Consider the following 56,643-nt stretch of genomic DNA (forward strand, 5'->3'; position numbering starts at 1 on the left):
GCTGGCAATTCGCGCGCAACCTCCATGACATGCAACAGGCGGCGTCTGCGCTCGTCGTCTGTCAGTTCACGATATGTCGTCACCACTAAAGGCTCGTCTTTCTGTGCCTCGGCTCGTGCTGCCATCCCTGCCTTGAGGGCTTCCAGGTCGGCGAGATATTCGGGTGACGTGAACAAGGCGCATTCCGTTGCGGCGACCTCCGGCGGTTCGTCAATCAGTGCAGCTACAGCCTCGACTGCGCCAACTGGTGCAGTGTCAACCGGATCCGTAAATGGCCCCGTACGGTTCACATAGGCGTCAGCCAGCGCCATAGGACCGGGTTCGGCCGGCTCGACAGCCTGCGCTCGTTCCTGTTGCAAGGTCACGGGTGCTGTACTCGCGCCACCTTTCGCCCTTGCGATTGTGCTCGGCGCCGGCTCGTCGATCACAGGCGCGGCCGATTCGACAGCTTGCGCCGATGTCTCGATCACAGGTGCAGCCGGCGCTTGCAATGCTGCCCGAACATCGGCGGCGCGTTGATGCCCAGCCCGCAACACATCGAACGCCTGTTGGTGCGTCGCAATGACAGTTCGGTTGGCGGCCAGCTTGCGATGCATAGACTCGATGACATCAGACATGCTCATTCCCTCGCGGCCGCGACTCACGCGGCGGTGTGTTGCTCACTTCGCACCGAGTTCTCCCAGAATCTCGTCGGCAAGCTTGTTCGCGGCATTGCCGAGAAGCATCCGCATTGTCAGCGCTCTGGGTTAGCGTGTCGACTGTCCGCCACTGGCCGTTCACTGCCTGATAGCCCACAGACAGCAGTCGACTCGGAAGCGACCGTCGCGGAACGCCACAGCGGACACCTGTGTTCAGCCGACGTCTGATCCACTTATGCCACAATTGCCGCTGACTCTAGAGCTAAAGGCGACGGGCTGGGCCGCCGCCAAGGCATAGCATCCGGTGGAACCATGGTCAAACACGACGTTCAAGCGGTCTTGGATTCCTACTATGCAGAGGCGCTTGCCGCGGCCAAGCCCGGCTTTATTCAACATTTTCGCGAGCTGTCGGCACCGTTTCTCCTTAGTGTATCTCAGGCGTACCTCGATGCGCCCGTCCGCGTAATGTTCATCGGGAAGGAAACTAACGGTTGGTGTGGCAAGCTGGGAGCCTTCTACGAGCATCCGGACAAGATCGATATCGCGAAAGCTCGCTACGAGGATCAACACGCGCGAGGCACCGGCAATAGTGGGTTATTGCGGCAGTGGAAGCGGTTCGCTGATGCGTTCGCTGGAGGCGATCGAGCGGCAGTTTGTTGGAACAATCTAATGAAGATGGACTGGCACCGCCCGAAGCGCGGCTACTCTCGGACCTCGATCGGGCATTCCGCTCATTTGTTTAATTTCTCGGTGGCGGCCCTCCAGTTCGAAATCGAACTGCTTAAGCCAGACCTAATAATTTTCGGTAGCGGCCACAGATACGATCGCGCCTTGAAAGCCGTGCTTCCGAAGCGTGAGACTGTGAAGGTTGAGCCAAAGGCTCTTTGGCGTTTCCGGTCGAATGGTATCGAGTGTTTTAGGACATTTCACCCAGATGCGTGGGATAAACACGCCCCAAGACCGATCAAAGAGTATTACCAGAAGATTATCGACACCGCTTCGGAGGTGTTTGCCGAGCGCCTACCGATGCGGAAAGCTTCGACGTAGGCTGGCCTTTCTTAACATTCTTCCGCGCCGATCGTACGGCGACCGGCGCAGTCTAACGAGCCGGAGCGCGGCCTATATGTGGACTTTTTCATGCTCACGCGTCTTCTAGTCGCTTGAACAACTCTTTGTGCTGAGAGTAGATAGCGGCAAGTCGTGACCTATAGTCATCTTCGAAATATCCCTTCGTTCCGGCTGAAGGGTTGCGGGCCGCACGACACTGTGCTTGTCGTCTCTGAACAAGTTTTATCCGTACACACTGCTTCATGACTTTTGCGAGATAGTGGGGCTCGGCTGGTCGATTGTCCGCGATTCGCGACCCCGTGTCGATTGACCGTTCTTGGCCGTTCTCGGAAGATCCGGCCGTCACCTAGCTCGGCGGCGCGGAGGGCTCACAGCTACGCTCAGTTCGCAGTCTTCGGCGTTAGCGGTTCGAGCCCGGTCCCCTCAATGGCGGGGGCCGCGTCCGGCGATGACAGAAAACGGATCAGGGCCGCTGCGCCCGCTGGATTTTTGGCATTGGTGGAGATGCCCCCGGAAAACACCGTGTACCTTTGTACCTCCGCGGGCAAATTGCCGACCACCGTCACCCCGTCCACCGGCAACAGCTCGACGATCTGCTGAAATCCGATCTCCGCTTCGCCGTTCGCGACGACACTGGCGACCCGCTCGGATGGGATCATGCGGCTCTTGCTCGCCACCCGCTCCTCGATACCGAGACGCCGGAATAGTTCGCTGCCGATATAGACTCCATTGGCGTCGTCCGGATAGACGATCGACTTCGCGGCGAGCAGCGTGCGCCGCAATGCGTCGACCGAGCTGATATCCGGCTTCGGCGCCCCCTCGCGAGCCGCGATGCCAATTGCCGAGCGTGCGAAGTCCACCTTGCTGCCAGACACGACCTTGCCAGCGTTGACCTGATCGTCGAGTGCATAGCCGACCACGATCAGCACGTCTGCCCATTCGCCGCGCGCGAGTCGCACAGGGATGGCATTCGCGGCCATGCCCACCACAGGCCCCCAGACAGTGACCAGCGTATCGCCGGCCGCCTGCTCGAATTGCGGACCCAGTGCGCGATAGGCTGACGCAAACGCGCCCGAAATCATCACCTTAACTTCATCTGCCGAGGCCGCGACGCTGCCCAACAATGCGCCCGTGACGCAGAATACGAGTACTTGAACCCTCAGCTTGCGGCAAATCACGGCCCGCTCCATGTCGATCGGATGACCAAGCCCAGACATGCATCAAGTCTGGACGCCACTGATGATATTAGCCGGCAGCGCGGCATCGCGCGCAGCACCGATGCCGCGCCAATTCGGAGTCCCTCGAGGCCGCCGTTTGCGCAATGGCCGCCGCGCACAACCATCCCTATGTGCGGCGGGCTTCGTCGACGTCGCCTTCAGCGCCTCAAGCGGGTACGACGATCACTTCGAATGGACAGCGTCAAGCAGGACGCACGGGTGGAATTCATAGTTGACGTTATCTGCGCCATATTAGCCCGTTAGCGCTATGGGCAACTTTGGTTCGGCCGAGTGACAGCGCTCAGATATTGCTTGGCACGACGGTCAGCAGGCGATCCGGAGCCGCCCGCCGTAGGTTTGTCGCCAGCGCCCGCTGTAGGGCTCGGAAGCGCCTTTCAAGGCGCTTTTCTCTGAGGCGCCTAAAAAACAGCAGTGCGGTAGACTCGCCGTATGCCTGACCGGCGACCAAGGGGAACGTAGATGGCGAACGGCTTCAGTGATGTGGGCTTTCTTGGCGATGACCTTGATAGCTGGCGCGACTCCGTTCATGCCCAATTCCCCGAATCGTTTGCCATCGCAGACTGGATGAATCGCATCGGCATGCGCATGATGCGTGAGTTCCATTTCGATGATCCTACAGAGGCGCACCCGCTGTTTCGCGAACTGAGACTGGGCCAATGACAACGAATGAGACAAACAGTGCGGGCTACACCTACAGATTCCGCAACGTCAAGAATCTTCTCTGCAAGAAAGAACTAGAGAACTCGGAAATTTACTTTGCTGCGCCCGAGCAATTAAACGATCCGCTCGAAGGTCACATTAACGTGTACTGGCAAGGCGACGAAGTGATATGGCGGAACCTGTTTCGGCACTACCTAAACTGCGTGCTGCGTGCGCTCGGCCTGTTCGCTGACGCCGATCAGAAGCAGGAAACGGCCGAATGGAAATTTCTGCACGTACGCGATCCGCTTATCAATGGGATACGCCCGGAACACATCCAACTTCGCGAGCGAATATTTGAGCACGAAGTTATCGGTAGCTACATCGAGCGAATCGCCCGGACGCCGCGACGCATTGGACCGTACGAACTCAATGCTCATCTCGAAGCCATCCACCCTTTCGTGATCTACGCCTGCTATATGTGGTACGGGGAGCAGGCGAACGCCGAGGCCCGGGCAAAGGTGCCGGACTTCTCGATGGTAGTTCAGCGCGCCATCGACCGCGCGCGGAGCTCGATGCAAATTACGGATCAACTCGACGCGGCTTGCGGCAATGACTTTGAAAAGCGTGAGGAACAGTACAGGCTGCTTATGCTCGCCGCCGAGGAAGACAGCGTGCTGAGCTATTACAAGAACACACTCGACGTAAAGGACAAAAACCGCGCCTTCGTCCACAACGATTTTTGTAGGGCCTACGTGTTGAACCTTCGTACCCTCATGTATCCGCGCTGGTTCACCGCATGCTTCATGGAAAGTTGCAGCGGAGAAGCAATGTGGGCCTACTACGGCGACTCACATACAGGTGTCTGCCTCAAGTACAAAACCTCGCTCGACTCGGCGGGTAAGTCGTCGCTGCGAATCAACATGCCGGTCGGATTCGATGGCAATATCATTTTCAGCTACCTCAATCTTCAGTTCCTGCCTGTCACCTACGAGGCGGCACACCTCGAACAGAACTTCTTCGACACGCTGCACGCCGTCACGATACCGGTTCTGAATCACCAATGGATGTATGACGATCAAGGCCGGCGAAGCAAGTGTGGGAGACAGTCAGCAGTTGAGGAAAGCGACTGGCGCACGGCGTACTGGCAGGATGCTCGATACAGCACGTCGACCAAAACTCGCGCGTGGCAGGCCGAAGGCGAATCCCGACTTGTCTACCAGTCGGACGGCTTCAATCTCGACCTTGACACAAAACTCAGAGCGATGAAATACGACTTTTCGGCTTTGGACGGGATCATATTTGGCATCCGCACGCCCGCGACAGACAAAATTAAGATCATTGAAATCATAGAGCGGAAATGCAAGGAAGCGGGCCGTACCGACTTCAATTTCTACCAGGCCGTACAGACCCGTACGGGCGAAATCGAATGCGTCAGGCTTCGGGGTATTTCCGAGATGGTCGCCCGCAGCGGGGCGCCGCAAAGCGCCGCCTAGTTGGTATGGAAAGTTTCGCGATGGTCGGTTCGCCGAGCCAAAACGGCCGTTCAGAGTTTCGGCGCAGGGGGCGGCTTGTGGCCGTACCCGGAAGCCTGCTACCGCATGCTGTCGACTGAGGGCCGTAGCCCGCACCGTAAAAAGTCCTGACTTCCGAGGGAAAAATATTGTCAGGACCTGAGAGAGCGGCTACGCGTCACGGACCAGATTGAACGTTTCCGTACCGGTCGTTCACACCTTTTTTCGTATCCGGTCCAACGCTCTGGCACTGGTTCGTGAAATCGCTACGGGCATTCGACGTGCCTGTCTCATCGAAGTGACCGTGGTGAAATTTCACGATTGAAAAGTAACCTGTCATATAGCTTTTGCAGTCCCCGCCGGCACTGCCACCGGCGATCAGACCGGCGAGACACAAGACGGCACCGCAGGCGGACGGGTTGTCGTCGTCGGCCAGCGCCACAGTCTGGGTGGCGACCGCGCCGCAGATTAATATTGCGATCAGTCGTTTCATGAGATCTCCTGTCAGGTGGTCAGAAGGCGCAGTGCCGCAAGGGCTCCGACTGTGAGCGCCGCGGAGCCAAGCGTGGCGCATACGGTCCATGCGGCCAGTTCGATTCGGCCGATACCACGACCGAAGCCGCGCTCTTCGCGCAAGACCTCGCGCAGCAGATCGCGGCTTCGTCCGTTGGCTTCGTCGTACTGCCTGAGCGAGATCTCGCCAAGCAGTTGATCGCGGGCCTCTGAAAACCGCCCCGCTTCGGCAAGCACATCGGTGCTCGATGCTGCGAACTGCTTGAGGAACTGCTCGTAGCGCGACGTGAAGCGCAGCAGCGTAAGTTCACCGTCGTCCTTGAACTGCTTGCCGCTCGCCTCCAGGAGTTGCGACAAGCCCTTGACGTCGCGGCGCAAAAGCGAAAGCTCGCCGAGCACCGCGCCGATCAGTTCCTCGCGGATCGATTCTTCCGGCGCGCCCATCAGTGCACCAGAAGCTTGAAGACAGCGTCCAGTTCGGTCGTTAGCCGTGTGGCCAAACGTTTGATTGCAACCAGTTGGCGGATCTGTGCAAGATGCTCCTCGGGCTCGCCGTTCTCCATTGCTTCGGCGTTCATCGCGACATAGTCGGTCGGATCGTTGCGAATATCGATGATGGAGCGATCGAAAGCCTTGATCTTTTCGTAGATAGGGTTCTCATACATCACGGCATCGCGATTCAAGACGAAATTGCGGTTTTCCGTGTAGTAGTCGAAAATCTTAGAGAAAATCTTTGACACGTCGTCTTTCGGGGTGACCGTGTTAAACACGACGCGTATGCGGTTTGCCGGCACACCGATTTCTCCGGTGAGTGCGCGCAATGTCGAAATCGTGTCGACCTGTTGTTTAAGCGCAGGAACGGTTGGTACGACGAAAGCATCGAAGTCTTCGTGAGAACCGTGATAGTCACGCATCAGCGAGACAAAGTCTTCGACATTCGATGCCCCGATATCGACTACGGCATGCCGCAAGGTCATCAGTTTGTCCTGCAGTTCGCCAAACTCCTTTCCGCGCATCGCCGATCCTTTTTCGCTGTCGTCCGAGTTGATCGACTCGACAGGAATCACCTGAGCACCGTCCAGCCGTGGCGCGAGAAGGTGATGTGCAACGGTACTCTTGCCAACATTGCCGGAGAAGTTGATTACGGCGATCTTCATGATGGTTTGCTCCTGTTATTCGATTTGACGATGACGGTCGCGAGGCGATCGCGGCCGCCCGGCGTTGTCCGCCGCCTTATGGTTCCATTTCGAGCGTCGGCCCATCGTGTTCGGCGGTCTGCGACTGCGGGTCCTGTCCGCGCTCCGGCGTCGCCTGATGGGTGGTCCGCCGTGCAGCGTGGGTTTGGCCCCGTTGCTCCCGCTCGACCTGCTTGCGTACGGCCTCGATCGTTGCTTCGCTTACCTGGGGCATGGGCACGTCCAGTGGCCGGTTAGCTGCGCGCGCCTCGGCCACGGCGCTTTCGAACTCCCCCATCAACTTCTCCTGCTGCTGCTCCGGCAGGCCTTTGATCTCGTCGCGCAGCACCTCGCGCGCGGCCTGCGCCTTGATGCGCTCGCGTGCTTCATCGAGCGTCTTCTGCTGTTCCTTCGAGTATTTCCAGTCTCCGCTCAGGAACCGCTCGCGTGCCTCATTGATCTGTCGGCGCTCATCGGCGTCGCGTCGCGCGCTGACCAGCGCTTCGCGCTGCTCGCGCGTGGGCAGGCCCGGCACATCGGGCGAGAACACCAGCCATTCGTTACGCCGGCTCTCGACTAACTTTGGAGCGAGTTCGGTACCCTTCTCGTCGAACTGGCGCTGCTGCGCTGTTACCGTCTTGCTGCCGCCCTTTTCCAACTCGATCCGCTGACCGGGCTGCACACCGCTTTCGCCGATCGCGCGCTCGAGGTCCAGTCCCCAGACGGTGCGCTCGCCATCCTCTGTCCGCACCGTCGCGTAGTAGCTGTCGTTCTGCTTTTCATCGTGGTTGAACGGGGCGGGACCGTGCGCCACCAGCACCCCCGCCGTGACACCGGCCGGCGTTGGCGTGCCCTGAACGGGGCTCGCCGGCGCAACTGCAGACGGTTGTGTGGCGGTCGTCGGGTTGCCTCCGGGCGCGGTGTTTTCACGTCCCGGAGTGGCCGGTTTCGCAACCTCCGGCGCGGCGGGCTTTTGCCCCACTGCGTCTGTTGCCTCCATCTCATTCGTGCGCGCCTTGTCCACCTCACCGGATTTGTCGCCGGCGCCAAGGCGCATTGCCTCGCGCGCAGCGGTCAGTACTGCCCGATCCTGCGCACCAGGCTTGAAGCCACGCGTCGGTACACCGGCGAGTTCGGCCGCGATCCACGCCTGCCGCCGAAACTCTTCGCTACCCTTAAGCTGCAGCTCACCCCAGTTCTTTGCCTTCGCGACTTCGACCATGTGCGCGATCACATCGCGGTCCTCGCTGGCCGTCGACAGCGAGCGGCCCTTGTCCTCGAAGTGCACCGTCTCGCTTTTTCGATCGAGAAACTTGCCCTCATGCGCCACATACCGGTTAGTGACAGACTTCGGCACGTCATAGCCGGTCTTCTCAAAAACCGGCTTCGGGCGGATGATGTTCTCCGCGTCGCCACCCTTCTTCCCGAGCGGCTTGCCGGTGCCGGCAGCCGGCTTCACCGACTCGTCGGTGGCTGTGCTGGTCGCTGCGTCGGTCGATGAGTCGCGCTTGAGAAGCTTCCCGACTTTCTCCCGATCTGCCGCGCGGATCTTCTTCAGGCGCTCTCCGGTTGCGTAATCGACCGGCGTTTCCGGACTGCCGGGCACGGCACTCGCGTCCGGCTCGTTCGCCGGCGCCGTGACGCGCGCGCGGATGGTCGACGCATCGTCGGCATTGGCCGCGTCGCGTTCCCGGTAGTCGATCCGGTCGGCAGGAAATTCGATCTCGTTCATACGGTCACTCCTTGTTCAGGCTGTGATTGAGGTGCTGCGGTTTGCGCCGACACGGCGGCCGCCGCGTCCGGCAGGACTTCTCGCAGATAAGGCATCAGCTGGAACAGCGATGCACGGATGCTGTTTCGGTTGGCGAGGTGAACAGGCGCGAGTACTCCAATTTCGTGCTCCCGGACGTCACGCGGCTGACCGGCCGACTGTCTGGCGGCGTCTGCGGCCGCCGCGGCCTGCTGCGCACGGCGGGCCGCGTTCTGTGCCTGCCACCACTGCTCGACGTCGATCTTTGGCACGGGTGCGCATAGCTCGCGCGCGACGAACGCAGCGTGTTTCATCTGCGTTTCGTCCGGAAACTTCGGACCGAAACCGAACCATGCGCGACGGCGGTTGGTCTTCTCCAGCTTCGCCATCAGTCCCTGCAGGTAGGGGCTCTGCCGCACAAGCCGGTGGACGAACTCGGCGTCTTCATAGAAAAACGCCTTCTCGCACAGGATCGGCTCGCAACCTTCGATCGTGATGATCTGTTTGTTGTGCTTCAGCGCGCGCAGCTCCTGCGGCATCATCAGCGCCCTGCCGTGCTCCGACTCGTTCGTGCTGGTCGACGAACTGCGGCCGCGACTGCGGCTGCGCGAGCGCGCCATCAGCGTGAAGGTCCCCAGCATCTTTGAGTACTCTTCCGACTCCTTGACCGTGCGCGGTGCGTAGAGGCTGCGCATCTTGCAGTTGATCGCCAGCGTTTCGGTGCCGTGCTTGCCGTACAGCTTCGGATCCTCGAGCTGGGACATGCCCTGGAAGATCAGCATCAGCCTGAGGTTGTAGCCCGCGATGAACGGGTTGGCCGTATCGATGATGTCGATCTTGCCGGGTGCTGCAAACTCGTCCATGATCAGCGCACACTGGTATTTCAGTGCCGGATTTTCGGCAGGCAACTCGCGCGTGTTCAGGTCGATCAGTTGCGAGAAAAAGAGATTGACCAGCAGCGCGCCGGCTTTTAGGTCGCCCGGCTTGATGCCCACATAGATCGACATGCGCTTTTTGCGCACATCGGCCAGATCGAAGTCCGAGCGACTGGTTGCCGCGTCGACCACCGGATTGCTAAAGACGTTCAGCGGCGCGGTCATCGTCGATACGATGTTGGCGAAGGCTTCCTTCGATTGCGACAGGAAGCGGTTCAGCGCATCGAGACACTCGAAGGTGAGCGCGGGCAGCCCGTCAGTCGCATGCGCTGCATCGGCGCGCGTGCTGACGATCGACGAGATGTGTTCACGGATCGCCCTGCCCTTGCCCGAAGCCTGCCTCAGCACCTCGCCGAACGTGCACGACAGCGAGGGCGTTTCCAGCAGATACAGCACGATCCCGATGAACAGGTTGCGGGCGTTGTCATTCCAGTACTTCAGACGCGCGTCGACGTTGGACGGATACAGGTGTTCGCCGATCGTCATTACGTCGCCCACGCGCGTGTAGGGCGCGCGGCGCTGGATGTATTCGAGCGGGTTGTACGCGTGCGAGCGGCCGTCTTCGGAGAACGGCGCCCACAGGTAGGTTTCGTGTCCGCACGCCCGCCGGTAGCCGGACGTATACAGGTAGTTCTCTTCCTTGATGTCCTCGACCACGGCCGAATCGGGATAGGTGAGAAGATTCGGGATCACGAGCGATGTGCCCTTGCCGGACCGGGTGCCGGCGGCCGCCATCAGAAAATCCTGGCCGTAATACTTCAGGTATTCACCCTTGTACTTGCCGACAATGAACGGTGGATACAGATGTTGTAAAGTGGTCATGGTTATTTCCTCTCCAGCAGGCCAGCCTTGACGATGTCGTTACGGGTTGCGAAGCGGGCCTCGCCAAACTGCGCGAGGCGCTTGCGGCCCGACACGAGCGCCATCGTGATCACGACCACTGGCAGGCCGGTGATGACCACCGACAGCAGCGTGCACACCTTGAGCGCGCGCACCACCGCAGGCACGTCACCGTAGGCATGCCAGTAGTCGTACAGCGTGAACACGCCCGCGCTGCCCTCCGGCAGCTTCTGCATCTTCGCGAAAAGCTGACCGCCGGCGAACTGCCCGAGGAACGCGAAGCCGCACAGGATCAGCAGGAAGACCACGACGGGGATCAGAATTCGAAGCGGTTTCGGCATGGTCGGTCCTCAGTGGGTGGCTGCATCGCTATTGACCTCAAATTCGGCCGCGTCAAATCCCACGATCGGCTTCGCGGGGAACCCGCCGGCCTGATCGGCGGCCGCGATCAGCACATGCAGGCCTGCGGCCGTCTCGTCGTCGCAGTGTTCGAGTACGCGCTGCGCGGCGCGAAGGACCGGCATGCGGGCACGCAGGCGCTCGGCGCTCGCATAGGCATGGCGTGCGAAATTGAGCGGTCTGTCAGCAAGGAGCCGGTCCAGCACCGCGCGATCGTCCTCTCCGAAGGTGAACGTCAGCGGCGGCTGGCCGGTCTCGCCCACCGTCTGGCTGTTCTGCCAGGTTGTTTCCGGCGTCATGCGCTCGGCGAGCTCGAGCAGCCGCAGCCCGATTTCCAGCACCGTGCGTCGACGGACCGAAAAGTGAACGGCGACACGGCCGCCCGGTTTGCCGTTCGCCTTGACGTCGCGCACCGCAAACGTCACGTGATCCGGGTGATCCGGCGTATAGCCGGTGCCGTCCTCGATGCAGATCCACTTCTCGCCAATGCGGAATTTCAGATGCGTTGTCATGCGGCCATCTCCTGTTGTTGCAGATGCGCGGTCAGGTCGCGATGCAGGCGCATCGCGTCGCGCACGTTATCGAAGGGTCCGTGGAACTGGTTGCTGTTGCCCGCCGTACAGCGATCGATCGGCTCCCACAGCAGGTAGAGCCACTCGTCATAGACTGAGTACCGCGCGATCGTCCAGCCCGACGGGTGGACCAGCGCAAAGTCGCCGGACGGTCGCCATTTGCACTGGCTGTCATCGTTCGCGTCCGCGGCATCGACAATCGCGGGAACCGGAAGATCTGCCTTCATTGCGGGAACTCTCCGAGTGGATCGGCGGACAGGATTCGCAGGGCGTCGCGCTGCGCGTCGTCCAGCCCGGCATCGGTGATACCCTCGCGGCCGTGCACGATCACGGCGCCGTAGAGCCGCGCCAGCGCGCGGGCCTCTGTGCTGGCAGCAAATGCTTCGTCCGACGGCGAACGCATGCGCCATCCCTCGATCGCCGCCTCGATATCGCTGATCGCGAAGTTCATACACTGTCCTCCCTGCGGACGAGCCAGTGCGCCGTGAAACCGCGCGCCCACGACGCCGCATAGACAAAGCACAGCGCGAGCACGCCGTACTGATGCGCTCGCCACGCCATGTCGAACCAGAACGGCTGTGCGGCCAGCCCGAAGATGCAGGCCCAGCGCCGCCAGTGCGCACGCCGGTCCTGCGACAGAAACACGGCGAGCGCACCGCACAGGCTGATCGCGATCTGTTCGATCATCTGCGCCGCGGCATCGGCGCTCATGAGACACAACCCAGCAGCTGCGCCTTGCCGATCGGGTCGTACCAGAGTTCGGTGAGCCGCTTGTTGCGCATGAAGAGAACCAGATCAATCGTTACGCGCACCTGTTCCATGATGAATTGCCAGTCGAGCGTCTGGCCGACGGCGCTCTGCTTGATCAGCGTCGCGATGCGCGACGGCGCCGAGCGCGCATCGTTGCAATGCACCGTCGTGATGCCGCCGGGCGTGCCCGTATTGAGCAGCGTCATGTAGTCCCACGTCTCGTCGCCGCGCAGCTCGGCAAGGAACACGCGGTCAAACTTCATGCGCAGCGTGGAGCGCACCAGTTCCTTGGCCGGCAGCGTGTCGCTGAAAAACATATGCACGCGGTTCGGGTGATTCGGCAGCGACAGCTCCGGCGTGTCCTCGATCGTGCCGATCCGCTCGTCGGACGGCACGAGGTCTGAGAGCGCCTTATTCAGCGTGGTCTTGCCGGAGCCGGTGCCGCCGGCGAGCACAATGTTCAACCGGTTGGCAACCGCAAGCTCGAGCATGCGCGTGACGTTGCGCTGACCTTTCGCCTCGAGCATCTCAAGCTCGAACGGCTGCAGGTCCAGCGACTGGGACATGTCGCGGCGCGGCGACACGTCCCGATAGCCCTCGAACCAGCCGTTGCGCTCGTACTCGGCGACCGAGAAGCGCACGTCTGACGGGATCCGGATCGTTATGGATATCGTGTCCTGCTCGCAGGCCGGCTGCATCAGCACGTGTCCACGTTGGCCCTCGGGCAGGACCACCGGATGAATCGGCTCCTTTGTCGAGAACTTGCCGCCATTCATCACCGTCAGCGCGTTGGCGAGCTTGAAGCACGCATCGAGCGAGCAGGCCGGTGCATCGTGCCGTCGCCATCCGGCACTGCCCTGTGTCCAGATCTCACCGGGACGGTTGATCGCAACTTCGGTGAGGCTCCCGTCGAAGAAGTTCGAGATGCCCATCTGTTTGAGAAAGCTGCGGGCGATCGTGCCCTTCTCGATCACATCGATTACGACTGCACTCATTCGCATTCCTTTCTTGTTCAGGGTCACATCCGTTAATCAAAGTGCCACGCAGGTTCAGCGAGGCGTGGTGCCCGAATCCTGCGGCTCGATCTGCACTGACACGCGATACGGGCGTCGATCGTCCGGCACGCTGCTGGCGAGTTCCCGAAGGGTTTGCGCGGGCGACGTGGAAATCACGGTTGCGCTCAAAGGCGCGGCCGGCCGGGTCAATTTCCAGGCTGCACCGCCGATTACCACGGCTGCGCATAGCCCCGTTACAAGCCAGATGCGCAATATGCGTGGCGTCTGGTGACCGTGAATCGCTGGGGTTTCGATGGGTCGACGGTTAGTTGCGTGCACGTCCGTTGCGTGAGCGGCCGCGTGATTGACCAGTTCATCGAGCGATGGCAAGGCGCTGTCGCCCCATTCCGAGATCGTCAGCCCGATACGCGCCCCGACATTACGGAGCAGGTTGCGTCGCAGCGGCGCTGACATGTCGTCGATCCGGCACCCATCGAGCGCCATGCAATCCTCGAACGCGTGCTCGTCGGCGATCTGACGCAGTGGCAAGGCATCGGGAACCTCGCGCGCACGCCGTGCATCGACCCGCTCGGCCAGCTGGCGGACCGTGTTGCCGTAGAAACAGAAACGCAGCGCGTTGCGTAGTTTGGTCTCGAACATGTCGCGATCGAGACCATGCAACGGGAAGTCGTTCGGGTAGGTGATCTTCAGGTTCATGGGTCCGCTCCTCATTGCTGCCCGTTCTGGCCAACAGGGTTGCCCTGCGCGTCGACGTTCTCGTACACGCCGGTCAGGTCAATGTCGCGCGCCACAAAGATATTGATTACAGAGCCCTGGTTTGAATAAGCCGTCGGCGGGACGTTGATGGTGTTACGCAGCGTCTCCGCGGCCACTTCCTGCGTGGCGTTCGAACTGTTGGAGAACGTGATCTGCTGGCCAGACCCGGTTGCCTTGTTCGCCAGCGCCTGGCCGAAGTCGCCAATCAGGCTGACCATCAGCGCGCCCTTGAAACGCAGCCAGAAGTGCTCGTCGACATAGGCTGGAATACCGGCGGCACCCAGCGGATCGGTCGCCGGCGAGCTCAGCGGAATGTGTACGTCGCCGTCGTCGATCTCGTCCCAGATCGCGCCGATCACGCCCTGCCCCTGGATCACCGCATCGCGCTGCTCGCCCTTCGCCATCGCACCCTTGCGAACGAGCAGCGTCGTGCCATCGTCGGACCAAACGTCCTGCGCGATCGGGCACCCGATCAGGCCCGGCCGGTCGGTACGGATCGCCGTCGACTGACCACAGCGGATCATCGTGTTGCGACTGAGCAGGTAATGTCGGTTCGGCCGGAACGAGGCCTGCATCGGGTGCAGCTTTGACGGCTGCAAGGACTGGTCGATCGCGGAGCCCTTGCCGTCGCCCGCGTCCGACTTGCTGGTTGAGCTGGGCGCACCGCCTGCACTGCCGCCGCGCAGCGCTGACAGACCCATCGACTTCGCCAGACCTGCCAGACCAGACCCATCATGGCCGCTGGCCCCGGCGTTGCCGCCGCCGGTGTTGCCACCGCTGTCACCTGCAGTTTCATTTGATGCTACGGGACCATCGTTGCTCTGGCCGGAATCGTTGTTGCCGCTCGCGACGAGCACGCTGCCCTGCAGGCGGCGCTCGGCCGGCGTGAGCGGCCGCGGCTGGTTGCTCACGGCCACCGCCTGTCCGTTCGTCTGCGATGCCGCGCCGGCCGGCGTCGCGAGGTGGGAATTCGCGGCAGCGGCGGCCGCAGCCTCCGACGCTGCACGGGCCTGATCTTCCGCGCGCTTGATACGTTCCTTCTGCGTCTCCAGATCCGCACCGGCGTCACTCGCGCCACTGTCTTTCGGTTTTGTCAGCGCCGCCTGTTTCGCGTCCTGATGCTGCTGGAACAGGCGCTGCAGATAGATCGTGACGCCCGATGCACCCAGCGCAATAACGGCGAGCGCGACCAGCACCAGACGCAGCTTGCCCACACGCGTTTTCCGACGGCCGGGCAGGTCGAGCGAAGGCTGCGGGCCGACGTCGGTCGACGCCGCATGTTCCATTTCGTTTCGTTCAGTCATACCCTGTTCGCTCCCTGATCAGTTCGTCGATGCATCGGTATGGTCACGCGCGACGCGCGCGCTGCCCGGTACCGACGAGCCCGCACGGCTGTAATGACCATCAGGCGAATAGCCGTCGTTGCGGATACCCAGCACCGACTGACCGTAGCGGATGACAAACGACTTCGACACTTCGTGCACGACGACCGTATCGCCCTCCATATGAAAGTTCGCCGTCGCCTCGCCACCGTCGGGAAGCTTCGTGAAGATCGTCGGCAGGTCACGCGCGGTTGAGTACTTGAAGTACGTGAATCGGCCGTCGTCCCAAAGTGCAGTCGGGGCGAGTGCGTGGTCGCCGCGCATCATGTATTGGATATTGGCTGCAGGAACCGACGCCAAAGACGTGGATTTCGCAACGCCAACGCTGTTCGCGATCGATGCTGGAACCGCTGGCCCATTGCCCTGCTGACCGCCCAGCGCTGCGCTAACCGCTTCCTGCCGGCGCAGCTGCGCGCTCGCCGCCTTGGCACGCGTGTCCGGATAGTCGAAACGCAGTATCCATGTCGCTGGCTGTGCGGCCGACACGTCAACAAGCGAGAGCGGATAGGTGCGCCGGTTGGTGACCAGCAGAAGATTGGTTTCCGGCTGCGGCGCACCCGGTTTGAGCATCGCTCCACTGTCGTTGATGGCCACGTGCCAGGCCTTGCCGTCTCCGATGCCCTCACCGCTGTTGATGATGTGTTCGCCTGGCTCGAACTGGATCATCACCGCACGCCCCGGCATGGTCGCCACACGATAGGCCTGGTCCGGATCGTAAGTCGCGCACTGGATGTGCGGGTCTGAACCGCAGCTGCGCGGCGTTTCGAGCGCTCGCGCGTGGATCGGCGCCAACGCGAAGCTTAGTGCGACCGCCGCTGCGCCTGCTGACATCCGGATCGTTCGTCCTTTCATGCTCCACCTCCGGCTGCCGCAGAGCCCGACGCCGGCGCAGCATCGGCAGGCGCCCGGGTCCAGTCGCGCGTGACCTCGTAGCTGGTGCAGCGAAAACCGTCCGCGTTGAGATCCTGCTGGTCCTGCTTTTCCGGAACGTTCACACGCTCGAATGCGACCGTCGCAATCCAGTACGTCGGATCCGGACGCTTTACGGCCGCGTTGAGCCAAACCAGTTGCCGCGAGCAGAACACCTGTGCCGTCGTTCCCACGAAGGTGATCGAGCCGACGTGTGCAATGACCCGCGCCTGATCCTTCAGCAGCTTGAGTGGGCCCGCCGGGCCGCGCACGAAACCGTCATAGGCTTCCTTCTCGTGGTCGTCGCTCATGAACATCACCGCAGCGTGCGTGTCCGAAATCGTCTCCCAGTCGTAGCTCTCGCGCAGTTCGACGTAATGGTGCAGATCCGCGCGATCGGTCTTCTCGGAAAACGTAACGTGTCCGTTCGCGGTCGTCGGCAACACATCCACCTTCCCTGTCGTGTCGTTCACGCGCAGCACAGCCGGCGGGTTCGGCCGCTTTAGGAGTCCTAAAGCCCCCATGCCAGAAACAGCGGCGAGAGCGACAACGCCCGATAACACCGAGCGCCGATCCGCAATACGGGCCTTCTCTTCCGCTGCTTCGACCTTCGACTTTTCGAAAGCCTGTGCCTGTTTCAGGTACCAGCTGACCGGATCGCGCTCACCTGACTCAACACCGCTCACCGGCGCGTCTGCGCGCGTGGTCGACCCGGCCGGGCTCCCCTTACGTTTGCGCGCGTTCGCTCCCGACGCAAACCATTGCCTGATAGTCGATGCCATCCTGCTCCTCACTTCGGTTCCGTATGGCCCGACTGCTGGGCCAACGGTTGATTGACGGGTACCCACTGACCAGTCGGCTCGGGTGGCTTTGGCGCCGAGCTGCACGCCTGCAGCGCGAAGGCCATCAGTAAAATAGCGACAGGAGATTTCATGGTCTCCGTTTCTCCTTTGGATTGAGCAAAACAGGCGTATTGCGTGGCATCTAGTAAAACAGCTTGATCGATACCATCGCGCCGATCGTTGCCACCACCGCCGCGATAAGCCACCAACGTGCGATTGTCCTGAATAACCTGATCATTTTTTACGCCTCACTCAAGCTACCGCCGGTCTTCGGCGATCCGCCGCCGCCCATTTTTCCAAGCGAGCCAGCAAATCTCGCGACGCTACCCAGCTTGCCCACCATCGTCGAGATACCGACACCGCCCGCGAGAGACGAAGCCAAACCCGGCAGGTTAAGCGAGATAACCCAGAAGGCCAGCCCCATGATGTCCAGGTCAATGACCTGCGCGATAGAGGGGGATCCGTTCAGCGGTACCACGCCCATCGCGAAATTGACTTCGAGTGCACATGCAGCCGCGAAGAGCGCGACCAGCAGGGTGTAGTTCATGCATTGACCGACCCAGTTCCAGAAGAACTGTCGGGATGGCGGGAAGAGCGCCGCTGAGATGAACAACGGGCCGAGCGCGAGCAGAAGCCCAAGCGCAAATTTCGCCAGAATGATGTACGCAATGGCTATCGCCATGAACGGGCCACCGAAAATGATCATCAGCGCGATCGTCCAGATGGCCGCAATAACCTTCAGGCCGGACGCCTGTGCATAGATCGCCTGCGCTGCGTTGATGTATGCATTGAGCAGGTTGTCGAGGCCGGACACCGGGTTGCTACCGTTGGTCAACGCGCCGGCCATCTGTTCGCCAAAACCATTGAAGAATGGAACGACGTACTCACTGTAGAACTGGATGTTCATCCCGCAGGTCAGGATGAGCGCCCACGTTGCCATGCGCATCAGGAAATCGTTGATCGGCTCGTCGTTGCGCCCCTGCCAGTACGTCCAGAGAATCAACAGGACATAGATGCTGAAGCAGGTGGCCATCAATGGCGAGATCAGCGCAATGATGTTGCTCGAACCGGTCGAGATCGTGTTCAAAACGTTCTTGTCGAACGAATTGGTCATTGAGGTGAAAAGCTGGACGTCTGCCACGGATATCTCCTGCTTCGGTCAGGGATTGATGGACGAGCCGGATTACTTCAGCCCGGCCGCGCGGGCTTCGGCATCGTCGCTTGCAGCGTTGATACCCTTCGCCTTACGCTCAGCGGCAAGCTTGTCGGGCGTCGTGCCGAGAAACGCCGCATCGAACTTCAGATCCTGCTGCTGCTGTTGCTCTTCCTGCAGGTTGTGCTGGTGACGATCCCACGCGAGGTATCCGAGATAGCCGGCGATCGCGACCAGCAAAGCGATGATTGAGCCTAGAAGTGTCTTATTGACCATTGGTTTTCCCCAGGAATGCGTTGTCGAATTCACGGTCGCGCTGCTGGTCGGCAAGCTGCAGCTCTGTTTTCTGCAACTCCGCGGTGAGCTGCAGGCGCGTCTGGTCATTTGTGACCATCGCCTCTTCCGCGGCCATCCGGTTCTGCAGATCAGCCTTTTGCGCCGGATCCTGCGTCATGTTGGACTGCTGCATCAGCGCCTGGATGTTGTTCAGGCGCGCCATCGTCGCGCTGTACGCCTGCTCGTTCATCGCCTTGTTGGCCGCGAGCGTGTCGTAATAGCGCTGCTGACCGGGCGTGCTGGCGCCGGTCATGCTTTCCTGCTGCTCGATCGACCGTATCGACGAACTGATACCCGAGAGACCGCCGTTCTTGGCCTGGTCGTAAATGTTTTGCCACTGTTCCGGAAGGTAGTTACGCAGGGACGCATCGTTCATGATGTTGCCGAAACTGCTGTTGCCAGTCAGCGCACGGTACTGGTCTTCCTGATTCTGGATCTGCTGCCCCAGCTGCTCGACCTGCATCATCTGTTGCGCGAGCTCCGCCGGCGAGATGGTCGGCACACCCTGCGCGTGAGCCTGTGAAAACGCACACGCGCACAACAACGCGACCAGACTGCGGCGAGGCCAAAGCGTAATTCCCGGCAGATAGGCAAAGGCGCTCATGCCGGCGCGCGTTGATCGTGCCCGCAGCGCCTCGCGAAGGTTCCAGATCGTTGGGCCAACCGGCCGGCGCACGGCCGGATAGACATCGGTGCTTTTCATCGTTCCCTCCTTGGGTTGCTGCACATCAGGCAAAAACTTCGTCGTCAACCGGCTGATTAACCGGTGGATAAATCTGCGCAAGCTCGGCACGCTTGCGCTCGAGGCCCCGCTGCAGTTCCGCGGACCACAGACGCTCATCGGCGCCGTGCTTCGCCGCGAGCCGCGTGCGCAGCTTGCGTTCGAATACGCGGTGCAGATGGACGGGCAGCCAGACGTCCGGATCGTCGCCAAACTCGGCGCGCACCCCGTCGCAGATCAGTGCGTTCTCGCGATCGCCAGAGAACACCGCAATCGCATCGTCCAAGCCGCTCAGGTCAAAGCTGGCGAAGGCCGACTGGTTGCCCTGCTTGATCAGGAATCGGCGCGACTGTGGCGTGAGTTTTTTGAATTCCTTGAACTCCTTGCGGCTCATGCCGTCACGCAGATAGGCCTCTTCTTCGGCCGCCGGATCGGCCAGCCAGATCTTCGTGGCGACCAGACTGCGCAGCGCGGGAAACAGGTCTGCCGCACGCTGTGCCTGTTCCGGCTGTTGTGTGATCAGTCCCATGAATTCCCCTTCTTTACGCCCGCTCGCCAGCGTTTCCTCGATTTGCTCGCGGATCGTGCGAAAGCGCAGCGGCAGCCAGTACTCTTCGATCACCGTCAGCATCAGGGTGCCTTCCCGACGCATCAGTTTCTTGAGATGGAACAGGTATGCAAATGCAGGCTCCGACGGCTCATAGTTCTCGACAAGAAACGCCTCAACATCGAACCCGATCCAGCGTTGCTCGCTCATGTTCAATGAGAGATTGGGCGGGTTATCGAACACCCACCAGAACCGGCCGCCCTCCGACTTGCACCAGATCGACAGACGTGCGCGCAGGCCGTCGTCGCCCTCGTCCGGAATGCTGTCCAGTAGCAGGCTGAAGCGGCGCAGCCGAACGTCATCGACCCCCATTACCGCATCGACGGCGTTGCGGCAGTGAATCTTCTCGCCGGCCGTCAGGTCAATCTTGATTGGCTTACCCTGATGGTCGACACCGTTCTTGCGGCCGCACAGTTCGACGAGCCCGTACAGGAATTCGCGATTGTCTGGCGTGTCGGCGAGTTCGAACGGCGCCCACCCGGTCGGCTTGCCTTTCTCCAGATAGACATAGGCGCCACCCATCGCACGAATGAACACTTCCCAGCCCCGCCCCTTGTCCAGCACGTACAGCATCGGATCGAAGCGGGACAGCATGCCGGTCGCCGCCACGATGACCGTAGACTTGCCGCTGCCCGTCGTGCCTTTCGCTTCAAAATGCCCGGCGACCTTCTCCGAAACGTTGATGTCCCCCAGCCGGCTCGCGTGCGAGCTGTAGTTGTACACGCCCGAATCAGAGCGAAACGGGATGACGGCTGACCCGTCACCGATCGGGTTACCTTCCGCCTTGCCTGACGAGTAGTCATGGCAGGTGTACATCGCCGCAAAATTGCGCGAGGACTGCACTTTCGGTCGCGGTTTGACTCGCGCGCCCGGGACTTGTGAGAAGTACGTGAACGGAGCAGACCCCGTCGCGGGCGACCATTCAACTCCACACTCGTTGCGCGAACGGGACGCAAACCTGTCGGCGTTCTCCAACGCCTCTTTCGCTGTTTCGCCGTAGATAACCGCCGCGCCGTGATACTCGCCGAACGACAGTTCACCCGTGTTCACGTAACCCTGTGCGTCGCGCAGTTCCTTGACCTGATGCTTCGCCTTGTCACCGGCCGACTCCAGCTTGTTGATTACCGAATCGATGGTCCGGTTTGACTCGAAGCCCGTCATGCAGTTGAACGTATGCGTAATCGTGAATTCCATGTTCAACGTGATCAACGGGTCGAGCTGGCCCCAGCCCGGCTTCTCCGGGCAACTGCGAAGGTCGAGGCAGGTTGCAACGCGTCGGTACGCCGGCACGTCGCTCGCCCCGATCTCAAGCGTGTTGTAACCAAAATGCAAATGGCTCGACGGGATGACATCGGTGCCGGGTTCCGCTGCGACCGGCAGATCGCCGGTCTTCCCATTGATGAGATAGCTGACGAGCCCATACAACGGCGAGAACAGCATCTTCGTGCCGTTCATGTGCTTGCGCTCGTACACTTCAAGCAACTCGGCTTCATACTCGGCGAACTGCAGCAGCGCCTGTTGTGCGAGAGACCCGATTTCTTTCAGCCCGTCGTCGAACTCCTCGTATTTCAGGATTAGCGACAGGTAGTAGCGGTTCTCGAAGAACTTTTCGTCTCCGAAACGTCGCCCGATGTACTCGCGTACGAACCACTGCAGGAAGCGTTGTTTGAACCGGTACACACGATCAAAACTCACGCGCTGTCGCACGAACGTTGCGTGATAGCCAAGGCGGCCACCCAGGTCGCGACCAAGCTTGCAGTACGCTTCCGTATCGCGATCGAACATGCGCTCCATCGCGACGTTCTCGTGCACCTCGAACGGCACGCCGCGCATGGCCAGCGTCACCATGAACCGGTTGCCCTCAAGGTGCTGTACGTGTTTCGTGACCGGATGCCCGTACTTCGGAATCCAGTCTTCCACGGCGCCGATCGCGCCGAGGATTTCGCTGGTGACGGCTGGTCTGCTTTGCATCAGGCCTCCGGATCGAGCTCACGCAGCCGGCGCTCACCCTTGGACAACGGTTTGAAAAAATCGCGATAGACGCGGCGCTGCCGTCCGTATCGCAGCGGCGCGAGCGTAGCGGTATTGCCGAAGCGCGGGGCGGCTCGCCGGGCATTTAACCGCGCGCGGACCCGCAGCTGCCAGAAGTAGAAGCGGCAACGCAATTCCAGCCACATGATCCGCAGGCCCTGGTCGTCGGTTTCGCAGATGTGCTTGAAATACAGCAGCACCGGAAAGCCCAGGAAGATAAACAGCAGACCGCCTGGTCCGACGAAGAAGGAAATCAGCACGCCGACAAACATCGACGCGACGACGACAACCAGCATCGCCATATAGGGAACGCCCCAGATGGCCGCCGTGCGGCCAAGGCCGTTGAATCCGGGATAGCGGGTTTTTTCGTCCGACATGGCGTGCTCAGCTGAACATGTTCCACAGGTACGGTGCGAGCACGCCGACCACCGAGCCCACCGCCGCCACCTTGCCGCACATCGTCACAAACTCGCTCCAGTGCGCGCGATCGGCCCAGCACTCCGCCCCTTTCCACATCAGCACGCAGGCCGCGACGACGCCAAGGAACGAATAAAGCCAGATCTTGAAGGTGGTCGCGCCCTGCGTCGCCGAATCGAGCCCACCACCCGCGAATGCAAGTTCCGGACCGATTGCGATGCCGAGGGCCATCGTCTGGCGCATATGGGTTGCGATTTGCCGCATTGATATGCGATATGAATAACCTCTCAGTGGTACTAATTTCATGGTCGCGAGCTGCGTATTGCGATTCATGTCTTCTCCTTTCACGTGGTTGAGATCAGGCCGCGTCGTCGCGGCTCAAGTCAGTTGCAGTCGTTGTCACAAGCGGAATCGCCAAATGCATCCCATGACGGGTGCGGTGCGTCCTGTCGTTGTTTTTGGCCACTGCGGCGCGCGGAAGATGTTTTGGCATCGGGCGCTGCTGCGCGTGCTGGTCTGTCGGACTGACTGTTCATCACAACAGGAACCGCAGGAACGACATTGGTTGAACCTGCCGCCGTCTGAGCGTTGGCAACAACGCGCTGTACGTAGCTTGTACCGCCGGCGTCGGCTGTCTCGCCGCGCGTGAAATTGCCGCTGTAGTAGCAGCTGATAGCTGCACGCAATGCCGGTGCGCCCTGCCCCATTGCTGCGACCGCCCGCTGATAGCAGTCGTGCAGGATGGCGCTGCCCGCGCGCAAGTTTTCGCACGGGTCGAAGGCTGTTTCGTAGGTCAGTCCGTAGCGTGCGAGATTTGTCTTGTTGACCTGTCCAAGCCCCATGCTGAAGTTGATGCCTTGCGCTTCGAGCGCCTTCGCGGTCGCTACGGCCTCTTCACGATCACGCGGCTGACGAACAAGGCGTCCACCGACGACGCCGATCGCGTACGGATTGAAGCCGGACTCGGTCCTCACGACCGCCTGAAGCGTCGTGGGGTGGACGTTCGGCGCGCATTGCTGGGCTAACGAGATGAAATCAAGCATGACTTCCCCCCTCGCCCACGTTACGTCGCCGGCTGTGCCCGAACGATATAATGGCTTTAGCCATTGTCGACCTCTCAGGTTCCAACATTGGTCAGGTCCGCGCCGATGCTCGCTACATCGACGCTGACCGCTCCTACACCCTCACCTACCCTTCCCTGGCTGGCAGTACCTCGCAAAGATCTGGCTCGCGCGCCTCCTCACGATTTACAACGCCGTCTTTCAGTCCGAGCAAGACTGCCGCGTTGTGCGCGTGACCGCGCTTGCCCTTTAGCCTTCCCTGCAACACGCCGTTTACGATGTTGCGGGGGATTCCGTGTCTTACGGCCCAGCTCGAAACGGAGACACCACACCGGTCGAACTCTGCGCGTACCTCTTCCAATGTTTTCAGGGGCATAAGTAGGGACCGTATACTGATCGAGAAAGGACACTTCATCATCAGTATGGGGCATTTTATCCCCATCTGCAACATACTTACCCAATTTATGCCTTATTCTTTTGGAGCACGTTTGATAGAGGAGCGAGACCGTCTCGGCCTTACACAGGGAGACATCTGCGAATCGACAGGCATCAACAGGAAAACGCAATTTGCATACGAAAGGGATCATCGCTATCCCGATGCCGGCTACCTGATGACGCTGCTCAAACATGGTTTTGATGTCTCGTACATGCTAAGTGGCGAACGCCCTCCTCGTTATGGCACCGTCCATGAAGCGCTGCTCTGCAATGTGTTAGTTGCTGTCGATACGGAACTGTCTCGCGCCGGCCGCTCGCTTGATGCTGCGAGGAAGGCCAAACTTGTCGCGCTCCTCTATCAAACCTCCTCCGAGACTGGTCAGGTCGATCCGATCGTCGCGCAAAAAGCAATCGACCTTCTTTCCTGACTATTTCATTACGGAGTGGTCCGCGCCATCGCACTGGAACGGTAGTGACACTATGGCGCAAGGGCAATGGCGAATTCAAGCCACCGAATTAGTATGCACAAACACTATGATTAGTAATCCTGATTATTATGCTGCAATAAGGATGTCGTGGATCACGGCAACGGATTCAGTCAAGCAGACCGTGGGCGGCCGCCTTTTCGACGGCATCTGTAATTCTCGTTGCGCCCGTTTTTCTGGTGATCTGCTGGTAGATCGTTTTATAGACCGTATGTTTGGACATTCCCAGTCGATCGGCGACGTGGGATGCGCTGGCGCCATCGCGCAGCATCCGCAGGATTTGTGTCTCCTGTTCGCTGAGCTCGTACTTCGCCAGCGCATTCTGGCGCACCTGCGACACGCGCCAGTCCAGTAGTTCCGACGACATGGCGCGGAACAGCACCCGGTTGTCCCACAGCACGCCCTCACCAGCGGGCACCCGGACCGAATTGCTCACATGCAGTAGCCCGACCAGACCATGGCCGTGGATATGCGCCGGGACAACGACCCCGCTCGCAAAGCCGTGCATACGCGCCTCTGTCACCAGCCAGTGATCGACGCGATGTACATTCACGTGCGACGTAAGCGCAGGTGCAACATTTGTCCTGGCGTATGTTACGTAGGGATCGTTCATGTACCACAGCCTTGCGATGTACTGTTGCGTCCAGGCAGGTCTGCAACCAACGAGGTAACGTGTCTCCACGGCATCGCCCGTGGCAGGATTCGCACCGTCAAAACGGATCCATTGGTAAGTGAACTGCATTCCGCCCAGACCCGCAATGATTGTGCGCACCTTGGACAGCAGCGCACCTTCCGTCGCGCACATTGAAAGCTCGCCGATTAATCTTACGGGGTCGCCAGTTTCGACCTGTCTTGGGCGATCACCCTCCGTCGCTGCGACGCACTTCTGCCGGATGCGGTCGTAACTCTCCCGCAGGCGGGTCTCATATGGATCAGCCGTCACAAAGTCCGACAGAACGTCCACGCTATCTATCGCGACAATCTGGCTGAACGACGCGCCGTCACTCCGGATCAACCTTCGTGTCAGGATGCAGTCCTGCGACAGACTCAGCTCCACGCACTCGTTGAAAATGTGATGTTCATCTTCATGCAGTGTCGCGGGTGTAGCCACCTCGATCACTTTCTCCTGCATCGCCGCATACCTCTACACCGATGAACTCGTCGCGGAAAAGGCATCGGTAACGAAACGACCTTGCACTTCAGCGCCGGGAAACTGTGTGAGCCACGTGAACTGCTCCTGACGGTCCACACCATGAACCAGGACGCTCAATTCCATCTCTGTACAGACGCCGACTATCCCTTTAACGAGCGCCCTGGAAACCGGTTCAGAAGGTACGCGATCCACAAGCTCTTCGTCGATGCAAAGGCCATCGATAGGCAGCTTCGATAAATTCGGGAACGCAGAATCGGCCGTGAGCGCGGCAAGAATCTGCACACCGGTAGAGCGTATCGTCTCCAGCTTGTCGAGAACATGTGCTGCGGCCTGATCCAGACGGGTCTGAACGATCAGCCGCAAGGTCGATGGTTCCACCGCATGCTCACGTAAGCATTCGGATACACAGCCAGTGAGATCGCCGTCAACGAGCTGCGCGTAGGGTACGTTCAGGGTGACGTGCTGAACACTCTGTCCAGCGGTACGCCACTCGCGTAGCTGCCGGCACGCCTCGGTCAGTTGGAACTCGCCGAGCTGGACGCCGAATCCCGACGACTCGACCATTGAGAAAAGCTCGCGCCCTTCCAGTGGAGGCGCACCGTCCCGATTCCACTGCACCGATGCAAGAAGGCCGCGGGCCGTTCCGCCGACGGTGTAGCAGTCTCGATAATCCAGCGCGAATTCCTTTCTGAGAAACCCATACTGCAGCGCCTGATAGAACTCCAGTCCGCGCTCAGCGCGTTCGGACAGTTCGGGCGTATATACATGACACGCGCTGATATCCTTGCCCTTACCAACCGCTTTGGCGGCATACATCGCGAGGTCAGCACGGGTCAGAAGATCGAATGCGCTGTCTCCGTGCCTCACGTGCTCGACCACTCCAATGCTTCCCCGCATCCGATAGCTATTCGCGCGCAGCACATAAGCGAGCTCAAAGTCTTCTACGACACGGTTTGCTAGTTCCTGCGCTGTGAAGCGGGCAAAGTCACCTCTAACGACGATCACGAATTCGTCGCCGCTAACCCGAATGACCTCCTGCTCACCACGGGCGACGCGCTGCAGGCGTTTCGCTACCTGTTTGAGTAGCTGATCACCATCCCTATGTCCAAGGGAGTCGTTGACTCGCTTGAAGTTGTCAAGGTCAATGAAGAGAAGCGCAAGCCGTTCAATGCTTTGCTGAGTCATCGTCAGAGCATTCAGGCGGTCCATCAGGTAATTTCTGTTCCGCAAGCCAGTCAGCGTATCCGTGTTGGCCAGCTCGGCCAGGCGATCGCGCGCCCGCCGTTCTTCAGTGATGTCGATGCCTGAACAAATCAAAAACGTGTCATCAGGATGCTCACTTGTTCGGGCGAACTTGTTGCGGAATTGGAACAGCCGCGGACCCCGGATCGTTTTTACCGTCCGTTCAACCTCATACGCCTCGCCGCGCTGGAAAAACCTTTCTATGTTCTGACGGGACTCACTTCCATCCTCGTCGGACATGAACAGGTCCCACGCATTTTTTCCTATTACGTCAGCTTCCTTGAGGCCGGAAAGCTCTTCGGCGAACCGGTTGAACCGTTGAATAGTGCCATCGCGATTCAGAATCACGACAAGCGAATTGACTTCCGACAGGACTGTCTCTGCAAATGACAGCCCGCGCGCCAGATCACCCGCAATGGCTTCGGCATTAATGCTCGGAGAGGCCGTTCCGGCCCACCTGGTCCGATCGACTTTCCGTCCGACCAAGTGCAGGCGAAACCTCTTTTCAAACAGCAGCGCGTCGACAGTCACGCTCGACGTGACGCCAGTAAGTGCCCGGATTTGTGCCGCCTGCTCAGTTGAAAGCGTAACGGCTGCAGCGACCGGTCCGGTAATCGGGCTAAGTTCGAGGGCATTGCTATCATGAGACAGTTGCCAGCGCGGACTTAGCGTTTCAAACGTTGCCCGAAATAAGGTGATCGCTTCGTGATCGTGAAGGTCCATCCACGAAAGATAAATTGTCTGGACTATCTAGAGGAGCGGTTTTTACGAACTGTTACAGCGCCGCGATGCATGCTGCATTACCGCAGCGTCGGAGAAATGCAATCTGAATATCAATCGACATTAAGGAGCGAAGGAATCCTCTCCCTCAGTCGGTTTCCCGAATCGAGCGTCCTTTCCGCGATTCTCCGTATCCAGCGTGGGTTATTCAAGGCATCAGATACTTCCTGTCTTTCACTACGACAGACCGACGAATACAACACGCAATCAAGGTAACCTGACGGTTTTTCGAGAGGCGTCGTGAACTACCTCGCCAGCTATGATCAGTGCCGTCAGGTCTCTTTGAGGCGACACGACAACGTGTCGTGGACCTGTCTTTGATTTCATAACGTTGCCCGCGCCAGGTCACCGCGACTCAATCCTGCCTCCCTCCAAGAGGCATTCTTGAATCAAAGCCTGCCGGGAATATGACTGGGTGCGGAATTGAAAACATTCGTTCGAGATATCGAACAGGCTCGGGGTCAAGGGCTCGTTTGGTTGTTTCCCACCCAAGCCAATAGTCACTGCCAGTACTAAAACTGCGAAAAAGTGTGGGTTGATCTGGTATGCGATCAAATTGGCAGAATGGTTTCTCGGACGACAGCACAATCACGGAGTCTTGGGCGGGCGGTCTGACGCTCCACCAAATGCTGGTCGGCCTTAGAGAATCCGCAATCCTGCAGAGATCTGTGTCCTTGTGCAACCAGTGGATGCCCCACTCCGGATTTTCCGCGGTGCCGCCGTCCATCTTGAAATAGGGCTTGTAGACCCGCAACGGGGAATCAGTGTTGATTTGCGTCGCAATCAAGCATCCTGCCTTGCTTCGAACCACGAGTGCGGGAAGTTCCTGGATGTAAAGAACTGTGCCTTCTTTTCGCAAGGTTTCAGCATAGAGTTCGGCCTCTCGCCGTGACGCGTGCATGCACTCGTCGTTGTAACGATTTATCCAGGTCGAGTGCCACGCGTTGCGCCCGGTGTAAACGTGATACAGACATATGCCTTGTGCGGATGTGGCGAGCGTGCAAGGGAGACCAGGAAATTCCTCCGGCGAGTACTTTGTCAGCGCCATTTGTTAGGCATCCTATCTTGAAGTCGCGGGCGCATCGTCGTTGTAAATGGACGAACCGAACGACGTAGGCGAGTAAGTATGACTGGCTGGATTTTGAACGCTCGGGCAAGGTTCTTCTATGCGGAAGACCACAATGCGTATGGCGCCCACCCCTGAAGTTAAGCCACCGGTTCGCGGCACCAGCGATCACGTCGGCATCCCGGCATGCCGTGGCCAGATCCGCCGCGCCAGTCGAGAAAGATGGTCTTGCGCCCGTCTGGAACGGATCAGCGGTAACCGGCCGCGGCCTCTGGACGACCCCCTTTTACATTTTTTGGAGATAAGCGCTACACTAGATACTGTATATTTATACAGTATTCTTGCCCCATGAGCGCCCTGCCACGTCACCCTGAAGAAATCCACCCCGCCCTGTGGCGAGCTTCGCAGCTGGCCGCCGGCTTCGATCGGGTAGTGTCGTGCGGCCACGCCGCGCTGGCCGCCGAGCTGCCGGGTGGCGGCTGGACCGCGGGCGCGCTCACCGAACTGCTCACACCGCAGGCTGGCTGCGGTGAACTGCGTCTGCTGCAGCCTGCACTGGCGACCGTCGGATCCCGCCCCTTGCTCCTGCTGCAGCCGCCGCATCGGCTACAACCCGCCGGACTGGCGTGGCTGGGCGTTCCCGCAGGACAGGCCTGCGTGTTGCGCGCACCACGCACGGCTGATGCGCTGTGGGCCGCCGAGCAGATCCTGCGTGCCGGCACCTGCGGCGCCCTGCTCCTCTGGCAGGCCGAAGTCCGGCAGGAAGCGCTCCGGCGCCTGCATCTGGCCGCGCAGGCCTCGGACACCCTGCTGTTCCTGTTTCGCCCACTCGCGGCCGCCCAGGCGACGTCGCCGGCGCCGCTGCGGCTTGCACTGCGAGCTGCCAGGGGCGGTATTGAAGTGACGTTCGTCAAGCGCCGCGGACCGCAGCGCGACGAACCCGTTTTCGTTCCTCTCGTACCTTCACCTGCCCTGTTGAGCCGATATGCAACTCTGGATCGGCGTACATCTGCCGCACCTCGCCCTCGAGTCGTTTCTCCCGCGCTGGTCGATGCCACGCAATGAGGCCGGGTTTGTCGTGCTGGAGAAGGACCGCGTTGTCGCGTTCGACCGCGCGGCGCACTCGGCCGGGATCGTGCCCGGCATGCGCCGCGGTGGCGTGTTGACGCTTGTCCCCGACGCGGTCATCCGGGAACGTGATCTCACCCGTGAAGCGGAGCTTGTTCGTGGCGTGGCGTTCGCCCTGCTGCAGTTCACCCCCCACGTGGTGCTGGCGGAGGAATCGGTCGTGCTGGCCGACGTCTCGGCGAGCCTGCGCCTCTTCGGCGGCATCCGGCCACTGCGCCGGCGGGCGGGTGAAACGGTGAGCGCGTTCGGCGTGACCGCGACACTTGCCGTTGCCCCTACGGGGCAGGCCGCGTGGCTCTTCGCCCGGTCATCGGCTGGCATCGCGCTCACGTTGCGCTCCGTCGACCGTACGCTGCGTCGCGTGCCGTTACCTGCCCTGCCGCCTGCGCGCCCCTACGCAGAATGGTTCGACGGACTGGGATGCGAAACGGTCGACGACGTCCGGCGACTACCCCGCGCAGGCCTCAAGAAGCGCTGCGGCACGGCCCTGCTGGATGCGCTCGATCGCGCGACGGGCGCGGCGCCGGAAGTGTACGAATGGCTGGAGTTGCCCCCTGCCTTCAGCGCGCGGCTCGAGCTGCCCGACCGGATCGAGCATGCGGAAGCCGTGCTGTTCGCGGCGCGACGACTGATCCTGCAGATGACCGGCTGGCTGTCGGCGCGACAGCTGGCGATCGCGCGGTTTGTACTTGAGCTCGAACATGAACGCGGCCGCGCGGCGGTCCCGCCGACGGCAATCGAAATCGCGCTTGGCGAACCGACGTCACGCGAGGAACACCTCGTGCGCCTGCTGAAAGAACGGCTGGGCCGCGTCGAACTGGCCGCGCCGGTCATCGCCGTTCGCCTCGATGCAAAGGACGTCCGCGAAGCGGACGCGCCGAGCGAATCGCTGTTCCCGGAGCCCGGCGGCTCGCCGCAGGATCACGCGCGCCTGATGGAGCTGCTCGTCGCCCGGCTCGGCGCGCAGAACGTGCTCAAGGCGGCGCCGGTTGCCGACCACCGCCCGGAAGTCGCCGCACGCTGGCTTCCTATCGGCGAGACCGCCAGGGCCACGCTGCCGCCGCCGAATCTTCCGCGACCCACCTGGCTGCTCGACAAGCCGGTACAGCTCATCATGCGCGGCCACCGCCCGTTCTACGGCACGCCACTGCGGATGGTCTCGCCGGGCGAACGGATCGAGGTCGGCTGGCAGGATGGGCACCCGGTGACGCGAGACTATTTTGTCGCGGAGTCCGAAGACGCGCTGCACTACTGGGTCTTCCGGGAGCGCGTAAGCGCCGTCGAGGAACGCGAGCCGCGCTGGTTCCTGCACGGCCTATTCGGGTGATCGCCCATGGCGCCGACCTACGGCGCACTGCCCGACTATGCGGAGCTGCAGTGCGCGTCCAACTTTTCCTTTCTGCACGGCGCATCGCACGCCGAGGATCTCGCCGCTCGCGCCGCGCAGCTCGGGTATGCCGCGCTGGCCGTCACGGACGAATGCTCGCTGGCCGGCGTCGTGCGCGCGCACGTCGAGGCGAAAAAGGCCGGGCTGCCTTTCATCGTCGGGTCGCACTTCCACCTGACCAACGCCGACGGCTCGCCGGCCCTGTCATTCACCGCACTGGCGATGACGCGCGAAGGCTATGGCAACCTGTCCGAGCTGATCACGCTCGGCCGCATGCGCGCACACAAGGGCAGTTACCGGGTCGCGCCGCTGGATCTCGCGCACCCCGAGAAGCCCTTTGGACACCTGCGGGGACTGCCCGGGTGCGTCGCGATCCTGTCACCGGACTACCCCGCCGATGAAGACAGACTGGATACGCAGGTCGAGTGGTTCGTCCAGACCTTTGGCGATCGCGCATGGGTCGCACTGACATTGCACGCGCGTGCAATGGACGATATTCACCGCGGCACCGTCGAACATGTCGCGGCGCGTCACGGCGTTCCCGTCGTCGCGACCGGCGCGCCCGTCATGCACGTGCGCTCGCGCAAACCGCTGCAGGATGTCCTCACTGCGATCCGGGTCGGCAGACCGGTCGCCGAATGCGGCTATGATCTCGCGCCCAACGCCGAGCAGCACCTGCGATCGCGTCTGCGGCTCGCCAACCTGTATTCGCAGCGCACGCTCGAGGAGACGCTGCGAATCGCTCGCCTGTGCACGTTTTCACTCGACGAGCTGCGCTATGAGTATCCGGACGAGCTGGTGCCGGCCGGCCATACGCCGACCAGCTACCTGAGACAGGAGACCTACGTCGGCGCACATCATCGCTGGCCAGCTGGCATCCCGCATCAGGTACAGCAGCAGATCGAACACGAGCTCGCGCTGATCGGGGATCTGCGCTACGAGCCGTACTTTCTGACGGTCTACGACATCGTCCGGTTCGCGCGCAGCGAAGGCATCCTGTGCCAGGGGCGCGGCTCGGCGGCCAACTCGGCCGTGTGCTTTGCTCTCGGCGTGACCGAAGTGGATCCGGCGCGCTCCTCAATGCTGTTCGAGCGGTTCATCTCGAAAGAGCGAGGTGAGCCGCCTGACATCGACGTGGATTTCGAGCATCAGCGCCGCGAGGAAGTCGTGCAGTACATCTATCGCAAGTACGGGCGCGATCGCGCGGCGCTGACGGCCGCCGTGACGACGTACCGCCCACGCAGCGCGCTGCGCGAATCGGGCAAGGCACTCGGCGTGGATCCGGCAATCGTTGATCGCGTCGCGAAGGCCCATCAGTGGTTCGATTCGAGCGGCGATCTGCTCAACCGCTTCGCCGAGGCGGGCCTCGACGCCGGGTCTCCGCTGATCATGCAGTGGGCAAATTTTGCGGCTCTGCTGGTGGGCTTTCCACGACATCTGTCGCAGCACAGCGGCGGCTTCGTCATCAGCCGCGGCAAGCTGTCGAGGCTGGTGCCAATCGAGAACGCCGCGATGGCCGACCGCTCGATCATCCAGTGGGACAAGGACGATATCGAGGCACTTGGCCTGCTGAAGATCGACGTACTCGCACTCGGCATGCTATCGGCCATCCGGCGTGCGCTCGACATCATTTCAGAAAAGCGCGGCGAGCCGTTCGAGCTGCAGGGCATTCCTGCCGAGGATTCCGACACCTACGGGATGATCTGTCGCGCCGATACCGTTGGCGTATTCCAGATCGAATCGCGCGCGCAGATGAGCATGCTGCCCCGCCTGCAGCCGCGCTGCTTTTACGATCTCGTGATCGAGGTGGCGATCGTGCGTCCGGGCCCCGTGCAGGGCGGCATGGTGCATCCGTACCTGCGCCGGCGGCAGGGGCTGGAGCCCGTCACCTATCCGAGTCCGCAGATGGAGCAGGCGCTCTCGCGCACGCTCGGCGTGCCGATCTTCCAGGAGCAGGTGATGCAGGTCGCGATGCTCGCGGCCGGTTTTACCGCCGGCGAGGCTGACCAGTTGCGCCGCGCGATGGCTGCATGGCGTCGCAAAGGCGGACTCGAAGCCTACTACGACCGCATCGTGAACGGGATGCTTGAGCGTGGCTACGACCGCGAGTTCGCCGAAGCTATCTTTGCGCAGATCCAGGGCTTCGGCGAGTACGGCTTTCCGGAGAGCCACGCGGCCAGCTTCGCGCTGCTGGTCTATGCGAGTGCATGGCTGAAGCACCATGAACCGGTTGCGTTCCTCGTGGCCATGCTCAACAGCCAGCCAATGGGTTTCTATTCACCCTCACAGCTCGTGCAGGATGCGAAGCGCCACGGCGTGAAGGTACTGCCGGTCGACGTGACGCTGAGCAACTGGGATTCGGCGGTTGAAGGCCAGACAACCTCGTCCCCGGTGCGCCTCGGCATGTCGCTCGTACGCGGGCTGAAGGAGGAGGCCGCTGCGCGCATCGAGCTCGCGCGCGCGGTGCGACCCTTCGCCGATGTGTCGGACCTCGCGCGACGTGCACAACTCGATCGCAAGGATCTGCAGGCGCTCGCGGCAGCCGACGCATTGCGCTCACTCGCCGGCGACCGGCGTGCGGCTTTGTGGCAAGCGGTGGCTGCGGTACCTGACCGGGATCTGCTGCGCGGCGCGACTGATGACGACGCGACGCCGGTCCTCGCGCCGATGACGGAAGGCCAGCAGATCGCCAGCGATTACCGGACCCTCGGTCTGACGCTCGGCCGGCACCCGCTGGAACTGCTGCGCCCTCGCCTGCTTGCCCAGCGACTGCTGCCGGCGTCGACGCTGGCCGGATTCCGGAACGGGCAGCTCGCACGTGCCTGCGGCATCGTGACGGTCCGGCAGCGGCCGGGCACGGCCAAGGGTGTGATGTTTGTCACGCTGGAGGATGAGACCGGGCAGGTCAACGTCATTATCTGGCCGTCCCTGCTGGAAAAGCAGCGACGCGAAGCGCTCGGCTCGTCACTACTTGCCGTGTACGGCGTCTGGCAGCGTGAGGGGGAAGTGCGCCACCTCGTCGCACACCGACTGGTCGACGTGTCCCCGCTGCTCGGCTCGCTCGTCACGTCGACGCGAAATTTCCACTAGGAACCGGCGTACCATATTGGCGCACCTTCTTCCAGGGAGAGCGACCATGTGCTATTCAGCCCAGATCCAGGCGGACTACCGCAAGTACGTCAGGATGTTTGGCGCACACATGAGCATCCGGGAATTCGCGCAGCTGTACTGGGAACGCGCCGAGGGCAGCAACATCAAGATTCCGAAGGCGATGGACGCCGCATTCTGGGTGCCCCAGACCGACGAGGAACGGCGGATCAAGGAAGCGATCGACCGGTTCACCCGCGACCAAACCCCGAAGCTGGAGCAGGAACTGTTCAAGCAGCGCGCGCGGCTCGCCGACGCCGAACGAGCCCTGCAAAGCAAAACGACGAAGGCGGCCACCGAAAGCAAACGGATCGCAACCAACAAGATCGAGTCGGCGCTGCGCGGGCTCGACGATCTCCGGCGCACTGAACTGAAAGACCGCGATTCAAGAATTTTCCCCGGCAACTATGCTCCGGTCATGATCATGGAAGACGGCAGGCGCGTTATCAAGCCGATGCGGTACCACTGCCGCCCGGCCGGCAAGCCTGCGTTCTACGACAAGAAATATCCCGGACTTTATAATGCCAGGCTCGACAACCTCGAAGGCTTCTGGAGGGGCGTTTTTGGGTATTCGCACGGACTTATCGTCGCGAATGTGTTCTATGAAAACGTAAAACGACATCGCCTGGAAGGGCGCGAGCTCGCTGAAGGCGAACTGGAGGAAAACGTGGTCCTGGAGTTCAAGCCGCAGCCCGCTCAGGACATGCTCCTCGCCTGCCTGTGGTCGCACTGGCAAGCCCCTGGTGAGCCGGACCTTCTGTCGTTCGCTGCAATCACCGATGAACCACCACCCGAGATTGCCGCTGCGGGCCATGATCGCTGCATCATTCCGATCAAGCCGGAGAATATCGACGCCTGGCTTTGCCCCGAGCCCAACAATCTCGCGGCACAGTACGCAATTCTCGACGACCGCTATCGCCCTTACTATGAACATCGAATGGCGGCCTGAGCCAGCCGAGTCGTTGATAGCGTCGACCGCGTTTTTCTGAAGCCTGATGTGACGCATCCGTATTGCGCGCACTGCATGGATAAAGGGCGATTTTTGCTACATGTCAGTTTTATGTGCGTTATCGCTTCGCGTTGGCAACTTATCTGCATCTTTTGACTGCAGGAAGACAGACCTCGTTTCGAACTTTGAGCCGTTAACAATACTGAGATAGTGCAAATATGTAACAGATGATCCGTTTTTCTTATGCCAAACCTTCTTCCAAATTTTCCCACCATTCTCAGCTTCAATCGGCCACTTAATTTCGTCTGGTGATCCGTAATGATGTTCAAGTTGGGATACAATATTCTTGTCAATTGTCGCCTCCGAAGCGATATCCGGTGGATCCCGGAAGAATATGCTTACTAAAACAAGTCTGTCGTCCAAGAATTGGGCGGTCGTCTGCGCCTTCAGATTTCCATAGGTCGTTACTTCGCTGGAACACCAACGGCCAACGCTTGTGGGAGGCGCATCTGAGCATACAAATCCTTCATTCTGATGCTGCTCATAAAATACTTTCTCAGACACGCCGAATTTCGTGCCTTTGTATGTAATGTCATTCGTCTGTGCTGTTCCAGCGAATACTCTGGTCGTAAAGAAAATCACGAAAATAACCGCCGCACTCAAAAATTTTCTTTTAAGCATTTTTATATCCCTGAAAACGGCATTCGCAAGATAGTAACGGAATCGTGCACTTTGAAAGCTCGATGGACGAAGTGTGGTCCTGCGAGTCAATCGACATTCCAAACGATACGCCGAACGAAAATGCCGTCGCGCCCAAATCCAATGGTGCAGTGTACGGCGTACTTGTAAAATAGTTCTTTTCTGAACGCCTGAAGTTTCGCCAGGTCGTATTCTGCGCCCACGTTCGAAGAGGCCTTCTTCAGTTCTACGACCAGAAGATTTGAGTGGTTGCTGCCACGCTTGTGGACGACGATGTCGGGAAAAACAGTGACTGCTTCAAGATCGTCGTCTCTTGCCTGTCGTTGAGATAGCGCCAGACGTTTCACGTCAAATCCGTTCCTGTTGTATTCGCAATCGACATCGAAATCGGGAAATTGACTTGTCAAGTGCACCGCAAGCCGATGACTGATGCTCCGTTCGCTCGCGTCTACTTGCAGGAGATGTTGATCTGTTGCGCAAAGGCAATCAACAGCGCGTTCAAACAGGGCATGCGTTTCGCGATCGGACATTCGATAGGTCACTTCTGATTGGTTCAGCGGTGGCTAACATCATCTCGTTATACACCACGTCGTCGCATACCAGTTCGTAGAGCCCGCTAATCGGGGCGTCGCCTTCCCGATTGGCTCTCACACCGTATCCGCATAGGATTGGAAACTGTTAAAGGGCGCGTATCGCAGCCATCACACCCGCACCGAGCGCGCGCGTGTTGAGGGGTTTCCCGCTGCCGTTTTGTATAGAAACGCCCAGTTTCGAAGCAAGTTCTCGCAGTGCCGGCTTGGCTGGCAACTGGAGCACGCCATCTCGCTCTACCTCGATCGTGCCGGTATCGCGGCGACGGATGACGTCTGCACCGTAAGTTACTTCATCAGTCACGCCGGAGGTGGCTTCATACTGAATCATATCGGCGTGCGGCATGTGACTGAGGATGGCGTCAACGGCTTGCAATGTACGCGGCCCCCACTGGTTCGATAGCGCGTATGTCTTCCCGTTTGCATGAAACAGTTCGTCATCAGCCGTAAAGTAACGTGGTTGCTCGCCTCCGATTTCGTTCTCAAACGCGGCCTCATCGAGCGTCCCATCGGCAGACAGAAAGAGATTGCCTCTCCACGGGACCGAGCTCTCGATAACGCTTACCGGCACGCCCTGCTTGAACGCCTCACCGACGATCGCATGAATGAGGCGACGCTTTGGAAGATTCGGGTATAAGTTATCGCCGATCGTCAAATCGTAGCGAGTCAGATCTCGTTCTGGCTCCCGTGCGGCTTCCTGCTCAAGCGATTTTTCCCAAACAGCAACCTGATACTGCTCTGCTTCAGGAAGAGGTATGACCTGCTGTATGTCGAGCAACACTCGGTCGGCAATCTGGTGCGGCCGCATCTGCACGCAGCGAATGTCTAGCCGTTGTTTGTTGAGCCATAGGACGGTAGTCGTCAGTTCGGTCGAAAAGTCGGCTGATGCCAAGATAATCCGCACTTTATCCGACAAAGCGACGTTGCCTTCCTCCACACCCAGGAACTCCCGGATCACCTGCTCCGCATCTTCGTCCGACCCCAGCGACTGGAGATATTTTCTGTGGGCTGCAACGGCTTGCTCGAATCGCATCGTCGAGATCATTGCCGCATATCGCAGCGCCTGCAGTTCCATGTGGCCATCATTGTCACGCTTGAGTTCTACGACTACAAGCTGAGCCTGATCGTCAAGGCAGAGCAGGTCGATACGCCTGTTTGCTCCGACCCAGTCGCCAAATTCTTCCGCGAGCACCATTGTTTTCACTTTTGGCGTAATCGCGGCAATGTGCGCGCGGATGGCTCTCTGAATGTTCTGACGCTCAAGTATGCCGAGTTGCGTAAACGTCTGAGGTCTGATTTCTTTGAGGCTTTCGCCGGTCATCTCGTACAGCGCCATAAATTCCCCGTGTGAACTGTGGCAGTGTTCGCCGCTAGTGAGTGAAGATCATGCAGATGCTTCGCGCCCGGTGGGCTAATCGTCGTTCGGGAAAGCATCGAGTGGCAGCCCAACAATCTCCCAGCACAGTACGCGATTCTCGACGACCGCGATCGCCCTTACTACGAACATCGCATGGCGACCTGAGCAGCGCAAGTCGAAAACGACAACCGATCGCTCACAACCGGGAGACTGGGAGCATTCTCCCGGTTGGCGTCCCTTCTACCCGCCCAGAAGCTCAGGTCAATGCCTCCCGACAAAGCGCTTTTGTCGGGAGCTGAAGTTGAATTGACTCGACCGATGGCCGATCTTTGTATTACGATTGAAGCAACGAAAAGATTCCGTACAGACGAGAATAATATTTTGTGGGGAGACTTATGTCCAAGTCATTGTATGAGTTCAAGCGCTTTGTGGGAGGCAAGTGGGCAAGCTTCTCTGAATACGAAAAAAAGCTGGCGAAACTTATCTTGGATAACTTTGCAAAGGTTGAGTCAGCGGGCAGTGCGGCGGGGAATCGCGGAAAGTTGATCGCGAAATTAATAAATGATGCTGGCGAATCGGCGTCAATGGAATTGAATATAGAGGTCGATACGCCAACGAGCGAGCATGGGAAGGTGACGCGGCTCTCGCAAATCAAAGTGAAGAATTTTCGCGGATTTTCAAATGAGCAAACGCTTGCATTTAAGAATCTCTACACGTTTATCTATGGGCCGAATGGGACTGGCAAATCAAGCTTGTGTGAAGCGCTCGAATACGGCCTGCTGGGATCGATCCACGAGGCAGATGCCAAGCGCATCGAACTCGCCTCGTACATAAAAAATTCCATAACGAAAAAATCCGATCTACCGGTCCTGTCCGGTGTAACGCATGATGGTAAAGACGTCGTCGTCAGCGCGGATCAAAAAAGCTACGAATTTTGTTTCATCGAGAAGAATAGAATTGAGGGCTTTGCACGTGTCGCGGCGACTACCGCACAAGCGCAGCAAACACGGCTCGCTTCATTATTCGGATTGGAAGATTTTAATCTATTTTGCACCCAATTTAATGAAAATTTTGACAAATACTTAGACTGCACGGGTAAGAAAGCCAAGGAGCTTGCTGACAAGGAAAAGCAAATATCTGGGCAAAAGGCGATTTTGCTGCAGATTCCTGCGAAAGAGGCGGATGTCAAGAAAAGGCAAGATGCGATTCTTTCCCTGTTTTTAAATTATAAAACATTGGATGAAATCAAAGAACATATATCTGGAGGGGACAGTGTTGACGGGCTCGTAAAGAAAAATAATGCCGAAATTGCGAGGCTGTCCAGCTTGAAATTGGTGGTTGACCCCGGCATCGAAACTATCGCGACCGAGACGAATCGCCTGATCCAACTTCTCAACGAGGGGAGGGAGGCGCGGCGGTTCGTCATGGCTTATAAGGATCAGTTGTCACTAGGTGATTTGTATTCCGCGATATTAGATAACAGCGAACGATATCAAAATAAATGTCCGGCTTGTGAGTCTACGCTCTACGAGAATGGGGCGTTGCAGGTTCCGCTCGATCCATATCAAAATGCTTCCACAAAATTGATTGAATTTGATTTGGCGATAAAAAAAGAAGCACGCGTATCTGAAATATCGAACCTGTTGCGCGAAACTTGGACGCCCGTAAGCCTGAAAATTGCCAACATCCTTCCCGCAGCCAGGTCGATCGACTTCGACCGCTCAGGTGATATCGAAGCGCTCAGTAACGTCGCTGAGAGCGTGCAGGATGCGAAGAGTCTGGAAGCAGCTCTGAATCTTACATTCGAAAAATTAGGGCTTTTGGCATCGCTAAAGACGGCCATTGAAACATTCAATAAAAATATCGAAAAAACGAAATCGGCAGTTTTAAAATTAGAAGAGCAAAACCGAACGCTGGGGAAACACCTTGAAGAAATCGTCGCCATTAGTGCGATTGCAAAGGAAAACGCGACGAGCGTCGCTAGCGCAAACTCGGTAATTGAAAAATTTAAGGCAGAGAACGAACAATTGATCGCGCAGGTTGAGAGTGAAAAGCCGACGATTTCTCGCAACTTAAAATATAATTTTGCATATGAAAGCTTTCGCGAAAAATTAATTCACTATAACAGCAATCTTCCTCTCAGTCTCGCTGCCGATTTAAATGAAAAAACCTTGAAGTTTTATAATGCTATTAATCGGCACGATCATGAGTCTGATCGACTAACGTCTGTAGCATTGCCGACATCTACGGGCAAAAAGATTGAAATTGAATTCGAGGGCGGGGAAAAGTGCGATGCTCTTCAAATCCTTAGCGAGGGGCATATTCGCTGCCTCGGGCTTGCAATTTTACTATCCAAAATAGTTCGCGATAATTTACCTTTCCTTATTTTTGATGATGTCGTCAATTCCATTGATGATGAACATCGTAGCGGAATTGTTGAATTGATATTGGGTGACGATGAGATAAAGAATCGCCAACTTATCATAACTACCCATGGTGAAGATTTTGTAAAGCGCCTAGAAAATTCGGTGCCGAAGGCAGTTTATGCCAAAACGGTCAGCCGAATCGACTTCCTAGTACCAATCGATTCAAAGAAAATTGTCGTCAAATTGGATTCTCCGCGCCACTATCTGGTAATTGCAGAGCAGAGCTTTGTGGACGGGAAAGCTAGGGATTGCTTGAGCTACGTCCGTAAAGCATTTGAAGAATTGCTGAACAGACTCTGGAAGAAAATCGGAAGTAAAAGTTACACCGCGCAGATTCAAGTCGCGATGCGCGGGCCCGGAGGGTCTCCGGATCTAATGAGTGTGGCACGAGGGTTATATGGTTTCCTTGGTAAGAAGGAGGTTACCGTTTTTAAGGATGTGGTTCCATTGCTGGAAACAATGCTTGGCATGGAAAATCGCTATCCGATCGAGTGGAGTTACCTGAATAAGGGAACGCACGAAGAGGATAAAAGCGAAGAGTTTGACTCCGTGATAGTCAAAGATATGCTTGCGCTCGTTATAGAAATGGATTCCGTGATTGAAGGAAAAGGGGCCGCGGTTTCACTTGCCGCCTCAGCCTAGACTCATCTCGTTACGCGATGGCGCCGCATTGGCGACGCACGGCGACACGGATGCGAAGCTGCCCGGTCGTGCTGTGCATGGCTGTACCTCATCCCCAACGAGCGCGGTTTCTTCTTCCAGTGCGCGCTGCGGGAGGGTGACTGCTGATCTAGCGGATGCGAAAGCCCCGCGCGGAACAGGGTTCAGGCGACGGCGCGCAACTTCCGCTCGAATGCCTCGTCTGCATCTAGGGAAGATATCATATCGTTCGCGGCATTCATGAGGCGACTAACGTCTTTCGGAGGCATGTCGGCAGCGTTCTGGAATACCACCATCGACCGGAAATCCAGATGCGCAGCATTGAGATGCTGGAGGATGATCGTCGTCAACATGGCCTTTTCCCGCGTCGGTACGCCGAACAGGTAAAGGGGGCGAGCAAATCCCTCAATGAAAAAATCCACAGGGTAGTTGGCTGCGCTCTCCAGCCCGGGAACAAGGTAATTCTCGTGGATGGACTCAGCATCGACATGGGCAGTCAGCTTCTCCCGCAGATCCTCGTAGAAGGTGCTTTCGACCCGAACGCGATTCAGGAACGTCAGGTCATGTATCCGGGTAATCGCCTGCCCAAAGCGAAAGATGTTTGCGCCAAGACGGTCGGCGGGGCTGTCTATGTAAAATTCGCCATCGTCTTCCGACAAGTCGAGTTCGGAAATTATCTGACGGAATACTTTGCCCCGTGTCCCTTCTCTCAGCTTACCTATGTCGTTATCGTAGCTGAGATGCATCAATGTTCCGCCTATGTCGGTGATGCGAAATCCGCCAGTCTGAAGGCCCTGGAGATAGATTGAATACGAATCTCCATCGCTGAAGGCGAAGGGTGTAGAAACACAGAGCAAGTCGTCTCCCTGCTGGACGATCTTAACGTCAGCACAAAGGGATGAACAAATAGTCTGCTGAATCGCCTCTACATTCATGATGACCCTACAGCAACCTCATCTGGTTGCCGGATTCTTCGTCTTCGTCGAATCCGGATATGTTGCATATCTCTAGGAGGTGCAAAAACGCCCCGCCGAGATCCGTGTATGCCGCGGTGTGTTCGGCAAAGCCTTCGTCGCGCTTGTTGACGGACAGATACCGTTCCGTCGCGACGTGCACATGACACACGTAAGACATTTTATCGCCTTCGATCGAGTTCGTGTGTTCGTGGCTAGAGCCATTACATCGCACAAGCATCACGGACTCAGCTCCGCTTGGTATCCACCGGATGCCGGCCGAATAGCTTGTTGGCAACTTGGTACTCTGCCGCGTGAACATCGCGAATTCATGTTTCCCATCCATGCTCACGACATGATAGTCGGTTCGGAGGTGCCGGCCTTCGACCTTTTGTCGAGCGCGTGGATTCGTAACCTGCTTTGCGATGCGCATCAACTCATGGATCCGATCTTCAGTGAGGTCTTCTTTTGCCATTTTCTGTTTATTCGGTCACACCGTTTTACCCACCCGTCAAGCTGGGGCTTTGTCGCCAATTCGACCGCCACTCAAACTGCCTGTGCCCCGTCGTTTCCGCAGCCAAGCCCGGAGCCGGGGTGACCCGACTCGCCTGTGACGTGCGATCCGGTCGCGGCGGCGGCCGACAGTTGCTATCCAACGTTCACTGGCACCAAGGTCATCGTGTCGTTCCCGAATATATCAATGACCTTGACGGCGATCGTATAACGACCGGGACGCTCATAACGGTGCTGTGCGGTGGTCAACTCGAGCTCCCGGCTTTGCCGGATTCGGAAGCTCTGCCACTCGTTCTCGAAAATATATCCGCCCGTCCACCGTTCTTCGAACGGAGGTAGTTCGCCTTGTTCAGGGTCGATGCTCGGTAAGACGCCATCTACGCCCAAACCGCGAGGCACCTTGATGATTTCCTTGCGGCTCGTGTAGTCGAAGTCTACCGCCCAGTAATCCACCCAGTCGGTCCAGTGCTTGGTGAGCTTCTCCTTCTTGACGATACCATCCTTGCTCTTGCTCACCTTGTAGAGCTGTCCCTGTTCGCACATCACTTCGCTCTTGCCCGCCTTGAGCGCGGCGATCGCCGCCTCCGCCGCGCCTTGTGTGTAGTAGACCGAGAAGTCGGTTAGCTCGATTTTGACCGCGAGCTTGTTTTTCTTGTCGTATCGAGGCGTGGCTTCGACGAAGCTGATGTCGTGGAACACCACCTGTCCCTTGTCCACTGCCCGCTTGTCGAACACCTCAGCAGGGATGTACTTCGGGGCGAGGTCAATCCCCTTGCTGCGGGCCTCTTCCAGCACGGCCGGGAATAGCCCCATCTCGAACTCGAAAGCCAGCACGTCCACACGGGACGCGCCGCGCTTGCGGCACTCCGTTATGACCTCTTCGACGAACAATCTCCCAACTGGCAGATTGATCGGGCCGATCACAACCAGCCGCCCACCGCGAGCCCCGTGGAAAAAGCCGTCCTGCGGCTGTGTACCTTCGTTGCCACCAAAGCCTGTCGCCTTGTAGGCACGCAGAATTAGCTCGCGGAACTCGCTTTCTTTGTGGGCGAGGGCTTGGGCCTTCTGTTTTCCCGTCAGCCGACCGCCGACGTTCAGATAGGCTTGTCGCTCATAGCGGCCAAGATTCAAAACCTCGAAGGCGCGAAAGTCTTGCTCGGCGGCCCGCTTCTCGCGCTGCACACCGATCAGACGCTTACGTGTGGTATGTATGCCGAACTTACCTAGGTCGGTGGCGATCCATTTTCGCCCTAGCTTCTCAGCGACGGCTGCCGTCGTCCCGGAGCCGCAGAAGAAGTCGGCGACCAGGTCGCCTTCGTTGCTACTGGCCCTGATGATGCGTTCGAGTAGCGCTTCAGGCTTCTGGGTGGCATAGCCGATGGCTTCCTTCGCTTGGGAATTGACCGCGTTAAGGTCATCCCATATGTCTTGGACTGGGACGCCCGGCATCTCGTCCAGATATCGCTTATAGCGAGGCACCGCACCCTCACTGGGTTGAACGATTCGGCCTTCCTCATAAAGCTTCTGCATGGTTTCCCGCGAGTAACGCCAGAAGCGTGTGACGCCCAGAAACTCGTAGCTCGGATTTCCTTTGCTAGAACCACCAGGGCCGATGATGTTGTCGAGCTCGTAGCGTCTTCCTGAGCTCGGTTCCACCTTTTTGTAATGCGTTCTCAGATACTCGTCTGAGTAGGGTGCGTATTGAACATTCCACTGATATCGTTCGCCCTTCGTGTAGAGCAGTATCACGTCGTGCAGTCGGCCGAGGTGTTCGGACCCTTGGCCGCTGTCGCTATGTGCAGTCTGTCGTTTCCAGATGATCTGGTTTACTGCGCACTGCTTTCCGAACACTTCGTCCATCACTCCACGGACGTAGTGCGATACGCCCCAACCCATATGGACGTAGATCGTGCCGTCGCTGGCGAGAAGGTCTCGCATAAGAATTAGACGCTCATAGAGCATTGAAATAAAGCTATCCGCTCCGCGCCCCCAAGTGTCGCGGTAAGCGATTTGCTCGAGCAGGTTCGCTTCCTTATGGAAGGTCTCGCCGCCGATCTCAACGTCCATGCTGAAATCCGCGCCCACATCAAAAGGTGGATCGATATAGATCAGCTTGAGGCCGCCTGCGTCCTCAATCTGCTGACGCAGCGCGCCGGCCTTCAGCGAGGACAGGATCAGTTTGTTGTCACCCCAAATCAACTTGTTGGTCCAGCCGCGCAACTGACGACCACGGCTATCGAACAGATCCTCCTGCACTTTAGTTTCCGCGCGTGGCTCGTCGATGTGCTCCAGCGTCTGGAAAGGCAGTACGGTGGTGCACACATCTCGCGTTTTGCCGTTCCAGACCAGTTCGACGTCGCGCTTGTCCTCGAACAGGATGAAGCGGTATTTCTCCGGGAGTACTTTGCCTTGCTGGATCAGCGTAACAAGATCACGCTGCTCGGCATCGCTCAGTTCATATGATTTTTTTTCTTGACGTGCCATCGTCAACCCTCTTGATATTCACGAAATGAGCTCGCCAGTCCCGCAAATGACGACGGCTTGTGTTGCTCAAAACTATCTTGATCGACATAGACGAAACTGTACCGCGTCCCGCCCTCCTCTTTGCTGGCCTCGGTCGCGTCAGCGCACCACTGCCGGAGACGTGCCATTTTCTGCGGCACGTCAAGTTCCACGCGACCTTTGGTCTCGACGATCCAGACCGTCCCATCCGTGGTGCGCACGATGAAATCGGGCGTGTAGGTCGAAAGGTCGCCGTTGGCTTTTACATAGTCAAGCTTGAAGCCCACGGCCATATAGTTCTTTCCGAACGCCTGCACGTCGGGCACGCTTTCCAGAAATGCAGCAAAGGCCAGTTCCAGCCCGTCCGCATTTCCCTCGCCTACGATCCGGTTGAACACAGAGCGTTTGGCAGAGAGGAATCCGCGCGGCTCCGTGCGGAAGGGGCGCGTATCGCGCAGCCGGATCTGGCCGTCGATGCGGGAGCCGCCACTGTCGTGGATGGTCAGCGCGTTGATGGCGGCCCGGAAGTGCTCAAACAGGACCTTGCCCACATCAGGTTCAGATAGGTTACGCATGATCACCGGATCATCCAGATCGACTGGACCGGTGAAGAGGTGATCGCGCATGAAGGTTTTCACCTTCGGATAGAGCTGATCATAGCCGCCCACCAGCCGCAGATCTTTCAGAAGCTGGCGGGCAAAGAAACCGACCACCGCGCGGTAGTCCGCCGTGCCGCTGCTGTCGAGCTGGATCGTGTGATCCACTTCGGAATCGAGCATCGTCTTGAAGACGATCTCGCGGGTCTCTTCTGGCGTGAAGGCCTTGATAGGCAGCTTGGGGTTGCCAAACAACGCGGGATTTAGTTCAGCCAGGTCTTTGAACTCGCGATTGAAGCGGCGGGTGAGCCGTGGCAGGGCAATATCTAGCGCGTCAAGGTCTTTGTCATGGGCTTCCGTGTCCACCTCGACAACGAGCGAATCCTCTCGCTCGCGTCCCCGCGTTCCGCCCATTGGTACGCGCTCGAAGGTCACGCCTTCGCTTTGGATGGATTCCACGAATTCCATGAAGGCTGGCGTCCCCATGACCGACACGGTCTCGCGCTGGTCGCTGCCAAAGTACATGCGGCGCAGGCCGCGCCCCAGGGTCTGCTCCGGCAGGATATTGCTCTTGGCGGCGAAGGCGCGCAGGCCGACAATGGTGGTGACGTTGCGCACGTCCCAGCCTTCCTTGAGCATCAGAACCGAGACAATCGCCTTGTAGGGCGACTTCCAGGTGTCGATCTCGTTCGATTGCCTGCGCAGGATCTCCAGTTCTTCCTTGTTCTTGCTCGAGGCCGCCTCGGAAATCTCCCCGTTGGCCTTGGTATGAATCACAAGCACCGCGTCCTGCAATTCCGGGCAAATCTTCTTCAGGTACTCGCCCACCTCGTCACAGTTCTTGGTGTCATCCACCATCACGAACAGCACGGCCTTCTTGCCCAGCTTCTCGTGCTCGCCGTAGCTCTTGCGCCACTCCTCGACGCCGAGCTGCAGATAGTCGGCATATTTCTCCGTGATAAGTGGGCTCTTCTGCTCGGCGAGCTTCGCCCGGCTTGCCACGTCGGGTAGTACCGGGTGCTTCACAACGTTCTGTGCGATCGCCTCGACGAGTGGATAGTCGCTCACGGTCTGCACAAAGATCGCCCCATTGTCGTGGCGCGGCGTTGCCGTCACATCCACCTGGATAGTCAGCCGCAAGTCTTTCTGCAGCAGCCGATGGTGAATGTCTTGGATGCACTGGAACCACGCGAGCCGGTTGTCGTGGATATGGTGCGCCTCGTCATTAAACACGGCGAGTTCATCAATCTCGCGCACGATTTCGCCGAGATCGGTGTTGCTATCAGTCGTCTTGCCAACGGGCTTTGCTCCGAACGGCGAGAGGAAGTAGTCGCGCAGGTCATCATCACCCAGCGAAGGCTCCGACACGTCACCGAGATAGACACGGTGAATGTTGGTGAGAAAAATGTTTCCCGTCGGACGGACGATGCGCACGTCGTCTTGGATGTGCAGCGCGATCTGGAAGTCATCCCGCCAGTTTTGGCCGGCATATCCATTGTCGGGCAGCACGGGGTCGCCGAAGAAGATACGCAGGCCGTCAAAGTCGGTGCGTAGGCGATCAAGCACGATGATGTTGGGCGCGATCAACAGGAAGTTGCGCGCGAGCGACGAATCAGCCTCGTAGAGCTTGTGAAAATAGCTCCAGGCCATCAGCAGCGACAGCACCTTCGTCTTGCCGGCGCCCGTCGCCATCTTGACCACGAAGCGCGGCCACTCCTCATCGAACATATTGCTTGATACCGCGCCGGAGGCATCGAAGCGCAACAGGTCGAACTTGTCGCGTGCGCCGCGGACGTCATAGAGCCAAATCACGGTTTCGACCGCCTCGCGCTGCGCGAAGTAGTAGCGAAACTGGCTTTGCGTGCCGTCGGCCTGCTCGATCAGGTGATCTGTATCGAACCACCATGTCAACAATGCGCGTGAAGTGGCTGAGCTGCCAGCATAGGACGTGTCACGCCAAGCTTTGACCTCTTCGCGAATCTTGGCGACCAACGGCGGCAGCAGCTTCTCATAAGCGGTGCTACGAAGTTCCTCGGCCGCTGGGAACCACCGATGTTCTGGAGGCAGAGTTTCATAGGGGGATAGCGGGAATTCGGGATGAAGTGCCATAAAGAGGCGTTCCTACTCTTGTTATTTATGGGTGGGCGTGCGCGCTTGGCATCGATGAGGCCCGATAACCAGCGGCGCACGAACCGCGACAGTCTGTTGGCCCGCTCAGACGGCCGGCGCGATGTCAGACTTCATCACGACGCGTTCACCACCTCCTTGAACAGCTTGCCAGGCGTGAATTTCACCGTCTTCGCAGCGGGAATCTGGATTGCTTCGCCGGTGACCGGGTTACGGTCGACGTGTGCGGCGTGCGCGCCAGTCGAGAACGAGCCGAAACCGATCAGCTGCACGGTTTCTCCCGCGGCGATCGCCGTGGTCACCGTGTCGACAATCGCGTCGATCGCCTCATCGGTAGCGGTCTTGCTTTCACCCGTCGCCGCAGCGACCATATCAATCAGATCCTGTTTGTTCATTGCATGTCCTTTCGAGTGTTCACGAGACCGTGGCCACAGGTCGCGGCGCCAGAAGCCCGCCCTACCGCACGGCGGCGCATCCACGCAAACCGCGCGGCCGCCTAGTCGCACCAGATATCCTGACGTTACCTATGATTCAGGAAAATAGCGGCAGCGACAGCGCAGCTGGCTGACGGGTACGAGACGCCGGAGAACGGCGAACCGCCCGCCCGGATAGCCCGGCGCGGACCTGCCCGAGGCAATGGGTCAGGTCACACCAGTCGGGCTGCGATGACGCCACACCGTGCAGCATCGGCAGCGACTGCTCCAGCCGGTCGAGCAGCTCCGGCAAACTGGCGTTGCCTGTCCACTTTCGTTTCAGTACGCGTTTTCCCATAGTTGCCCCCTCTTCTGATGGAAAAGCCAGCATATCGGTGCATCGCCACGCGTCGTCGGATTCGGGTGACAGCTCTCGACTCGACCTGTCCACTCTATCCTTGGGCGTCCACCGCGTGCGGCCGCAGCATGTCCCCGGGATCACCACATCGCTCGGATAAGCACAGGCGGGTTGCTCGCCGACCGCTCCGGTCCCACGCCGGCAGCCAGTGTTCGCCATGCAAACACGTCCTTTCCAAAAACCGACGATCGCCGGACGATTACACGCAACATCGTTTGTTCCGCTTCGATTACTCGCGCGAAGTATACGGCCACGCGCGCCTGTCGTCCTACTGCGTTGCACCCATGCCTGTTCCGCGCATCGTCTTCGTGCAGGTCACTTTCGCGCTCACTGGCTGCTTTGCCGGGTCGACATCGCGCTACGGTACCGGTCATTCTCCTGCTGCAGGTGGTCGACACGTTCTCGCGACCCGACCTGGTGATACACCGGCAAAAACCCACCTGGCCGGTTATTTCTGTCCCGATCCGGTCAGCCGCGAGTGATACTTTGAGACCTCAGCGCGCATCCGCCGCCGCTCGGCTGTCACGTAAGTTGTGGTGGTCTGCAGTGACGCGTGCCCCATGATTCGCTGCACGACGTCGAGCGGGACGTCGGCGGCTACCGACTGCGTGCCGAACGTATGCCGCAGCGCATGAGGTGAGGTGTGTGCGAGTTGCCGGCGCTCGGACTCGTTGAGATCCGTCAGGTGCTCGAGCATCTGACGGATCGCCCAGCTGGTGAGTCCCCGTGCACCGCGCACTGAATACCCTTCCTGCAGCGGCACTCCGGCCACATCCTCTTTGCCGTCATCCAGTCCAAACTTCCTGCGGGCCCTTTTCGTCCCCGGTATGACGAGCGGAGCGATGAGCGGTGCGTCCACGTCTGGCGCATTGAAGTCGAGCCCGCGGTCGCGCCAGTGCGCATGCAGCGCGGCGATGCACTCATCGCTCAACGGTACGAACCGCTCCCTGTCGCCCTTGCCAATGACCTGCAGCAACCACGTCGGGGGCACCTCTCCGTCCGCAGGCAGCCACTCGAGCGCCGGGCGCCGTATCGCCGCAGCCTCGGCGATACGCAGGCCCGAATCGCCCATGAGCAGCAGGAGCGCGCGTGCCGCGCGCCAACGTGCCCCCTGGGGACCGGAACTGCCGGTGCGATCGGAGAGAAATACGCGCACGCGCGTCCACAGGTCGATCGGCAGGGCGCGATCGATCTTCATTTTCTGCGCGCGCCGGACGGCCCTCGGATCCTTCACGGCCCGCCACGGATTGCCGGCCAGATAGCGCACGTCGACCAGCCAGTCGAACGCGGCCCGGATCGCACGTACCGCGTACCGCTGACTGTCCGCAGACAGGCCGCCCGGCGCGAACGGACGCCACCGGCCCGAGGTGCGCGACACCGGCGGACCGGTAAAGGCGGCCGCCGGCGCGGCCAGAAATGCCTTGTAGGCCTCGCAGTCTTCGACCGTCAATGACGACAGCGCCACGCCGCGCTGCGTTGTTGCCCACAGCACCAGCCGCTCGAGCTCGCGTACGTACGCGCGCTGGGTGGCCGTCTGTCCGGCGTAGCCGGCCAGGTAGGCCCGCACCGCGTCGAGGTCGTGGCGGGCCCGGACGTACGGGAAGACAGGCGCACGGTTGGTGCCGTGCTCGCCGGACAGCGCGTGTGGCAATGCCATGCGCTCGAGCGGCGCGAGCTGCCCGCTGGCCGGTCCGATCACCACGATGTCGCCCGGTGCAACGAGCGGCGCTGCGGCATCGACGTCGGCCGCAACCGTCACGCCGAGCGAATCGACGTGCCGTCGCAGCCACGCGACGATCACCCGCGCACGGCCGGGCCCGATGCGCGGCACCGAACGCCACCAGCTGCCGCCGCGGCGGTTCGCAACAGCGACGAGCTCGGCAAGCGTGTGGATGCCCTCGCCTGCCAGGTGCCGCGCGATCAGCGGCCGGAACCACAGGCCGACGGCGTGACCGGCCAGCGGCTCGGCGACGGCGAGCCTCGACGCCTGCTCGACCATCTGCAGCGAGGCACTCGCCAGCCGCGCACTGCCGTGCTTCGCGATCGAGGCGCGCAGGTGGTCGGCCAGCACGGCCGATCCGTGCAAGATGGCCAGCTGGACCAGATCGTCGCGCATCGTGCGCAGGAATCGCTCAAGCTGCTCCGGCTCGTCAATATAGGTGGTGGTGTCGCTGTCGAAATACAGGCGCGCGATCTTCGCGACCGGCACGCCCTGCACCCGGGCGCGCAGGGCGGCGAACTCGGTACGCGAATAGGTGCGCGGCGGGGGTAGCGCGAGCTGTTGTGGGTGGTTCGCCATGGGATCAGAACAGGGCGACTACCGACGACGCGGTGCTGAGCAGCACCGCGACTGCGGTCAGAATGGCGGCGACGGTGTTCAAGCGACCGACCTCCTGATTCGCGCGGAACTGGGCGGCCCGCCACGCCTGCTGCGCGAGTTCCGGCACGACCGGCATGATGGCGTTCGGATCGCCGTTCAGCGGATCGACCGGCACGCGCGTCGACTTCCCCCAGTACCAGGCCGCCGCCAGGCCGAATCCCAGGCCGCTCATCGCGAGCCCGAAGGCGGCAACCTTCGTCGTGCACGTCATCCAGTCACTCCCCGTGCCACCAGCATCCGATATTGCGCGCCGACCACGTCCTGAAGGCGCCAGTCGTTCGTCGTCAGGCCGACGTGAGCCAGCATGCTCCGCACGCGTTCGATGGCTCGCTGCCACGACTCGGTGTCGTCGCCCTCCGTGAGCTCGAGCGCGTCGTCGATCGCGTCGAGCAGGTGGCCGATCGCGTCGTCGTCGCGAGCGGTGCTGTCGCTGTTCCGGCGCCAGGCCACGAAGGTCTGGCGAACCGGGTACAGCGCATCGCGGTCACGGTCGGTCAGCAGCGTGCACGCCTCCTTGCGGTGTCGGTTCATCACCCGTTTTGCCGTGCAGGCACGTTCAGCGGACCGTAAGCGTGCGGACAAACAGTTCCGCCCACTTCAGCACATCGAACACGAGGGGCTTCAGGATCGGCTTGCTGCCGTGCACGTCACCCATCTTCGAGCGCAACGTCTGCATCACGAAGGCGCCCTGGCTGAGCGCGCCCCTGAAATTCCCTGCAAGCTTCGCGGCCGTTTCGGTATCCCACCCGAGCTCGCGCAACGGCGTCTCCAGCTCCATCACCGCCGCCAGCGCCCGGTTGCAGCCTTCCTGAAACGACCTGGCCGGTTCGCCCAGCCGGTAATCGGCATAGACGGCCGCCACCGCGGAATCCACTGCCCCGCAAGCCGCTGCAATCGCCCCACCCAGATCGCCATCGCGAAAGCGCTGCGCAGCCCTGGCCAGATCGGCGCGCGGCAGATCCGGCACACTCGCCAGTTCGGCGGGATCGAATAGCTGCAGCGGAATCAGGTGATTCTCGAGCAGGCCCCAACCGTGCCGCGCTAGCTGTTCCTCCAGCGCCTCGCGCAGGTCCGGTCGGCGTTTCAGGACCTCTTCGGCGACAAGGATCACGAAACGCTGCCGGGCATCCGGCTCGAGGTGGCCGAGCTGGCCCTCGACCGCGGACAGCAACTGTTCCTTGGTGGCGCCCTTCTCCGGCTTTTGCTGGAGGTGGGCAAGGGGTATGAGGTCCAGTCCGGCCAGCCCGGCGATGGTCTTGATGTCGGCGAACGACACTTGTGCGAGGCTGGCGCGCACGGTGCCCCACGCGGCGGCGGTAGTTGGCATTGTCTGGCTCCTTGGCGTGGTCGGCGGTCGGCCAATGCCTTCAGGGGTTCATCGCGACCTGATACGGGTAAACACCTATCAGGCACCGGCTTAGGCCGGGTTTAAAGCAGATTATTCATTATTTACTCATTAAACGCCATGCCGCTAACAGGAGTTAGCGGCATTGACCATGATGTGCCCCTATCTTTTCAGGGTCCGGCGAGCCACGTGTGACTTCATCAGGCACCGCGCGCTGGGCAGAGGTGACCCACCCGAAGTGCCTGTTGCTGCGAGACTGGCTCGCCCGGCGCTGATTGCGCGAAGGCCCACCGATCAGGTAGGGTGGCGGCATCACAACCACAACGAGGAGGCAGCAATGAACAAGCAGGAACTGGTGGATGCGGTTGCCACGAAGACCGGCGACAGCAAGGTCGCCACGGGCGAGACGATCGACGCGGTGATCGCGGCGATCACGGGCGAACTGACGAAGGGCAAAACGGTACAGCTGATCGGATTCGGCTCGTTTTCGACGGGGGCGCGCGCCGCACGGGTCGGACGCAATCCGGCAACCGGTGCCGAGATCCAGATCCCGGCCGCGAAGACGGTGAAATTCACGGCAGGCAAGGCGTTCAAGGATGCCGTGAACGGCGCCTGACAGTGACGCAATGCCACCGGTCGGAGATGTGCCGGCGGCCAGCCGTTGCGGGAAGATCTCCGACGGGAGACGGCTCCTTTTTCGAGGTCGATCGTCCCGCAACCGGCCTGGACAGTGCAAACGGGTGTTCCAGCGGTACCGGGCGGCCGCCGCATCACAACGCACCGCTGGTGACGCCATGCTGCGGCTCCCGTTATCCGGGCTCCTCGCCCTGCCCTCCCCGCGGCGCATCGGCTGCAAGGGACGGCCGCAGCGCACATCCCAGGCAACGCCCCGTGGGGCGCGCTAATGCCCGGATGGTCAACCGCCGGAGCGACGACGAATCGCTGAGGCGCGCTAGCTACCACCCGCGCCCAGCCTATCTGTTGGTACGGGGACGTTCTTGCACGCGGAAAAGTACGCGAAAAAGAGTGGAAGCCGACCCCGCCAACAGGATCGAGACGTAGCGCGGCGGTGGTCTCATTCCGTCAACTACCCTGCCTCACTTCACGCAGATTATTAGGTTTTTGCGCGAAACCGCCTGCCCAGGCGGCTCTGAGACGGTACATCCCCAAAAAAGTTAACTTGCGTTTACCGTTTACGACGGCTAATCTCCGTGTCAATTCGACCGTGGCGGTCCACTCTTGCCGAATCGGTCCAATCATCGTGAACGGTAGGAACGTAAATGGACATAACCCTCGCTCACCCCGGAAAAACCACCGCGGACGACCTCATGCGCCTTGCGCAGCTGTCGGACGTGATGCTTCAAAAGATCCGGGACGAGATGCTTGAGCCCTTTCCCCGAAAGGAGGCGCCGCTCATTACATCGGCGCGCGTCCAGGAGATGTGCGGGATCGACAAGCAGCGAATGGCCTACGTTCTGAAAAAGGGTGAACTACCAGAAGGACGACAGACCCGACCGGGCGCTCCGCGCTCTTTCTCCGTCGCCGAGACGATCGAATGGATCAAGGCTGAACTCAAGCCTGCACCGCGTCAAGGCCCGGCCAAGGTGCTGGCCGTCGCCAACTTCAAGGGTGGTGTCACCAAAACTACGACCTCGACATTGCTTGCGCAGGGTTTGTCGATGCGGCGGGGGCGCCGCGTGCTCCATATCGACCTTGATCCTCAAGGAAGCGCAACAACACTGTACGGCATCAACCCCCATGCAGAGGTTGATTCTTCCCAGACAATCATGCCGTTGGTCGAGGCCTATCTTAGCGATCAGCCATTCGATATGCGGGCGCTCCCCACTCCTACCTATTGGCCAAACCTTGATTTAATCCCGTCGTCCACGGAGCTGTTCAATGCTGAGTTCATGCTCCCGGCCCGAGCGTCTGCGACCGAGCATGGGGTGCGATTCGAACAGGTTCTTCACGACGGCCTCGAAGGCCTGAAGGACGAGTACGACTACATCATCATCGATACTGCGCCGACGCTTAGCTACCTGACAATCAATGCGATCTTTGCCGCAGACGGCGTAATCGTCCCTGTCGTGCCCGACATGCTCTCCTTTGCCTCGATGGTGCAGTTCTGGCACCTGTTTGCCGACCTAATTAACGGGATGAAGGCTTTTGGCGACGAGCGGACAAAGGAATTCGATTTTGTCGATGTCCTCGTCACGCGTTCCACGCCAAAGGCGGCTGCGCAAGTTTTGCAGGCCTGGATTTCGCAGATATATGGCTCCCGAGTGATCCCTGTTGAAATCCCCGAGACCGATCTTGCACGCAACACGAACATGCGCTTTTCCACGATCTACGATCTCGCGAGCTACGAAGGGGGCGCGGAGACGCTGCGGCGCATTCGCTCGCCAGTCGACCAGCTGGTCGATCGTGTTGACGACAAGGTCAGTGCGATGTGGACACGAGGAGCCTAGAAATGTCTTGGATCAAGGATCAAGCAGCCAAAGCCGCGAACATTCAGCTAACGGAGGCTGACCAGGCACGCGCCACTGCGACAAAGCCCGGCGGCCCCAGGACAGCTCCAGGGCAGCTGATGCACTTGCAGGCAACAGCAGCCGCACAACGAGAAGAGATCGAGCGCCTCAAGACCGCGCTTCAGGGGGCGGCGAAGGCCAAACTTCCCGTAGCTCGCCTCCATGAGGTCCCCGGGCGGCGCAGAAACCTGACTGCAGAGCAATACAGCGAACTAAAGGCGAACCTTGAAAAGTACCCACTTTCAACGCCAGTCAGTGTCGAAGAGCGACCGGACGGCGACTGGGACATTGTCGCCGGCAACAATCGCGTCGCCATTTATCGCGAGCTTGGACGCGAGGAAATTGAGGCGAACATCCTCAATATCGACCGCTCGCTGGTTGAGAGAGTCGCATTCTTTTCCAACCTGCTGTCGCCGTCGCTTTCGGACTTCGAAAAGTATTGGAACTTCAAACGGCTGCAGGAAGGCACTGAGTTGACGCGTCAGGACTTAGCCGAAGCCGCAGGGCTCGCCAAATCGCACGTTAGCCGCATCTTTGCCTTCGAGGGTCTGCCTGACGAAGCCAAAGAAATTCTCGCGCAGCGACCTGAGCGGCTCGGCAGCCATGCGGCGGCGAAGCTTGCAACCGCGACCGGCGCCGGCAAGGCAGCCGAAGTCACGCAGGCAATCCAGCGTTTGGTCGAGGACGAGGCATTTACTCAGGAGAATGCCGTCAAGCTCGCCACCGCAAAGCCGAAGGCTCCCGACACAAACGCCCGTGAGACGCTGGTGGTGAAAGTTGGGAAAAAACGCTTTTGCGAGATCACCGCTCGCAATGGCGTGATTGGTGTGAAATTAACCGACGAGGCTGATCAAGCCGGGCAGTGGGCCAAGGAGATCCAGGCGTTCATCGAATCGAAGTTGAAGCAGCGCGAGTAGAGCGCGTTCCCACTGGGAACTTCTTTTGATTCAATGGTTTGGATTTAGCGATCAGGCGGTCGCGAGATGCATTAAAGCCGGTTCCCTCTGGGAACCATCGAAGAAACAAGCACTTATGAAGTGCCAATGAAGAACCGGAGCCGAAATGCCTAGCTTCTGACCGTAGTAAAAACAAAAGCCTTCGGCTGGAACCGAAGGCTTTTGAATATTGGGCTTGCTGTCGCTCACCCAGCTGCTGCACTTCCCCGACTGGAATCGGGCAAGGGACCAAACACCTCGAAGTGTAGCGGAACGTGATTGGCAGTCAAGCATGTGTCATCCATTTTTTCGAAATGGACGTGTAGACATGCCTATCGCGCAACACTTCGTTGCCGGCGAGGGGGACATTCGCCCTCACCCGGCTGATCCGGCAGATATCAAAATCGATGCCGACGCCCTCGCCGAATTCACCTGCGACACCACCAATCTCCCGTGGATCGTTTTTCGCGCCGCGCATCGCGCCGCACATCTGCACGGCGTCCCCGCCCGTGCCCGCGCCCTGCTCTCGGCCCTCGCCCGCACCGTCGACGCCCATCGCCCTTACGCGGCGATTTACGCGCGCCGCGAACTGCTTACTGGCCGCGCCATGCAATCCATGCGCACGTTCTATCGTAGCCTCGATGATCTCGAAACCGCCGGCCTGATCGTCCGCCCTCCACAGAGGCGCTATGGCGAGGCAGGTCTGTTTGGTCGCGCCTACCTCCACCTCACTGAGCCGGCTGCCCAGTTGCTCGGTCTCGTCGAGCCGCCGGCCATCGCCAGCGACCCCGAACCGGATCACCAGGAGGCAGTCGCCCCCGCGGTCCGTTCCTTGTCGCAGCCGTCTGCCAGCGTGGCAGACGGTGCTATATATAAGGATCTTTACCCTGCTTCTTCTCAAAAGAGACAACCGGGCCAGCTTCCCAGCGACCTCGAGCGCCTTCGCCGCCTGGGATTTCATGAATTCCTGATTTTCAAACTCATGCGCGAAGCACGCGAGCACCAGAAGCTGCTTTCCGATGTCGTTGACGTCGCCTGGGAACACCTCCGCAAAGCCCAGCGCCCCATCAACTATCTGCGCGCGCTGCTGCGCTCGACCGCTGATTTCGCCTGGCAGGCTCGCAACAAACGGCAGGCAGCGGCCCGACGCCACGAGGCCGACCAGGA

Annotated in this window: 54 protein-coding genes and 1 pseudogene (1 of these 55 only partly in view); 13 read left to right on the forward strand and 42 right to left on the reverse strand. The window is 59.8% G+C overall.

Going from position 1 to position 56,643, the window contains the following annotated elements; genetic code table 11:
• Positions 1 to 617: pseudogene (locus GNZ13_RS29890) on the reverse strand (hypothetical protein); the annotation flags it as partial.
• Positions 618 to 950: 333 nt separating this feature from the next.
• Here GNZ13_RS29890 and GNZ13_RS29895 point away from each other — a divergent pair.
• Positions 951 to 1,685: a uracil-DNA glycosylase family protein gene (locus GNZ13_RS29895; protein WP_172171310.1), complete on the forward strand. Its 735-nt coding sequence runs from the start codon at positions 951 to 953 to the stop codon at positions 1,683 to 1,685.
• A 401-nt stretch (positions 1,686 to 2,086) separates the two neighbouring features.
• Here the strand turns inward: GNZ13_RS29895 and GNZ13_RS29900 are convergent, their stop codons facing one another.
• Positions 2,087 to 2,923 (reverse strand): substrate-binding domain-containing protein, encoded by an 837-nt coding sequence (locus tag GNZ13_RS29900; protein ID WP_236002252.1) that lies wholly within the window; start codon positions 2,921 to 2,923, stop codon positions 2,087 to 2,089.
• Positions 2,924 to 3,403: 480 nt separating this feature from the next.
• On the opposite strand from GNZ13_RS29900, the gene GNZ13_RS29905 reads away from it, so the two are divergent.
• Together GNZ13_RS29905 and GNZ13_RS29910 are read left to right on the forward strand one after the other, a co-directional pair.
• Positions 3,404 to 3,604, forward strand: coding sequence for a hypothetical protein (locus tag GNZ13_RS29905; RefSeq protein WP_172171312.1), 201 nt, complete (start codon positions 3,404 to 3,406; stop codon positions 3,602 to 3,604).
• A complete protein-coding gene (locus tag GNZ13_RS29910) occupies positions 3,601 to 5,079 on the forward strand; it encodes a DUF2971 domain-containing protein (RefSeq protein ID WP_172171314.1) in 1,479 nt (492 codons plus the stop codon). The genes GNZ13_RS29905 and GNZ13_RS29910 overlap by 4 nt, the downstream gene beginning before the upstream one ends.
• Before the next feature lie 196 nt (positions 5,080 to 5,275).
• On the opposite strand, the gene GNZ13_RS29915 is transcribed toward GNZ13_RS29910, so the two are convergent.
• From GNZ13_RS29915 to GNZ13_RS30030, 24 genes are all read right to left on the reverse strand, one after another.
• Complete coding sequence (locus GNZ13_RS29915) at positions 5,276 to 5,590, reverse strand: TrbM/KikA/MpfK family conjugal transfer protein (RefSeq protein WP_007745471.1); 315 nt, start codon at positions 5,588 to 5,590, stop codon at positions 5,276 to 5,278.
• Between the two features lie 11 nt (positions 5,591 to 5,601).
• On the reverse strand, positions 5,602 to 6,054 hold the full coding sequence (locus tag GNZ13_RS29920; protein ID WP_172171316.1) for a hypothetical protein: 453 nt from the start codon (positions 6,052 to 6,054) through the stop codon (positions 5,602 to 5,604).
• Positions 6,054 to 6,767 carry a StbB family protein gene (gene stbB, locus GNZ13_RS29925; RefSeq protein ID WP_172171318.1) on the reverse strand — a complete coding sequence of 238 codons (714 nt, stop codon included), beginning with the start codon at positions 6,765 to 6,767 and terminating at the stop codon, positions 6,054 to 6,056. Before stbB ends, GNZ13_RS29920 begins: the two co-directional genes overlap by 1 nt.
• A gap of 76 nt (positions 6,768 to 6,843) precedes the next feature.
• Complete coding sequence (locus GNZ13_RS29930) at positions 6,844 to 8,517, reverse strand: LPD7 domain-containing protein (RefSeq protein ID WP_172171320.1); 1,674 nt, start codon at positions 8,515 to 8,517, stop codon at positions 6,844 to 6,846.
• The gene (locus GNZ13_RS29935; RefSeq protein WP_172171322.1) at positions 8,514 to 10,292 is read right to left on the reverse strand and encodes a type IV secretory system conjugative DNA transfer family protein; all 1,779 of its coding nucleotides are present in this window, start codon (positions 10,290 to 10,292) and stop codon (positions 8,514 to 8,516) included. Before GNZ13_RS29935 ends, GNZ13_RS29930 begins: the two co-directional genes overlap by 4 nt.
• 2 nt (positions 10,293 to 10,294) lie before the next feature.
• Positions 10,295 to 10,651 carry a hypothetical protein gene (locus tag GNZ13_RS29940; RefSeq protein ID WP_172171324.1) on the reverse strand — a complete coding sequence of 119 codons (357 nt, stop codon included), beginning with the start codon at positions 10,649 to 10,651 and terminating at the stop codon, positions 10,295 to 10,297.
• A 9-nt stretch (positions 10,652 to 10,660) separates the two neighbouring features.
• Positions 10,661 to 11,221: a hypothetical protein gene (locus GNZ13_RS29945; protein ID WP_172171326.1), complete on the reverse strand. Its 561-nt coding sequence runs from the start codon at positions 11,219 to 11,221 to the stop codon at positions 10,661 to 10,663.
• On the reverse strand, positions 11,218 to 11,508 hold the full coding sequence (locus GNZ13_RS29950; protein ID WP_172171328.1) for a hypothetical protein: 291 nt from the start codon (positions 11,506 to 11,508) through the stop codon (positions 11,218 to 11,220). The genes GNZ13_RS29945 and GNZ13_RS29950 overlap by 4 nt, the downstream gene beginning before the upstream one ends.
• Positions 11,505 to 11,732, reverse strand: coding sequence for a DUF3717 domain-containing protein (locus GNZ13_RS29955; protein WP_172171330.1), 228 nt, complete (start codon positions 11,730 to 11,732; stop codon positions 11,505 to 11,507). The genes GNZ13_RS29950 and GNZ13_RS29955 overlap by 4 nt, the downstream gene beginning before the upstream one ends.
• A complete protein-coding gene (locus tag GNZ13_RS29960; RefSeq protein WP_172171332.1) occupies positions 11,729 to 11,992 on the reverse strand; it encodes a hypothetical protein in 264 nt (87 codons plus the stop codon). The genes GNZ13_RS29955 and GNZ13_RS29960 overlap by 4 nt, the downstream gene beginning before the upstream one ends.
• Complete coding sequence (gene virB11, locus GNZ13_RS29965; RefSeq protein ID WP_172171334.1) at positions 11,989 to 13,026, reverse strand: P-type DNA transfer ATPase VirB11; 1,038 nt, start codon at positions 13,024 to 13,026, stop codon at positions 11,989 to 11,991. The genes GNZ13_RS29960 and virB11 overlap by 4 nt, the downstream gene beginning before the upstream one ends.
• 54 nt (positions 13,027 to 13,080) lie before the next feature.
• Complete coding sequence (locus GNZ13_RS29970; RefSeq protein WP_172171336.1) at positions 13,081 to 13,743, reverse strand: hypothetical protein; 663 nt, start codon at positions 13,741 to 13,743, stop codon at positions 13,081 to 13,083.
• Between the two features lie 11 nt (positions 13,744 to 13,754).
• Positions 13,755 to 15,107 (reverse strand): TrbI/VirB10 family protein, encoded by a 1,353-nt coding sequence (locus GNZ13_RS29975; protein WP_172171338.1) that lies wholly within the window; start codon positions 15,105 to 15,107, stop codon positions 13,755 to 13,757.
• 18 nt (positions 15,108 to 15,125) lie between these two features.
• Positions 15,126 to 16,016, reverse strand: coding sequence for a TrbG/VirB9 family P-type conjugative transfer protein (locus tag GNZ13_RS29980; RefSeq protein ID WP_328807322.1), 891 nt, complete (start codon positions 16,014 to 16,016; stop codon positions 15,126 to 15,128).
• 17 nt (positions 16,017 to 16,033) lie between these two features.
• Positions 16,034 to 16,876, reverse strand: a complete 843-nt coding sequence (locus tag GNZ13_RS29985) for a type IV secretion system protein (protein ID WP_172171342.1) — start codon at positions 16,874 to 16,876, stop codon at positions 16,034 to 16,036.
• Between the two features lie 8 nt (positions 16,877 to 16,884).
• The gene (locus tag GNZ13_RS29990) at positions 16,885 to 17,142 is read right to left on the reverse strand and encodes a hypothetical protein (protein WP_328807323.1); all 258 of its coding nucleotides are present in this window, start codon (positions 17,140 to 17,142) and stop codon (positions 16,885 to 16,887) included.
• Positions 17,143 to 17,177: 35 nt separating this feature from the next.
• Positions 17,178 to 18,050: a type IV secretion system protein gene (locus tag GNZ13_RS29995; protein ID WP_172171434.1), complete on the reverse strand. Its 873-nt coding sequence runs from the start codon at positions 18,048 to 18,050 to the stop codon at positions 17,178 to 17,180.
• A 69-nt stretch (positions 18,051 to 18,119) separates the two neighbouring features.
• Entirely contained in the window at positions 18,120 to 18,365 is a 246-nt protein-coding gene (locus GNZ13_RS30000; protein ID WP_172171346.1) for a hypothetical protein, read from the reverse strand.
• Positions 18,355 to 19,128: a type IV secretion system protein gene (locus GNZ13_RS30005; protein ID WP_172171348.1), complete on the reverse strand. Its 774-nt coding sequence runs from the start codon at positions 19,126 to 19,128 to the stop codon at positions 18,355 to 18,357. The genes GNZ13_RS30000 and GNZ13_RS30005 overlap by 11 nt, the downstream gene beginning before the upstream one ends.
• Positions 19,129 to 19,153: 25 nt before the next feature.
• Entirely contained in the window at positions 19,154 to 21,724 is a 2,571-nt protein-coding gene (locus GNZ13_RS30010) for a VirB4 family type IV secretion system protein (protein ID WP_172171350.1), read from the reverse strand.
• On the reverse strand, positions 21,724 to 22,161 hold the full coding sequence (locus GNZ13_RS30015) for a VirB3 family type IV secretion system protein (RefSeq protein ID WP_172171352.1): 438 nt from the start codon (positions 22,159 to 22,161) through the stop codon (positions 21,724 to 21,726). Before GNZ13_RS30015 ends, GNZ13_RS30010 begins: the two co-directional genes overlap by 1 nt.
• Positions 22,162 to 22,168: 7 nt before the next feature.
• Positions 22,169 to 22,534: a hypothetical protein gene (locus GNZ13_RS30020; protein WP_172171354.1), complete on the reverse strand. Its 366-nt coding sequence runs from the start codon at positions 22,532 to 22,534 to the stop codon at positions 22,169 to 22,171.
• Between the two features lie 50 nt (positions 22,535 to 22,584).
• Positions 22,585 to 23,244, reverse strand: a complete 660-nt coding sequence (locus tag GNZ13_RS30025) for a lytic transglycosylase domain-containing protein (protein WP_172171356.1) — start codon at positions 23,242 to 23,244, stop codon at positions 22,585 to 22,587.
• A 145-nt stretch (positions 23,245 to 23,389) separates the two neighbouring features.
• Positions 23,390 to 23,713 (reverse strand): DNA-binding protein, encoded by a 324-nt coding sequence (locus GNZ13_RS30030; protein WP_328807321.1) that lies wholly within the window; start codon positions 23,711 to 23,713, stop codon positions 23,390 to 23,392.
• On the opposite strand from GNZ13_RS30030, the gene GNZ13_RS30035 reads away from it, so the two are divergent.
• Positions 23,685 to 24,125, forward strand: a complete 441-nt coding sequence (locus GNZ13_RS30035) for a helix-turn-helix domain-containing protein (RefSeq protein WP_236002253.1) — start codon at positions 23,685 to 23,687, stop codon at positions 24,123 to 24,125. The genes GNZ13_RS30030 and GNZ13_RS30035 overlap by 29 nt on opposite strands.
• A gap of 166 nt (positions 24,126 to 24,291) precedes the next feature.
• On the opposite strand, the gene GNZ13_RS30040 is transcribed toward GNZ13_RS30035, so the two are convergent.
• The 3 genes from GNZ13_RS30040 to GNZ13_RS30050 all read right to left on the reverse strand — a co-directional run bounded on the left by GNZ13_RS30040 (position 24,292) and on the right by GNZ13_RS30050 (position 28,405).
• Positions 24,292 to 25,314 carry a helix-turn-helix transcriptional regulator gene (locus GNZ13_RS30040; RefSeq protein WP_172171360.1) on the reverse strand — a complete coding sequence of 341 codons (1,023 nt, stop codon included), beginning with the start codon at positions 25,312 to 25,314 and terminating at the stop codon, positions 24,292 to 24,294.
• Between the two features lie 12 nt (positions 25,315 to 25,326).
• Entirely contained in the window at positions 25,327 to 27,300 is a 1,974-nt protein-coding gene (locus GNZ13_RS30045) for a diguanylate cyclase domain-containing protein (protein ID WP_172171362.1), read from the reverse strand.
• A 412-nt stretch (positions 27,301 to 27,712) separates the two neighbouring features.
• Entirely contained in the window at positions 27,713 to 28,405 is a 693-nt protein-coding gene (locus GNZ13_RS30050; protein WP_172171364.1) for a hypothetical protein, read from the reverse strand.
• Between the two features lie 366 nt (positions 28,406 to 28,771).
• On the opposite strand from GNZ13_RS30050, the gene imuA reads away from it, so the two are divergent.
• The 4 genes from imuA to GNZ13_RS30070 are packed head-to-tail and all read left to right on the forward strand — an operon-like array spanning position 28,772 to position 35,034.
• A complete protein-coding gene (imuA, locus tag GNZ13_RS30055) occupies positions 28,772 to 29,488 on the forward strand; it encodes a translesion DNA synthesis-associated protein ImuA (RefSeq protein ID WP_172171366.1) in 717 nt (238 codons plus the stop codon).
• Positions 29,409 to 30,878, forward strand: coding sequence for a Y-family DNA polymerase (locus GNZ13_RS30060; protein WP_172171368.1), 1,470 nt, complete (start codon positions 29,409 to 29,411; stop codon positions 30,876 to 30,878). The genes imuA and GNZ13_RS30060 overlap by 80 nt, the downstream gene beginning before the upstream one ends.
• Positions 30,879 to 30,884: 6 nt before the next feature.
• Positions 30,885 to 34,028 (forward strand): error-prone DNA polymerase, encoded by a 3,144-nt coding sequence (locus GNZ13_RS30065; RefSeq protein WP_172171370.1) that lies wholly within the window; start codon positions 30,885 to 30,887, stop codon positions 34,026 to 34,028.
• Positions 34,029 to 34,074: 46 nt separating this feature from the next.
• Positions 34,075 to 35,034, forward strand: a complete 960-nt coding sequence (locus tag GNZ13_RS30070; protein WP_172171438.1) for an SOS response-associated peptidase family protein — start codon at positions 34,075 to 34,077, stop codon at positions 35,032 to 35,034.
• Positions 35,035 to 35,130: 96 nt separating this feature from the next.
• Here the strand turns inward: GNZ13_RS30070 and GNZ13_RS30075 are convergent, their stop codons facing one another.
• The 3 genes from GNZ13_RS30075 to GNZ13_RS30085 form a co-directional block, all read right to left on the reverse strand.
• The gene (locus GNZ13_RS30075) at positions 35,131 to 35,715 is read right to left on the reverse strand and encodes a hypothetical protein (RefSeq protein WP_172171372.1); all 585 of its coding nucleotides are present in this window, start codon (positions 35,713 to 35,715) and stop codon (positions 35,131 to 35,133) included.
• A gap of 86 nt (positions 35,716 to 35,801) precedes the next feature.
• The gene (locus tag GNZ13_RS30080) at positions 35,802 to 36,263 is read right to left on the reverse strand and encodes a hypothetical protein (RefSeq protein WP_172171374.1); all 462 of its coding nucleotides are present in this window, start codon (positions 36,261 to 36,263) and stop codon (positions 35,802 to 35,804) included.
• Positions 36,264 to 36,411: 148 nt separating this feature from the next.
• The gene (locus tag GNZ13_RS30085) at positions 36,412 to 37,659 is read right to left on the reverse strand and encodes a PDDEXK family nuclease (protein WP_172171376.1); all 1,248 of its coding nucleotides are present in this window, start codon (positions 37,657 to 37,659) and stop codon (positions 36,412 to 36,414) included.
• A 416-nt stretch (positions 37,660 to 38,075) separates the two neighbouring features.
• On the opposite strand from GNZ13_RS30085, the gene GNZ13_RS30090 reads away from it, so the two are divergent.
• Complete coding sequence (locus tag GNZ13_RS30090) at positions 38,076 to 40,748, forward strand: AAA family ATPase (RefSeq protein WP_172171378.1); 2,673 nt, start codon at positions 38,076 to 38,078, stop codon at positions 40,746 to 40,748.
• A gap of 182 nt (positions 40,749 to 40,930) precedes the next feature.
• Here the strand turns inward: GNZ13_RS30090 and GNZ13_RS30095 are convergent, their stop codons facing one another.
• From GNZ13_RS30095 to GNZ13_RS30140, 10 genes are all read right to left on the reverse strand, one after another.
• Positions 40,931 to 41,701: a DUF1828 domain-containing protein gene (locus GNZ13_RS30095; protein WP_172171380.1), complete on the reverse strand. Its 771-nt coding sequence runs from the start codon at positions 41,699 to 41,701 to the stop codon at positions 40,931 to 40,933.
• Positions 41,702 to 41,708: 7 nt separating this feature from the next.
• On the reverse strand, positions 41,709 to 42,194 hold the full coding sequence (locus tag GNZ13_RS30100) for a DUF6978 family protein (RefSeq protein WP_172171382.1): 486 nt from the start codon (positions 42,192 to 42,194) through the stop codon (positions 41,709 to 41,711).
• 173 nt (positions 42,195 to 42,367) lie between these two features.
• Positions 42,368 to 44,716 carry a DNA methyltransferase gene (locus GNZ13_RS30105; protein ID WP_172171384.1) on the reverse strand — a complete coding sequence of 783 codons (2,349 nt, stop codon included), beginning with the start codon at positions 44,714 to 44,716 and terminating at the stop codon, positions 42,368 to 42,370.
• Positions 44,717 to 44,718: 2 nt separating this feature from the next.
• A complete protein-coding gene (locus GNZ13_RS30110; RefSeq protein WP_172171386.1) occupies positions 44,719 to 47,439 on the reverse strand; it encodes a DEAD/DEAH box helicase family protein in 2,721 nt (906 codons plus the stop codon).
• 134 nt (positions 47,440 to 47,573) lie between these two features.
• On the reverse strand, positions 47,574 to 47,852 hold the full coding sequence (locus GNZ13_RS30115; protein WP_172171388.1) for an HU family DNA-binding protein: 279 nt from the start codon (positions 47,850 to 47,852) through the stop codon (positions 47,574 to 47,576).
• 136 nt (positions 47,853 to 47,988) lie between these two features.
• A complete protein-coding gene (locus GNZ13_RS30120; RefSeq protein WP_172171390.1) occupies positions 47,989 to 48,228 on the reverse strand; it encodes a hypothetical protein in 240 nt (79 codons plus the stop codon).
• Positions 48,229 to 48,736: 508 nt separating this feature from the next.
• On the reverse strand, positions 48,737 to 50,587 hold the full coding sequence (locus tag GNZ13_RS30125) for a site-specific integrase (RefSeq protein WP_172171392.1): 1,851 nt from the start codon (positions 50,585 to 50,587) through the stop codon (positions 48,737 to 48,739).
• A 4-nt stretch (positions 50,588 to 50,591) separates the two neighbouring features.
• Positions 50,592 to 50,879 (reverse strand): hypothetical protein, encoded by a 288-nt coding sequence (locus GNZ13_RS30130; protein ID WP_172171394.1) that lies wholly within the window; start codon positions 50,877 to 50,879, stop codon positions 50,592 to 50,594.
• On the reverse strand, positions 50,876 to 51,199 hold the full coding sequence (locus GNZ13_RS30135; protein WP_172171396.1) for a hypothetical protein: 324 nt from the start codon (positions 51,197 to 51,199) through the stop codon (positions 50,876 to 50,878). Before GNZ13_RS30135 ends, GNZ13_RS30130 begins: the two co-directional genes overlap by 4 nt.
• A 25-nt stretch (positions 51,200 to 51,224) precedes the next feature.
• Positions 51,225 to 51,995 (reverse strand): hypothetical protein, encoded by a 771-nt coding sequence (locus GNZ13_RS30140; RefSeq protein WP_172171398.1) that lies wholly within the window; start codon positions 51,993 to 51,995, stop codon positions 51,225 to 51,227.
• A gap of 355 nt (positions 51,996 to 52,350) precedes the next feature.
• On the opposite strand from GNZ13_RS30140, the gene GNZ13_RS30145 reads away from it, so the two are divergent.
• The 4 genes from GNZ13_RS30145 to GNZ13_RS30160 form a co-directional block, all read left to right on the forward strand.
• Positions 52,351 to 52,629, forward strand: a complete 279-nt coding sequence (locus GNZ13_RS30145; RefSeq protein WP_028371196.1) for an HU family DNA-binding protein — start codon at positions 52,351 to 52,353, stop codon at positions 52,627 to 52,629.
• 664 nt (positions 52,630 to 53,293) lie between these two features.
• Positions 53,294 to 54,481 (forward strand): ParA family protein, encoded by a 1,188-nt coding sequence (locus GNZ13_RS30150; protein ID WP_172171400.1) that lies wholly within the window; start codon positions 53,294 to 53,296, stop codon positions 54,479 to 54,481.
• 2 nt (positions 54,482 to 54,483) lie between these two features.
• Positions 54,484 to 55,458, forward strand: a complete 975-nt coding sequence (locus GNZ13_RS30155) for a ParB/RepB/Spo0J family partition protein (protein ID WP_172171402.1) — start codon at positions 54,484 to 54,486, stop codon at positions 55,456 to 55,458.
• Between the two features lie 346 nt (positions 55,459 to 55,804).
• Positions 55,805 to 56,643, forward strand: partial view of a hypothetical protein gene (locus GNZ13_RS30160; RefSeq protein WP_172171404.1) — the 5' portion only. 385 nt of this gene lie beyond the right edge of the window; the window shows 839 of its 1,224 coding nt (coding positions 1-839); the start codon lies at positions 55,805 to 55,807; the stop codon falls past the right edge of the window.

Source organism: Paraburkholderia elongata, assembly GCF_013177735.1.
In the GTDB taxonomy this organism is placed as follows: Bacteria; Pseudomonadota; Gammaproteobacteria; order Burkholderiales; family Burkholderiaceae; genus Paraburkholderia; species Paraburkholderia elongata.

Coding starts and splice junctions, on each gene's coding strand:
- GNZ13_RS29895 (WP_172171310.1), top strand. CDS start 951: ATGGTCAAACACGACGTTCAAGCGGTCTTGGATTCCTACTATGCAGAG.
- GNZ13_RS29900 (WP_236002252.1), bottom strand. CDS start 2,923: ATGTCTGGGCTTGGTCATCCGATCGACATGGAGCGGGCCGTGATTTGC.
- GNZ13_RS29905 (WP_172171312.1), top strand. CDS start 3,404: ATGGCGAACGGCTTCAGTGATGTGGGCTTTCTTGGCGATGACCTTGAT.
- GNZ13_RS29910 (WP_172171314.1), top strand. CDS start 3,601: ATGACAACGAATGAGACAAACAGTGCGGGCTACACCTACAGATTCCGC.
- GNZ13_RS29915 (WP_007745471.1), bottom strand. CDS start 5,590: ATGAAACGACTGATCGCAATATTAATCTGCGGCGCGGTCGCCACCCAG.
- GNZ13_RS29920 (WP_172171316.1), bottom strand. CDS start 6,054: ATGGGCGCGCCGGAAGAATCGATCCGCGAGGAACTGATCGGCGCGGTG.
- stbB (WP_172171318.1), bottom strand. CDS start 6,767: ATGAAGATCGCCGTAATCAACTTCTCCGGCAATGTTGGCAAGAGTACC.
- GNZ13_RS29930 (WP_172171320.1), bottom strand. CDS start 8,517: ATGAACGAGATCGAATTTCCTGCCGACCGGATCGACTACCGGGAACGC.
- GNZ13_RS29935 (WP_172171322.1), bottom strand. CDS start 10,292: ATGACCACTTTACAACATCTGTATCCACCGTTCATTGTCGGCAAGTAC.
- GNZ13_RS29940 (WP_172171324.1), bottom strand. CDS start 10,651: ATGCCGAAACCGCTTCGAATTCTGATCCCCGTCGTGGTCTTCCTGCTG.
- GNZ13_RS29945 (WP_172171326.1), bottom strand. CDS start 11,221: ATGACAACGCATCTGAAATTCCGCATTGGCGAGAAGTGGATCTGCATC.
- GNZ13_RS29950 (WP_172171328.1), bottom strand. CDS start 11,508: ATGAAGGCAGATCTTCCGGTTCCCGCGATTGTCGATGCCGCGGACGCG.
- GNZ13_RS29955 (WP_172171330.1), bottom strand. CDS start 11,732: ATGAACTTCGCGATCAGCGATATCGAGGCGGCGATCGAGGGATGGCGC.
- GNZ13_RS29960 (WP_172171332.1), bottom strand. CDS start 11,992: ATGAGCGCCGATGCCGCGGCGCAGATGATCGAACAGATCGCGATCAGC.
- virB11 (WP_172171334.1), bottom strand. CDS start 13,026: ATGAGTGCAGTCGTAATCGATGTGATCGAGAAGGGCACGATCGCCCGC.
- GNZ13_RS29970 (WP_172171336.1), bottom strand. CDS start 13,743: ATGAACCTGAAGATCACCTACCCGAACGACTTCCCGTTGCATGGTCTC.
- GNZ13_RS29975 (WP_172171338.1), bottom strand. CDS start 15,107: ATGACTGAACGAAACGAAATGGAACATGCGGCGTCGACCGACGTCGGC.
- GNZ13_RS29980 (WP_328807322.1), bottom strand. CDS start 16,016: ATGTCAGCAGGCGCAGCGGCGGTCGCACTAAGCTTCGCGTTGGCGCCG.
- GNZ13_RS29985 (WP_172171342.1), bottom strand. CDS start 16,876: ATGGCATCGACTATCAGGCAATGGTTTGCGTCGGGAGCGAACGCGCGC.
- GNZ13_RS29995 (WP_172171434.1), bottom strand. CDS start 18,050: ATGACCAATTCGTTCGACAAGAACGTTTTGAACACGATCTCGACCGGT.
- GNZ13_RS30000 (WP_172171346.1), bottom strand. CDS start 18,365: ATGGTCAATAAGACACTTCTAGGCTCAATCATCGCTTTGCTGGTCGCG.
- GNZ13_RS30005 (WP_172171348.1), bottom strand. CDS start 19,128: ATGAAAAGCACCGATGTCTATCCGGCCGTGCGCCGGCCGGTTGGCCCA.
- GNZ13_RS30010 (WP_172171350.1), bottom strand. CDS start 21,724: ATGCAAAGCAGACCAGCCGTCACCAGCGAAATCCTCGGCGCGATCGGC.
- GNZ13_RS30015 (WP_172171352.1), bottom strand. CDS start 22,161: ATGTCGGACGAAAAAACCCGCTATCCCGGATTCAACGGCCTTGGCCGC.
- GNZ13_RS30020 (WP_172171354.1), bottom strand. CDS start 22,534: ATGAATCGCAATACGCAGCTCGCGACCATGAAATTAGTACCACTGAGA.
- GNZ13_RS30025 (WP_172171356.1), bottom strand. CDS start 23,244: ATGCTTGATTTCATCTCGTTAGCCCAGCAATGCGCGCCGAACGTCCAC.
- GNZ13_RS30035 (WP_236002253.1), top strand. CDS start 23,685: ATGGGGCATTTTATCCCCATCTGCAACATACTTACCCAATTTATGCCT.
- GNZ13_RS30030 (WP_328807321.1), bottom strand. CDS start 23,713: ATGTTGCAGATGGGGATAAAATGCCCCATACTGATGATGAAGTGTCCT.
- GNZ13_RS30040 (WP_172171360.1), bottom strand. CDS start 25,314: ATGCAGGAGAAAGTGATCGAGGTGGCTACACCCGCGACACTGCATGAA.
- GNZ13_RS30045 (WP_172171362.1), bottom strand. CDS start 27,300: ATGGACCTTCACGATCACGAAGCGATCACCTTATTTCGGGCAACGTTT.
- GNZ13_RS30050 (WP_172171364.1), bottom strand. CDS start 28,405: ATGGCGCTGACAAAGTACTCGCCGGAGGAATTTCCTGGTCTCCCTTGC.
- imuA (WP_172171366.1), top strand. CDS start 28,772: ATGAGCGCCCTGCCACGTCACCCTGAAGAAATCCACCCCGCCCTGTGG.
- GNZ13_RS30060 (WP_172171368.1), top strand. CDS start 29,409: ATGCAACTCTGGATCGGCGTACATCTGCCGCACCTCGCCCTCGAGTCG.
- GNZ13_RS30065 (WP_172171370.1), top strand. CDS start 30,885: ATGGCGCCGACCTACGGCGCACTGCCCGACTATGCGGAGCTGCAGTGC.
- GNZ13_RS30070 (WP_172171438.1), top strand. CDS start 34,075: ATGTGCTATTCAGCCCAGATCCAGGCGGACTACCGCAAGTACGTCAGG.
- GNZ13_RS30075 (WP_172171372.1), bottom strand. CDS start 35,715: ATGCTTAAAAGAAAATTTTTGAGTGCGGCGGTTATTTTCGTGATTTTC.
- GNZ13_RS30080 (WP_172171374.1), bottom strand. CDS start 36,263: ATGTCCGATCGCGAAACGCATGCCCTGTTTGAACGCGCTGTTGATTGC.
- GNZ13_RS30085 (WP_172171376.1), bottom strand. CDS start 37,659: ATGGCGCTGTACGAGATGACCGGCGAAAGCCTCAAAGAAATCAGACCT.
- GNZ13_RS30090 (WP_172171378.1), top strand. CDS start 38,076: ATGTCCAAGTCATTGTATGAGTTCAAGCGCTTTGTGGGAGGCAAGTGG.
- GNZ13_RS30095 (WP_172171380.1), bottom strand. CDS start 41,701: ATGAATGTAGAGGCGATTCAGCAGACTATTTGTTCATCCCTTTGTGCT.
- GNZ13_RS30100 (WP_172171382.1), bottom strand. CDS start 42,194: ATGGCAAAAGAAGACCTCACTGAAGATCGGATCCATGAGTTGATGCGC.
- GNZ13_RS30105 (WP_172171384.1), bottom strand. CDS start 44,716: ATGGCACGTCAAGAAAAAAAATCATATGAACTGAGCGATGCCGAGCAG.
- GNZ13_RS30110 (WP_172171386.1), bottom strand. CDS start 47,439: ATGGCACTTCATCCCGAATTCCCGCTATCCCCCTATGAAACTCTGCCT.
- GNZ13_RS30115 (WP_172171388.1), bottom strand. CDS start 47,852: ATGAACAAACAGGATCTGATTGATATGGTCGCTGCGGCGACGGGTGAA.
- GNZ13_RS30120 (WP_172171390.1), bottom strand. CDS start 48,228: ATGGGAAAACGCGTACTGAAACGAAAGTGGACAGGCAACGCCAGTTTG.
- GNZ13_RS30125 (WP_172171392.1), bottom strand. CDS start 50,587: ATGGCGAACCACCCACAACAGCTCGCGCTACCCCCGCCGCGCACCTAT.
- GNZ13_RS30130 (WP_172171394.1), bottom strand. CDS start 50,879: ATGACGTGCACGACGAAGGTTGCCGCCTTCGGGCTCGCGATGAGCGGC.
- GNZ13_RS30135 (WP_172171396.1), bottom strand. CDS start 51,199: ATGAACCGACACCGCAAGGAGGCGTGCACGCTGCTGACCGACCGTGAC.
- GNZ13_RS30140 (WP_172171398.1), bottom strand. CDS start 51,995: ATGCCAACTACCGCCGCCGCGTGGGGCACCGTGCGCGCCAGCCTCGCA.
- GNZ13_RS30145 (WP_028371196.1), top strand. CDS start 52,351: ATGAACAAGCAGGAACTGGTGGATGCGGTTGCCACGAAGACCGGCGAC.
- GNZ13_RS30150 (WP_172171400.1), top strand. CDS start 53,294: ATGGACATAACCCTCGCTCACCCCGGAAAAACCACCGCGGACGACCTC.
- GNZ13_RS30155 (WP_172171402.1), top strand. CDS start 54,484: ATGTCTTGGATCAAGGATCAAGCAGCCAAAGCCGCGAACATTCAGCTA.